Here is a 56,429-nt window from a genome sequence, read left to right as displayed (position 1 = left end):
TGAGATGCACTTCGGTGATGGCAATGGGCTGATGGTAGCGCTCCCAAGTTTGCAGCAGCAGGTTGGCCACGCCAACGGTTTCAACCCCACCTACCCGCGTGGCTTCGACATCGGAATAAGTCATTCCGTCATTCACAGTACGATACTCTTCCGGGTAATGCGCCATGTCCTCGTCTAGGAATCGCTCGCTGGTGACGTAATGGTTGATGCCCATTATATCGGGTGGGCAAGGGTTTTCAACCCAGCTCAAGAGTTCGGCTTCGGGGGCGCCGTGCTCTGTGAGGTAGCCCCACAGCGGATGCGCGGGCGTGACCTTGCCGCACAAAATATCAAGGCTGAGCCAGCGGCGGTGGTTCTCAAACTCGGCCCGCTGACGCAACGCAGGGGTGCTATGTGCCTGGCCCAGGTCTTCGGTTTGCACTAACTGGGCGTGGGGGATGATTTCCCGGATGGCTTTCATCGACAATCGCGTGGCCTCGAGCTGGTTAAGCAAAGCGCGCACGAAAGTGCGGTGGCAAGTAGTGTGCGGATACCAGTGGCCGTAGAGGCAGCTGAAGCGGGCGGTGGTCAACGGCTCATTCACCGGCGTAAAGTGGGTGAGCCAGGGGTAGCGACGAGCTACGTTGGCCGCGTGCTGGGCCAGGCCGGGCGCAAAGTTGTCTTGGTGCAGAGCCGTGTAAAACGGACCGCTGCCGTGGTGGGTCAGGCCAACGATGGGATTGATACCAAGCTCGCGCAAACGGGGCAGGCGCTCATCGGGCCAGGCCCAGTCGCAGGTGTCGGGATTTTCGGGAGCGGTGTGCTCCCAGAGCAAGGGATAGCGCAACGTTTTCAGCCCCAGGTCGGCAATGGCATCCAGGTCACTGATGCGGTTCCAGTGACCATTGCGTGCAAGTTGGTTATAGTATCCTTCGCCGATACGGCATTGGGTGCATTCAATGCCACCCCAGATTTCTAGTGGATTCATTTGAGAGTATAGGAGGTAGAACAAATACCCGATTTAGCGTTCAGCTTGGTCTGGGTTTAAATCAAACTGCCACCCCAATGCAATTGCATGAGGTGGCAGTTCAGGGGTTTAGGAATGCGCTACGGCAGGTCCGGACGTTGAATGACCGTCGCAACGGGCATTCAACAAGTGTTCAACAGTAAGTCAACAATTGAACGCGCCATGGCGCATTACTACTCTTGCTTGGGCGAGCGGCTCACCAGCTTTTCAACCAGCGAAGTACTACCCGAAATGGCCGGACGCACGGGCTTCGCGGCATTTTCTTTTTCCGTCAGCTTCTTGTAGAGCGTGAGGGCCTGGGCCACTACCTGGTCCATGTTGTAGTACTTGTAGGTAGCGAGGCGGCCTACGAAGTGTACGTTGGGTGTTTCGTCAGCCAGCTTTTTGTACTTGTTGTACAAGTCGGCATTTTCGGCCATCGGAATGGGGTAGTAAGGGTCGCCCTCGGCCTGTGGGTACTCGTACACGATGGCCGTTTTGGGGTGGTCCTGGCCGGTGAGGGCCTTGAATTCCGTGATGCGAGTGTAGGGGTGCTCGTTGGGGTAGTTCACTACGGGCGCAGCCAAGTGCTTTTCCTTGTTCAGCGTCTCGTGCTTGAACTCCAACGAGCGATAGGGCAACTTACCAAATTTGTAGTCGAAATACTCATCTACCGGGCCCGTAAAAATCATTTCTTTAAAGGGAATGAAATCTATTACTTCGTGGTAGTCGGTGTTGAGCATCACCTTGATGTTGGGGTGGTCGAGCATTTTCTCGAACATCCGGGTGTAGCCGTGCAAGGGCATGGCCTGGTAGGTGTCGGTGAAGTAACGGTCGTCGCGGTTGGTGCGGGTAGGCACGCGGCTCGTCACCGATTTATCCAATTGTGACGGATCGAGGCCCCACTGCTTGCGAGTGTAATTTTTGAAGAACTTCTCGTACAGCTCGCGGCCTACTTTGCTCACCACCACGTCTTCCGAGGTGCGGATGACGGGTACTTCTTCAGCCACGGAGGCGAAGAATTGGTCCAGCTCGAAACTAGTCAGGTTCAGGCCGTAGAGCTTATTGATGGTATCGAGGTTGATGGGCATCGGCACGTGCTGGCCATCGACCGAAGCGAGCACGCGGTGCTCGTAAGGGCGCCAGTCGGTGAAATTGCCGAGGTAGTCGAAAACGTCCTTCGAATTGGTGTGGAAGATATGCGGGCCGTATTTGTGCACCAGAATACCTTCCTCGTTATAGTGGTCGTAGGCGTTGCCCGCAATGTGGCTGCGCTTGTCGATAATTAGAACTTTTTTGTTGCTGCGGGTGGCGAGCCGCTCGGCTAGCACGCTGCCGGCGAAACCGGCCCCAACGATTAGGTAGTCGAACATGATGTAGGTGTGGAAATGTGGAAAGGGAGGACTAGCAGATTAAGAATAGGTATTTAGCAGTTTAAGGCTAAGCAAGGGACAGGCTAAGCAAGGGGCAGCGTGACTTCTGACACTTTGGCTCCCAGAGGCTGGCCTGTGGCCGTGTTGGTGGCCGAGTCTGGCGTTTTGGCCGCGAGACGCTGCTGCATTAGGTTCACCATGTGCTGCCAGGTTTGGTCCCAGGAGATGGTGGCCAGGTAATCATCGGTGCGCTGACGCCAGTCGGCGTCGTCGCGCTGGGTGAGAGCCTTAGCGATGGCCGCCCCAAAATCGGCGGCGTTATCAGCAATCTGCACTAAGTTAAGTTCCCCGTAGGGCCGCACCACGTCGCGAATCGGAGTACTTACGACGGGATTGCCGGCCGCCAGATATTCGGGAGTTTTGGTCGGCGATATAAATTTAGTGCTTTCATTATCAGCAAAAAGCAAAGTCGCAACATCCCAACCTTTTAAATAGAAAGGTAGTTCCATATAGTCTTTACCGCCTAGATAATGCACGTTGGATGTGCGAGGCAGAATGGCGGGATCAATCTTCACCACCGGCCCGATAATGACGAATTGCCACTCCGGGTGATTCTGTGAAAGCTCGCGCAACAATTCGATATCCAGTCGCTCATCGACCACCCCGAAAAAGCCTATCCGCGGGTGCGGAATCGCGGCTTGGTCGGCGGGTTCGGGCAGCGGGCCGCGGGCCTGGCCGAAGTGGGCCTTGTCGATGCTGCTCGGGAACGGGTGAGCGTCGGGATGCTGCTCGCGCTTGGCTTCGTGCAGCGTATGGCCGCCAGCAAACACGAGGTCGGCTTTTCCAAATAGCTCTTGCTCGCGGTTCTTCAGTTCGGCGTGGGCAAACTTGAAATTGGCCAGCTCGTCCATGCAGTCGTACACGGTAAGCGTGGGACGAAATTGGCGCGACTTTCCGAGCGCCATCGGCGTATAGTACCAGAAAACGTATTTCGTGATGCTTTGTTGGTGGAAAAACTGGCTCAGCACCTCAAATTGGGCCTGGTCGCTGGCGGCTTCATCGTGGCGCAGGCGCTGGGGCAGATGTACCACCACTACTTTTACCCCGTTTTGGCGTTCTTTTATTTCGATATGCGGCTCAATCAGGTCGTCGTTATGATAAAAGGCATCTTCCACATAAAATACACGGCCGTACTGGGCGAAGCGCGACAGCAGGTGCTGGGGCCGCTGCCACACAAAATCCCAGTGCAAATGCGCAAAGCAAACCAGGTCGGGCAGGGTATATGGAGCAGAAGTTTCGGCGGCTGATGCGCTGGGCCGGGCAGCGTTGGCGGAGGCACGCAGGGGTGCTTCCACCGTCGATGAAGGTGGCATGGAGAACGGCAGGAAAGTAATGGTTTCGCGCCGCACCGGGACAACACCAGGGATAGAGAACCGGGGCGCTTGCCGCTTTATACGGGACCGTATGCCAGAAGGATATGGCTCAGCTTACTTTACGGAATATTCCATACTGGTTCATTAAACCTTTGGACTATACTAGTATAAACATGGCTCAGAGCCTTACTTGACAGTAAGCAGGCATTGCCACTCCACGGCATCTTCCCAGCCCTCGGGAGTGCGCAGCCACGCCCGCCGCGTGCCGACCCGCCGAAAGCCCGCCGCTGCGAATAATCTCATACTGGGGCGATTACGCGCACCCACCGTGGCATACACCTGGTGCAGGCGCAGCACTTGGCGGGCATGCGCTTTCAATACTTCTAATGCTTGCCGGGCGTAGCCATGCCGCCGCTCGCTGGCCAAAATAGTGATGCCCACACCGGCCCGCTGGTGCAATGGGTCATAGTCGAAAAGGTCAACCACGCCCACGGCCGCACTACCAATTTCAGTAGTAACCACCAGCCGTAATTGGCGCACTACGTAGAAATCCGCATTGGCATGCGCCAAGTACTCACGCAGCGCGTGGCGCGACACGGGCGCCAGCGTATCCGACACGCCCCAAATGTCAGGGTCGTTTTCGAGCGCATAGAGAAACTCCAGGTCGTCGGGCTCCAGGGCACGCAGGGTCATGGGTGTTGCCTTTGAAGTTTATAGGTTATGCCGAAGGTTTGGGCCTCTATTAGTAGTTCTTCCTAAACCTCGCCCCTGGCCCACATCGCTTGATGCGCAGAATCCTCCGGGAGCGGAGTGCATTTTTGAAGAATTGCTTTATAATTCAACGCCTCCCCCGAATACCCGCACGGCGGGGCCGCTCAACCATACGTTGGTGAAACTGCCGCTGGGTTGCTGCTCGAAGGCAACTTCCAGCTCACCGCCGGGCGTGCGCAGGCGTACTGGCGAGGTCGCGCCACGTTGCGAGGCGGCCAGCGCCACGGCCGTTACACCGGTGCCGCAGCTCAGCGTTTCGTCCTCTACACCACGCTCGTAGGTGCGCACGGGCCAGGGCTCATTAGGGTCGGCAGGCACTTCGACGAAGTTGACGTTGGTGCCGGTGGGGTCGTAAGCTTGGTGGTATCGAATGTCGTGGCCAGCTGCGAAGACGTTGAATTCAGCCAGCTTTGGTGATTCCGAGGGGTCGAGAAAATGAACGTGGTGCGGCGAGCCGGTGTGCAGGAAGACATCCTCCTCCCCTACTTCAGCGGGTTGTGGCGCGGCCACGTCAATCATGCGCAGGCGCACAATGCCATCGGGTTCGATGCGGGCTTCGTGCGGGCCATCCACGGCCAGAAAGCGCGTTTGGTCCGCGATTAAGCCTAGAAACCTGGCAAACGCCACGGTGCACCGGCCTCCATTGCCGCACATGGAACTGGGGTGGCCGTCGGCGTTGAAATAAACCATCTCAAAGTCGAAACCAAGCTTCTCCCGGAGCAGGATGAGGCCATCGGCCCCGATGCCGAAACGGCGGTGGCAGAGACGGGCAATCAGCGCCTGGTCGGTTTCGTCGAAAGTGCGGGCGCGGTCGTCAATCATGACGAAGTCGTTGCCGGTACCTTGGTATTTGTGGAATTGCAGTTTCATACTCAGCAAATAAGTGCCTGCCCTGGGTATCGGTCAGCTGGCAGCAAGGTCAGTCAGTTGTTGCTTAGAGCCTTGCGTAGCAGCGCAATCTGCCCTGCATGATAGAGGTAATGCTGAGCTATGCCGTGCAGGGTCGCGTAGGCAGTGGAACCGAGCCCTTGGGGTCTGTCAAAAGTACTGCCGATATGGTGGTCGAGACCAGCCTCGGGTATTGCTGCCACCGTAGTGAGGAGCTGCTCGTGCGCCTTGTGCAAAGCCACCAGCACTACTTGCCATTGGTCTTCAGTGGGCAGCGCGGGCTGTGGAGGCCAGTCCTCGGCATCACTAAGCTGTAGCAGTTGATTTTCGGCCAGGCGCCGCCGCACCACGCCGGTCCAGGCCGTGAGATGCTGCGTGATTTCCCAAATGCTGTGCGCAGCGGCAACGGGCCGGCTGGCCGCGGGTGCAGCCGTGAGCCCAGTCAGCGTAGTGAGCAGCGAGGGTCCCGACCAAGGCTCTCCGTCGAAAGCTTGGTGGAGTTGATCAAGTAAGCGAGTTATTTCGGACATGGCAAGTGAGCCTGAAAAAGACTAAAAGCAGCAGTTTAAGAACTTCTGTTTCGGGTCGTGTGGAGTGTTTTTGTCAATTCCTGAACCACTTCAATAACTGGTTGGAGATACCAACAGCAATACCGAAAGTTCGCAATCAGCTTTTGCCAAATTAGCCTGCGCCTACCTTTGTGCACTCTATGTACGATTTTCTTACCACCTCGCCCTGGCCCGACTACGCGCTTATCGACAGCGGCAACTTTCAGAAGCTGGAGCGTTTCGGCCCATACGTACTGGCTCGCCCCGAGCCTCAGGCTATTTGGGACCCGCACCTTTCTCTCAAGGAGTGGGAAAAAGCCGATGCCGCCTTCGCCCGCGCCCCCGGCAGCACCGAAAAAGGCCAATGGCGCCTCAAGCCCACCATGCCAGAGCAATGGGTTATTGGCTATGAACGGCCCGATGGCCTAAAGCTGAAATTTCGGCTGGGGCTGTCGTCGTTTAAGCACGTGGGGCTTTTTCCGGAGCAAGACCCCAACTGGCAATTCATTTACAATCAGACCAAGAAGCGCCGCGCCAAGCAACCGCGCGTGCTCAACCTGTTTGCCTACACGGGTGCGGCCACTCTGGCCGCTCGCGCCGCTGGGGCCGACGTCACCCACCTCGACTCGGTGAAGCAAGTCAACTTCTGGGCTCGCGACAACATGGAAGCTAGCCAGCTCGACAGCGTGCGCTGGCTCGTGGAAGACGCCATGAAGTACGTGCGGCGCGAAGTGAAGCGCGGCAGCAAGTACCAAGGCCTCATTCTCGATCCGCCCGCCTACGGCCGCGGCCCCAACGGCGAGAAATGGCAGTTGGAGGATGAGCTGAACGAGATGCTCAAACTAAGCCAGCAGCTGCTCGACCCCGATGACCATTTCTTCGTGGTAAACCTGTATTCGCTGGGATTTTCGGCCCTGATTCTGGACAACCTGACCACGGCCATTTTTCCGGGGCCGAAAGCAGTGCGTGAGCTGGGAGAGATTTATCTGCATGACGTTGGCCAGCGGAAGCTACCGCTGGGCACCTTCTGCCGGTTTGCCACGTAAGCGGCCGCAAGGCCGCGGTGCGCCCTAGCGCACTTTTGGAAGGCATTGTACAGTAGCGCGGACTTATAGGCCGCGAATTCGCCCAGCCCACTGACTCGCGTAATAGAAGTCCGCGCTCGTGCTTGGTCCTACAATCGTCCCGAAACGGCTCTAACTTACCATCGACAACATTAGTTAGCTTTCTTCGCTATCATGATTATTACTACGCGCACAGCCGTATTGGATGACGTACCGGCGCTGAATCAGCTCATCGAACAGTCCGTCCGTCATTTGAGCGTTGGCTACTATACACCGTCACAAATTGACAGCTCGCTGAGATACGTGTTTGGCGTGGACACCCAGCTCATCGAAGACGGTACCTATTACGTGGCCGAGGCTGATGGCTCGATGGTCGGCTGTGGCGGGTGGAGCAAGCGAAACACGCTCTACGGCGGCGACCAAATCAAGGAAACGGAGGACCCGCTGCTCAATCCAGAGCACGAGCCCGGCCGAATTCGAGCCTTTTTCGTTCATCCGCAGTGGGCCCGGCGCGGCATTGGGCGCACCATCATTGAGGTGTGCGAAACTGCCGCCCGCCGGGCCGGATTCCGGCGGCTGGAGCTAGCCTCTACGCTGCCCGGCCACCCATTATATAGCCAGCTGGGGTACGAAACCAGCGAGCATTTTACCCTTGATTTCCCCGACGGCGAGCAGCTGCCCTTAATTCGCATGCACAAGACGCTAGTTGCCACCCCGAATAATTCAGCTTCATGACCCATCTCTACCGCCGCCGTATTGCCCTGATTGATTTGGGCACCAATACTTTCCATTTGCTCATCGTGGAAATGCCCACTCTACCGGGTGAAAAGCCCCTGGTGCTGCTGCGCACCAAAGCCGGTGTGCGTCTGGGCGAGGGCGGCATCAGCCGGGGCATCATTGCGCCCGAACCGTATGCCCGCGCCCTGCACACCCTGGCCGGCTTCAAAGAGGAAATGGAGCTGCACGAGGTGAAGGAAGTGCGCGCCACGGCCACTAGTGCCATGCGCGTGACCAAAAACGGCCCCGACCTCGTGCGCGATATCTTCGAGCAAACCGGCATTCGCGTCGAAGTCATTCCCGGCGAGCGCGAGGCGGAGCTTATCTGCGAAGGCGTGCGCCAAGCGGTGGATTTGGGCACCGAGCCAAACCTGATAATGGACATTGGCGGCGGCTCGGTCGAATTCATCATCGCCAATCAAACGACCATCTTCTGGAAGCAGAGCTTTGAAATCGGCGCCCAGCGCCTGCTCGACCGGTTTTTTCCGGACCCGACGGGCGTCTTTCCCGCCGCGGCGGTGGCGGCCGAGCAAGAGTACTTGGCCACGGTGCTGGGGCCACTCATGGCTGCCATCGAATACTACAAGCCGGTGAGCCTAGTAGGCGCTTCGGGCAGCTTCGACAGCCTGGCCGACATGCAGTTGGGCAAGCTGCGCATTGAAGCCGAGCTGCCGCCTTGCACCGAACTGAGCTTGAGCAGCTTCCAGCACAGCTACCGCCAACTGCTCAGCAGCAACCACGAGCAGCGGGTGGCCCTGCCCGGCATCCTGCCCATGCGGGCCGACATGCTGGTACTAGCCACGGTGCTAATAGACTTCGTTCTGGGAATAACCGGCATTACCCGCATCCGCACTTCAGCCTACGCGCTGAAGGAAGGCTTACTGGCCGAAATGCTAGCGGTATAGCGCTAAGCGGCGCCAGACCACGCCAGCGTTTGCTTCATATTCCGGTCACTCCAATACAAATCTTCTAAAAAAGCGAAGTGTCGCTTCGCCTTACAGCTTTCGATGACATTCTCCTACACCCAGCTCTTCGCGTTTACTGAGGCCGTTTTTCGCAGCATTGGCTGCCCCGAGGCGGATGCCATCCTCGCCACGGAAACCCTGCTTTCGGCTGATTTGCGGGGTGTTGACTCGCACGGCGTGGCCCGGCTCGTGGGCTACGTGCGCCTGTGGGAAGCGGGCCGCATTAATGCCACGCCCCGCGTGGGCGTGACCTACGAGACCCCAAGTACTGCCGTAGTAGACGGCGACGGCGGCCTGGGTCTGGTAGTTGGCCCCAAAGCCATGCGCGTAGCCATCGACAAAGCCCAGCAAGTGGGTACCGGCTGGGTTTCGGTGAAGAACTCTAATCATTTCGGCATAGCAGGATACCACGCCATGCTGGCTCTGGCCCACGACATGATTGGCGTGGCCATGACCAACGCCTCGCCCCTTGTTGCGCCCACCTACTCGCTCGACCGCCTCCTGGGTACTAACCCCATTGCCGTGGCCGTGCCCGCCGGTGAGCAGCCCGATTTCATAGCCGACATGGCCACCACCACCGCCGCCAACGGCAAGCTCGAAATCGCGCAGCGTAAAGGCATACCCCTGCCCGAGGGCTGGGCCCAAACCGCCAATGGCCAGCCCAGCACCGATGCCAATGCCGTGAAGAACGGCGGCGCCCTGCTTCCCTTGGGCGGGGCCACCGGCTCACACAAAGGCTACGCGCTGGGCAGCATTGTCGACATCTTTTCAGCCGTGCTCTCCGGTGCCAATTACGGACCATGGGTGCCACCCTTCGTAGCTTTCTTACAGCCGTCGGCCAACCCCGTGGGCCAGGGTCTGGGCCATTTTTTCGGGGCTATGCGCGTCGATGCGTTTCGGCCCGCCGACGAGTTTAAAGCTCACATGGATAACTGGATTACGACTTTCCGCAACGCGCAGGCCGTGGAGGGCAAACAGGTGCTGATTCCCGGCGACCCGGAGCGGGAAATGGCCGCGCATCGCCTCATTGACGGCATTCCGCTGCTAGAGGCAGTGGTGAAAGACCTGGAAGGGGTTGGCGCGAAGTTCGGAGTGAAGCTTTAAAAGCTTGTCTATCTCAGTTTTTAACTAAAAAGCCCTCCACGGATTGTGGAGGGCTTTTTAGTTAAAAACTGTTTTGGAGAAGGCACTTACGAAAAAGGCGCTTATGAAATCGGTTTCGCCTGGGGTACCAGCGCGGCGATGGCCACATCCTGATTGAGGAACTGCGAGGAATATCCCGCATCTGACTTGTTCAGGAACAAGCAGGTGCCGCCGTTTACCACGTCGATAATCTGCGCGTACTGGTCCATCGGCAGGGCGGGACAGCCGAGACTGCGGCCCAGGCGGCCATTTTGCTTGATGAAGTCTTCGCTCACGTAATCGGCGCCGTGCATTACCACCGAGCGGGCGGCGGCATTGGTGTTGAAGCCTTCGTCCAGGCCTTCGAGGCGCAGGGAATGGCCGTGCTTGCCCTGATACTCGCTGCCCGTGGCGTAAAAGCCGAGGCTGCTCATGTTGCTCTGGTCAGTATTGGAGAAGGTAGTGGCTTCGTTCTCGCCGGAGTTGTGGCCGTGGGCCACGAGGGTGTGGAACAGGATTTCGTTCTTGGCCAAGTCGAGCACCCAAAGGCGCTTTTCGGTTGAGGGCAAGTCGAAATCTACTACGGTCAGCAATTCCTTATTTTCGGCGAGCTTGCCGGCCTGGCGCAGGTTGAGGTAGCCGGTCATGGCCTTGGCGAAGGTTTCGAAACGCAGGCCTTCCTGCTCGGCCCCGAGGGCGTCGTAGGTGGTGCGCAGCTTCTGGTCGAATACTGCCTGGGGAGATAAACTAGCCTTGGGCATCCGGAGCTCGTTGCCCGGGCCGCCGGCCACGGATTTCGTCACGGGGCCCGCTATTGGCGTGGCCAGAAACAAGGACGCCAGGAAAGGCAGCACCCGGCGCGCCAGGCGTTGGCGCCGCTGGGACTTTCGTTTCCGCTGAACTACGCTGGTCTGGTGCATGATTTCGAAGGATTAGCGGGTGAGCTGAGCGAATCGACAGCCCTTTAAGTGGCAGCCGATTTGGCATCTTATACGAGAGCTTTGCCCCAGCGGGCGACTTACAAACGGGAAAGGGCCCGGAATGATTCCAAAAGCGCTATTCCTCTCCGGTTCCTTAGCGCCAGCCCCGCTTCAGAAACCGGCGTCCGGCGGCCGGGCCATCGAGCCAGCGCGAAGCCAGGCCGGGCCCGCTCAGCACCAGCAGACTGCCCGCCCGCAGGCTGGCAATGATTTCCTTAAACTGCTCGGGCGGCAGAGCCGGGCAGCCCCGGCTGTAGCCCAAGTGGCCGTGCTTCCGAACGTATTCGGGGCTAACGTAGTCGGCCGCGTGCAATACTACGTACCGGTCGAAGGCGTTGGCATTTTGGCCCTTGTCGAGGCCCTCAATGCGGCGCGAGTAGCCGTGAATGCCATCGTAGGTGCCGGCCGTGCGGTAGAAACCCAGCGAGGTGCAAGCGGATTTTTCTTCATTCGAGAACCGGCGGGCGCGCAGATGGCCCGAGCCTTCGCCGTGGGCCACCAGGCTGTGGTGCAGCACGCGGGCGTTTTTCAGGTCCAGCACCCAAAGACGCTCGGTGGTATTAGGCAGGTCCATGTCGGCCACGGCTAGCAGGCCGGCACGCTCGATGCGGCCGGTGGGGTGCAGCGTAAGGTAGCCCACGCAGGCTTGTTCGAGCACTTCAGGCCGGAGCTCGGCCGCGGCGGGGCCGAGGGAGGCGTGCAGCTGCCGAATGGCCTGGCGCAAAGTGTCGGGCACGTCGGGCACGGCCGGCACGGGCGTAAGCACCAGCGAATCGGGCAGGGGCACGGGAGTTGTGGCAACCACGGGTAGCACGGCCGCGGTAGTTTGGGCTGGGGCGCCCGCATTAGCGGTGGCCCTACGACGGGCAGCGCTGGCCTTGGCTCCGGCTTCATCGGCCCGATACTGGCAGCTGGCGCCCAACATCATTGCGGCGGCCAGGCCCAATACGTGTCCCCTCGAAGATTTTCTGAAAATAGCACCCACGGCTTTCAACCTACCCATCATTCGGCTTATCCATTTCCTGAAAGTACTGCCCGGGGGTTCGATGCCGCAAACAATCCTTTCAAATTATGCCGAAATGGTATTTCGCCACGTCGGATTGAAATCCCTCAGAATCATGAAAATTGAGGCAAGTCAAAAAAATAAATCATGGTAAAGTCAAATTTCAACTTATATCTAATCCGGTGAAAATAGTGCGGCACTGTGATACCTTAATCATGATAATGGCTACCTTAGAGCCATAAAATACGTATTGAGGCAGGGGCAAAATCCCTATTGAAATACAGACATACTTTCCATCTTTTCTTCATAAAACCCCAATTCCCATATAATGAAGCATTCTACCAGAGTTTCCACGTCCCACTGGGGCTCCCGCTTCCTACTCCTACTGGCGCTGCTGCTAGGGCTAGGTAACCAAGCCGCCACCGCCCAAAAAGTAATGCTGCAGGGCTTCTGGTGGGACTATTGGAATACCAACTACCCCAACGGCTGGGCCAATTACATTGCCGATTTGGCCCCGCGCCTCAAGGCCATGGGGATTGATGCCGTGTGGCTGCCGCCGTCCATCAAAAACGGCAATCAGGGCAACGGCTACTCTCCATTCGACCACTATGACCTTGGCGACAAGTACCAGAAGGGCTTCCTGCCCACGCGCTTGGGCACCAAAGATGAACTGCTGCGCGGTGTGGCCATTTTGCACGCCAACGGCATTGAGGTCGTGCAGGATGTGGTGCTCAACCACGTGGATAACGCCGGCTCGGCGGTCGGTTCGGGTGGCCAGGACCCGGCGGCCTGGGAAGACAACATCACCAGCAAGTACAAAAACTTCCGGTACGTGAGCTTCACCAAGCCCGCCACCGACGAAACTGCCGCCAACTACCTCTCCCGCGACGGGCGCTTCCCCAAAAACTGGCAAAACTTCAATCCCAACCCCGGCAACAATTCGACTTCCGGCGACTTGAATGCCATTCTGTTTGGGCCCGATGTGAGCTATTATAACGGCTCGTATGGCCAAAGCTCCAACGCCACCTTCAACCCCGCCCAGAGCGCCGACTACATGCGCACCAACACGCGCAACTGGCTGATTTGGTACAAGAAACAAGTTGGGTTTGATGGCGTGCGGCTAGATGCGGTGAAGCACTTCCCGGAATTCGCGACCGAAGATTTCCTCTACAGCCTTCAGAACAACTCCGGCTCGGCTAACGGCGGTGCCACCATGTATGCCGTGGGCGAGTTTGTGGGCGGCGCCTCGCAGCTCGACCAATGGACGGCCAACGTGCAAAACCGCGCCGGCACCTTCGATTTCTCGCTGCGCAACGGCCTGTACAGCATCGTGAGCAGCGGCGGTAATTTCGACCTGGGCAGCCTCCCCAGCTACCAGCAGAACACCCGCGTTGTGCTTATCAACGGCCAGTACGTGCACCGCACGGTGCCTTTCGTGAACAACCACGACACCTTCCGGCCGCAGCTCAGCACCACGGGCAACTATATCGGCTGGAATACGGGCAGCGAGTTGGCGCCCCACATCGACCCCTTCGACCCGCGCCTATCGGCTACCTATGCCGCAGCCCTGGCCGTGGATGGCTCGCCGCAGATTTTCTTCGAGGACTTATTCAACGTCGGGAACACTGGCAAGCGCTTTTCGCATAGCCCCAAGAGCACCGTGGATTTGCCCACACGCTCAGACTTGGAAAACCTGATTTGGTGCCACCAAAACCTGCGCTTTAAGGACGGCGCCTACAAGGTACGCTGGCAAGCCGCCGACCACCTTGTGATTGAACGCAGCACCAAGGCCATCATCGGCATCAACGACAATTTCACCGCTTGGCAGAACAACACAGTGAGCTGCGATTTCCCCGCCGGCACCGTGCTGAAGGACTATTCCGGCGCCAATGGCACCGCTACCGTCACGGTGAGCAGCAGCCAAACCGTGAGCATTAACACGCCGCCCTGCAACGGCACGGCCGCCGCTGGCCGCCGCGGCTACTCGGTGTGGGCACCCGTGAACGCCACCACCGGCTACACCCGCCCGACCCTCGCCACCACCCAGGAATGGGAACTGGCCAACGACCTCGGCGACTCCGACAGCCGCAGCCTCCAGCAGGGCGGCGCCCTCCCGGCTAGTTCTACGGCCTACCGCACGGCGGGCCGTATCTACGTGGCCGCCAACAAAACCATTAGCTACAGCTTGTTCCCGACCGATGCTACCCGCAGCCTGACCGTGGCCGTGCTCAACAGCGCCGGCACCGTGGTGAGCAGCCAGACCGGCACCGGCAACCTCAGCGGCACCTACACTCCCACCGCTGAAGGCTGGTACACGCTAAAAGCCAAAAACGCCAGCACTGCCAACCCGGCCCAGAACGCTTTCGTGAAAGTGACCTACACCGCCCCCACCGTAGTCACTGGCGCCATAACCGGCCGCCGCGAGGCCACCGTACTCGCCAATGCCACAGAGGCCCCCACCGCCGAGGTTGCCGTTTACCCCAACCCCACTAGCTCCGACCGTATCGACCTCGTCATCCGGACCAACCGCGAACAAGCGGCCACGGTCCGCCTCCACGACCTCACCGGCCGCCTGGTGCACGAGCAAACCGTCCGCCTCTACAACGGCTCGAACGAACTGCGCCTGGGCGTGAAGAAGGCCCTACCGGCTGGTATCTACCAGCTGTCGATGCCCGAATTCCACATCAGCCAGAAGGTGGCGGTGCAGTAACCAACCCGCCTGAGCAGGGCCACCGCGCCCGGCAGCAAAAAGCCTCTCCGACTATTCGGAGAGGCTTTTTTGTTAGGTGCTCACAGGTTTGGTCGGGCCGGCTTCAGGGCCCGTAGCAGCGGCAACCGCACTAGTAGGCTCAGCTTCGGCAACAGTAGCCTCCGCCACAGTAAGCTTAATAAGAGCGCCAGTACTCCCGGCAACAGTGCCAGTACACTCGTCCAGAGCACCAGTAAGCCCATAAATAGCATTATTTATTGTCATTATTTCACTTTGCAGGCAAAACAGTATTGATCTACTTCTTTCCATTAGCCGGCCGCTTCGTACAAGTTGCAGGATAGCAGCAGCGCGGCGACAGGTTTGTAGTAGCCGCGTCGCAACTTGCGTCACCTAGAATCTGAATAGATTAACCCGCCCGGTGTAGAGACGCCACCCTTAGCATCTCGTCGTCCGCGCCGTTTGCCCGTCATTGTTCAACGACGAGACGCCAAGGATGGCGTCTCTACATCGTTCTTTTTAGAAGAAAATGCTGGCATTCAGCTTCGCATAAAACGGTGTGCCGGGCGTGAAGTGCAATTCATCCACGCCGTCGGCGGGCTCGCCGGGCAGGCGGCTTTGGGTGGCAAACTGAGCCTGGTTCCACTTCACGTTGAAGAGGTTTTCGACGGTGGCCCCCACCTGGAAACGGGGTCGGGTGTAAGCTGCCACAGCATCGACGAGGAAATAGCCGCGGGCCCGGATGCTGCCTTCATCGTTGGCCGGGCGGCTGTCGATGTGGCGGTATCGCAGGCTGGCACTCAGGCCATTGGGCTGCTTATACGTAAGGCCACCGATGGTGGTGAACGTGGGTGCAAGCGGAATGTAGTTGGCCTCGGCGGGCGCTTCGGTCTGGCGGCCGTGGTTGTAGTTGAGGTCGGTATCGAGGAACAGGCGGCGACTCAGCTGGTAGCGCACCGCCACATCGACGCCGTAGCGCTGGGTGGGGCCCGTGTTCTCCACGTTGCCGTCGTCCCCCACGTACACCAGCTGGTTTTGCAGGTGCAGGCTCCAGAGGGCGGCATTCACTACCAGGCTGGGAGCCGGCTTAAAGGTGCTGCCCACCTCGCCGCCCAGGGCGCGAGGCAGTACGTTTTCGTCGGTGCCGCGAATCACTCCCCGCGCATCATTGGAGTGGAAGCCGAAGCCCGACCGCGCAAACAGCTGCACATCCGGCGACAACTGATAGTACAAATTGAGTTTGGGGGAAACGATGGCGCGGGTCAGGCGGCCCCGCAGCGGCTCCAGGGCCTGGGTCGTTTCGTTGGCCAGCACGCCCCGAAAATCGAAGGTGAAGACGTCGAGCCGCACGGCCGCATTCAGCGTGAGGCGGTCGGTCAGGCCCAGCGTTTCGTCGAGGTAGGCGTTGATATTCTGCTCAAACAAGCGGCCGGCGGTGATGGTATCGGTCACCTGGCGGCGCACGGCGTTGCGCAGGGCCAGGCCTGCGTCGTCGATGCGGGTGCCCACGCCCAGGGTGCTGTGCAGCGAGCGGGCGCCGAGCTGGTCGTCGCGGTCGTAAGTACCCGTGTAGCCGTAGATATTGCGTCCGGTTTCGGTCTGGTTGATTCCGTCGCCCACATCAGGCCGTTCGAGGAAGAACGTAAAGTTGGAGAACAGATTGAAGTGGTAGTTGGAATAGTAGGCCTGCTGGCGCAGCACGGCCTCGTGCGGCAGCGCCGTAGTGAGCACCACGGAGGCATTGGTCCGGTCGGTGCGGCCGCCCTCGCTGGGGTCGATGCTGCCGTAGCGCGAGATGGAACCCTCCCGCACGCCGCGCTCGGGTATCTGGCCGCTGGCATCCCAGTTCGAGTTAAAGTGCGAGCCCAGCAGCGTCAGCGAAGTATTGTCCGAGAGCTGGCCGGTGTATTTCAGCAGGCCATTGAAGCGCTTGAAGTGCTGTTTGACATCAAAGTACGAGTTGGTAAAGCTGTACTCGGCGGCCACATAGGCGCTTTCGGGCCGCTTGCTGAGCAGGTGGTGACTCTGGCCCAGCAAGTCGAGCATGACCAAGGCCCGGCGGGTGTCAAACTGGCCGGCCTCCAGCTTCACCTGGCTGCGCTCCAACCGGGTTTTGGTACTGAATTCGCCAGCCCCGGCCGTAGCGAAATCGCCAAAGCGCGCCGTATAAGGGCCTTTGTACACCTTCAACTGCTCCACTGTCTCAGGAATTACGAAGTGAAAGTCGGCATAGCCCTGGCCGTGGGCGTGGCTCACCATGTTCACCGGCAGCCCGTCAATACTCACGGCAAAGTCGGTGCCGTGGTCGCAGTCGAAGCCACGCAGGAAAATCTGCTCAGCCTTGCCGCCGCCCGCGTGCTGCGCAATGACCAGGCCCGGCACCAGCTGCAGCAAGTCCTGGGCCGAGTTTAAGGGCCGCAATTGCTGGTCGATATGCGAGATGGCGGCCAAGTTCTGGTTGGGGTCGCGGGCCTGGCTCACGGTTACTTCGGCGAGGCTGAGCGAGGTGGTGACCACGCGCAGGGCGAGGCGGTTTTGGCCCGCCGTCAAGGTCAACGGAATACTTGTGGCGCGGTAGCCCAGCGCGCCCAGGCGCAGCGTGTAGGCCCCAGCCGCGAGGCCGCCCAGCCTGAAATTACCCAGAGCATCGGTCGCCGTGCCACCGGGCTGCCCTTGCAAGCCCACGCTCATGCCCGCCACCGGCCGACCCGAAAGTGAGTCGGCCACCGTGCCCTGCAAGGTAGCTACGCCTTGCGCAAATAAATGTTGAACCGAAATCAGAAGAATCAGCAGCACGCCCACGCGGCGCAGCCCCCACCAGCGGCGAGATATTATCAGTAAAAAGGTAGAAATCATAAAGCCAGAAAGTAGGACGCGGGCCGGACGTGAAGACACCCCGCTCACTGCGTCCAATTAGGAATAAGACGAGAAGACGCCTGCCCTCTGGCAGGTGAACTTATCAGTGGCTTCAATCAGGCTTGAGCCCAATGAAAGCCAGCATCGGCTTATCCCCGGCGGGGCGGCGGATAATCACGCCCCCCAAACCCGGCAGCTTCGTGGGCGGCCGCTTCTGTCGGCATTTCCGCGCCAACGGCGTGCCATGCCAGTGGCAGGGGGTATTCAACCGGCGCGGCGGTGCAATGCACATCCACTCCTTTTAGCTGGGCTAAAAAATGCCGGCCCCCGCCGATGGGTAGTTTGGCCTTTACCTCCTGCTGATGGCCATCACACTGCTCAAAGCAGTCGAGGCGCAGGTAGTTTCGCTGCTGGCATAGCTTGCTGTGCACGTAGGGATGCAGGCCCGAAAAAGCCGGCGCATCGGGCCGCTCCACCAGCAAGCCGGCGCCCACCATCAGCAGGTAATGGGCCAAGAGGAGCAGAACGAGAAAGGAACGCAGCATCGTTTAACCTAAACAAAAAACACGCGCTCCACCGTCCAGTACGCCGCGACCAGCCCAATTACCACCGAAACCGGGATAACCACCCGGCGCTTGTACCAGCTTTTATCGGCGGCCCAGCGGCCCACCAGCGCCCAGCACAGCAAAATCACCGAAACCTGCCCAAGCTCCACGCCTACGTTGAACGAAATGAGGGAGCCGAAGTAATCCTTCTTTGGTAGTCCCAGCTCGGTTAGCGCGCTGGCGAAACCCATGCCGTGCACTAGTCCAAAGCCAAACACAATGGCCACCCGCCACGGATTGAGCCGGTCGGTAATAATGTTTTCGAGCGCCACAAATAGGATAGACAGCGCAATAATAGGCTCAATAATGGCCGACGGCGGCTGCACAAGCCCATACATAGCCAAACCCAGCGTGATGGAGTGTGCCACCGTGAACGCAGTGGCCTGCATCAGCACCGGCTTCAGCCGCGGCTCCAAAATGTAGAGGCTGATGATGAACAGAATGTGGTCGAACCCCAGCGGGATAATATGCGTGAACCCCAATTGCAGGTAGGTCCACAAAATCTCCGTGCGCGACAGCTTCGACAGGTCCGTATTCAGGACGTGCGCCGTCGCCGGCAAGGTCAGCAGCACCAGCAACGGCAGCGCCACCACCGCACGGCGCCACAAGCTCATTCCCCGAAACGGTCTGGGTAGATTCATTATTTATGCAGAAAAAAGCTCTGTATGCTCAGCGGGCAGCCAATAGCTTCTTCCCCTCCGCTTCCACTTCAGGGTTGAGGTAGGGCGCGGTTTTCAGGGACTTTTCAATCAGCACCTGGCCCTCGGCCTTTTTGCCCAGCTTGCTTAGGATGAGGCCGGCGCGGCACAGCAGCACCGGGTGTTGCGAGCCCGTGCGGCGGGCCACCTGCATGTACTTCTGGGCCTCGGCAAACGCGCCGCGCTTGTAGAGCACCCAGGCCATGGTTTCGTTCACGTCGATGTTGTCAGGGCGGCGCTCGTACTCGATTTTGGCGTGTTCCAGGGCCTTGTTCAGCTCGTTGGTTTTGAGGTAGGCGTAGGCCAGTTCACGGTCGGCGTAGTGGCCCATCTGCTCGTTGTTGTCGGCGTCTTCGGCAGCGCTGGCCAGCATGGCGATGGACTCCGCGGCCATCTTTTTCGCCTCTGCCGGCTGGCCATTTAGGCGGTATAAGTCGGTTAGCTCATCGGCAAAAGCATAGTCCTGCACCGTAATGCGCGCCTGCTGATAGAGCCTGATGGCCGTGGCGTAGTCCTTCCGCACAGCGGCCATGCGGCCCAGGCCGGCGAGGGCATAAGCATAGCCGGGCCGAGCGGCCAGAGCCATCAGGTAGTGGCCGCGGGCGTGGGCGGTGTCGCCGCTCACTTCGTAGAGGTGGCCCAGCGCCACGCGGGTCCACTCGGTTTGCTCCAGCCCAATGTAACCAGCTTTTACGGCGAAGTCCATGGCCTCGATGGCGCCAGGTAAGTTGCCGTGAATTTCGCGCAGGTAGCTCACCCGGGCGTAAGCCGGCAAGTCGGGGCGCACGGCATTCATCTTATCAGCCATTTTAATAGCCTCATCATAATGGCCCATTTCCACGTTGGCATCGGTCAGCAAGCCGTATACAAAGCCGCTGTTAGGGTTGAGCTGTCGAGCTTGCTCGGCCAGGGCCAGGCCTTGAGCAAAGTGGTGTTGGGTCAGGCACAGCGAGGCTTTGCAGCACAGGGCTTCGAAGTTTTCGGGCTCGGCGTGCAGCACCTCTTCCAGCAATTGCATGGCGGCACCGTCGTAATAGGGGTGGTCGCCGGTTACGCGGCCTTCCTGCATATAGGCCTGGGCTAGCAGCAGGCGGCTTTTTTGGTCATCGGGCTTGCTACGCAGCTTGGCCAACAAGCCCTTAATGGCGGCTTTGGTGTTCAGCCACTCCCCACCAGCGGCGAGGTCGCCGTGCCGCTCTTTTAGTGTGGGCATCTGGGGGGTGATGGGTTTCTTGAAAAGAAAAATGGCCGCGGCCAACAGGCCAAATACCACTAGTAGACTGGGGTATAGATATTTTTTCAAGACAGAGACAGAGGAATGGGTGGGTAGTAGTAAAAGTAACAAGTAAAAAAGAGCCGCCGCCAGCCCAAATCCGGGCTCAACGACGGCTCTCTTTACTCAGCGCTTAGCGCCGTTTACTGGCGCTCGATGCGCACCGATTGTACGACAGTCTTGCCATTGTACAGCGTGGCGATGTATTGACCGGGAGCCACGTCGCGACCCGGCTGCCACTGCACCTCGTTGGTGCCTTTCGTAAAAGATTTGTCTTTGGCCAGGGTGGCTACTTTACGGCCCGCCACGTCGCTGATGATGATGCTCATCGTGCCCTTGGTGGGCAGTTCGAAGTGCAGCGTCGTCCGGTCGAGGAAGGGGTTGGGGAAAGCTTGCGCAACCGTTAGGTTAGGCGACAGGCCCAGACCGCCCGGACGCTGAGCCAAAGCAATGCGCTGAGCCGTGGTGCCGCTCCAGGGTATTTGCACGTAGGGGAACGCGGCGCGGAACGTGGTGTCGTTGGCCGTGATGCCGGCGTTGAAGCCCAATACGTTACCCAATTGAGCCGTAACAGGGCTGGTGCTGGCTGGAGTGAAGTCGTCGTACCACAGGCCAATGGCGGCTAGGACAACCCCACCCACGGCTTGCAGTTCGATGCGCGTCACGTCATCTTCCAAACGACGGCCGTTGGGGAAACCATCCATGTTCGGGATGAGTTGCAGCGTGTTGCTGGCGTTGAAGCGCGGGTCGGTGAGGCCAAGCACCGCCGCGTACAGCAGGCCTTCCGAGCTGAAATCAGGCGAGTTGCGGGCCGTGGGAGGCACGGCCATGTTCAGGCGCAGCATATCGCCGCCGGGGTTGCTGGGCGAGCCGCCCACGAGCAGGAAGTTGTTGATGAATGGTTTACCAGCGGCCAGAGGGTTGCCAGCTTTGCCAGTGGCCAATTGATACGGAATGGCATTGGGCACGCCCGTGTGGAAAATGGGCAAAATGTCGACTGAGCGGGGTTTGCCAGCGCGCAGCAGGTATTCGCCATAGCCACCGCTAGCAATTGGAGCCAGAGCCGTACCGTTCAGCAAAGCATTGCCAGCCAAGCCACTCAGGCCAGCCGCACCGTTGCGGAAGTCGAAGCCCGCGAAGCTTGCTCCACCCAGCAGCGCCTGACCAGCCAACGACTTACTCTGGATGCGCAAGGGGCCGAAGCCGGGCACAGCCTCGCCGAAGTAGGTCTGGCCCGCCACCTTAGGTCCGGCCGGAGCTACCGGAGTGTTGTCGGCCACGTACAGGCCCAGCTCGGGGTTCGAAAGGTAATCATCCGTTACGGCGGCCTCGGCATAGGGGGTTACCGCGTTCCAGGCGTCTTTGTCCCCAATGGGGTTGATAACCTCGTTCAGCAGGGGCATGCCCAGGCGCGAAACCTGCACGTAGCTCCCCGAAAAAGTAGAGGCGGCACCCGTGGCCGACAGCACGCGGGTCGAGGGCCGGCTGGCCGAAGCCCACACGCCGATAATGTAGTTGCCGTCGAGAATGCTGGTGGTTGAAGACAGGGCGGGCGCACTAGCTTTTTGCAGCACCGATACCGGGATTTGCAGCGCGATGGCGTGCGTGTTTTTGCGGGCTACGCCGTCGCGGGCCGCACCGGGGGCACGGACGCCGCCTAGGTCAAAAATGCCGCCCAGGTCCACGAAGAACGGGTCGTCGGTTGGGCCGCAGAAGATTTTGGTACCATCACCCAGACTCTGCACCGCTCCGGTTAGCAACGTCTCGTAGTTGTTGGTGCGCAAGGGCGCGGCCAGGCCGGCTGCGCCGCCGATGGAGCGCGGCCCGATGTTGGGCGGCGGCACCACGCCATTGGTCACGATGGTCGTGAAGGCTCCACCAGCCACGCTTTTCTCGCAGGTGTAGGTGGTTTTTAGGTTTTGCTGGCCCAGCCGGATGTTGAAAAACGTGGTCGGGTCCTGGTTGGTACGGGTGAAGGTGAAGCGGTACGTGATGTCGTCACCGGCCGTGGCGGCGTTGTTCTTGACGTGAATTTCGTAGCGCACGTTTTCGCCAAACGTGTTGTAGTTCGGGCCGCCCTGGGGCAGCTCCAGCGGAATATAGTTGGCAATAATGGTGACGCTGGCGTTGGCGTCGTTAGCGGGCGATTCGGGCGAGCGAAAGGCGTAGAGGTCGGTGTTATCGGCCAACGGGTCATCAGCGATGAGCGGCGCTTCGCGGTGGCTCGAAGCCTCCAGCGTGTTATGCTGACCACTCCAGGCCAACATCCCTCCCACCGAAGTTGCGAGTAGAGCAACGTGGAAAAGAGGACGAGTAAGAAGGTTTTTCATAAAATGAAAAGGGTTGGGTGAAAGAATAGATAAAAATGTGGCACTCTGAACACCGCTAACGTAAGATGCCAATAATCTGAAACCTGCAATCAGTCAGTGTCCTTCTTCTCTGCCCTACGAGGCCCGTTGCTGTTTCGGTTTGAACCTCCACAATATTCTTTTAATAAGATTCGGGCATCGGCGCAGCCATCCATTCTGAAGCAGCTTTGTTTGAATGCTGGCCGAGATTAGCTCCTACTTTTGTGGCGCGAGGCTGGCGCTCTTTAATTACACATCTCCAAGCTGCCCAACTGCGCAGCCCCTGTTCCGAACTATGGCTACCGTCGCTATTAACCTCGCCACTGGCACTTTTCAGCAAGAAGAAATCATTGTCGGCATCGACCTGGGCACCACCAACAGCCTCGTAGCCTACGTGCACCCAGACAGCCGCCAGCCCGTGGCCATCAACGACCAGGGCCGGGGTAGCATCGTGCCCTCAGTTGTGCACTTCCCCGCCGATGGCATCGACCCCGTGGTGGGCAATGAAGCCCGCGAATTCCTGCTCACCGACCCGCAGCGCACTATTTACTCGATGAAGCGTCTGCTGGGCAAAAGCTACCGCGACCTAGGCCTCCACGCCACCCAACTGGGCTACAAAGTCATTGATGACAACTCGGAAGGCCTAGTGAAAATCCGAGTCGATGACCGATTCTTCTCTCCGATTGAACTGTCGGCCGACATCTTGAAGGAGCTCCGCGCCCGCGCCGAGCACGCCCTCAAGACACCGGTGAACCGCGCCGTCATCACCGTGCCGGCCTATTTCAACGATTCGCAGCGTCAGGCCACACGCGACGCGGGTCGCCTGGCAGGCCTCGAAGTACTACGCATCGTGAATGAGCCCACCGCTGCCGCCCTAGCCTACGGCATCGGCCTCGATCCCAGCGAGGAAAAAACAGTGGCCGTGTACGACCTCGGCGGCGGCACTTTCGACATCAGCATCCTGCGCATTCAGCAGGGTATTTTTGAGGTTCTGAGCACCAACGGCGATACCTACCTCGGCGGTGACGACTTCGACCGTGTGGTGACCGAGCATTGGAGCACGATATTCCAACTGCCCGCCTCTTTCCAGACCAACCCGCACCTGCAGCAGCAGTTGCGCCTGGCCGCCGAAATGGCCAAGAAATACCTCAGCCAGCACGACGACTTCACCACTCAGCTCACCGATGAAGCCGGTCAGAACACCACCGTCACGCTAACCCGCGCGCAGTTCAACGACCTCATTCGTCCGCTCGTCGACCGCACTATTGCTGCCTGCCGCCAAGCCGTCCAGGATGCCAAATTGGAAGGGTTTGAGGGTAAGAGGAGACAAGGGCAAGAGGACAATGAAAAGGTTGGGAGTCATACCCCTTCCCCTCCTTCCCTCCTCCCCTCCTCCCGCCTAGATGCTGTGCTGCTGGTTGGCGGCTCCACCCGCGTACCGCTCGTGTACGATGCCGTGTCGGAGTTTTTCGGCCAGCCCGCCAACAACTCCCTCAACCCTGACGAAGTGGTGGCGCTGGGGGCCGCCATCCAAGCCGATATCCTGGCCGGTAACCGCCGCGACGTACTGCTACTCGACGTAACCCCGCTCACCCTAGGTATTGAAACGCTGGGGGGCCTGCTCGACCCCATTATCCCCCGCAATTCTAAAATCCCCACCAAAGCTGGCCGCCAGTACACCACCAGCGTCGACGGCCAGGTAAACCTGAAAATTGCGGTCTACCAAGGCGAGCGTGACCTAGTGAGCCAGAACCGTAAGCTGGGCGAGTTCGTGCTCACCGGCATCCCGGCCATGCCCGCCGGCCTGCCCAAAGTCGATGTAAACTTTCTGCTCAATGCTGATGGCATTCTGCAAGTGGAGGCCATTGAGTTACGCTCCAACACCCGCCAGCAGGTCGAAATCAAGCCTCAATACGGCCTGACCGACGAGCAGGTAGAGCAAATGCTGATGGACTCGCTCATGAATGCCAAAGAAGACGTGGCGGCCCGCCTACTCATCGAAGCCCGTACCGCCGCCGAGCAGCTTCTCTACCAGGTCAGCAACTTCACCCGCAAAAACCGCGAGCACCTCACTGAAAATGAGCTAACTGCTACCGAAGCGCAGGTTGAGGCCCTACGCACTGCCCTCACCGGCACTGAGCGCGACCCCATCCTCAAAGCCATGGACGAGTTGGAAGAGCTGACCCGGCCCTACGCCGAGCGGGTTATGAACATCTCCATCCAGCAAGCCATGGCCGGTAAGAAAATCGAATAAGCTCACTCCATCGGCACAACCGGGTACAAACGTCCTTTTATACTCACTCAGAAGTTCTCAAAAGGTCATTTATAAGCGAGTTCTTCATGCTTGAGTTGAGAGTCGGTTCCTCTCGTTATCTATCAGCTAGGTTAAGCAATATCAACTAACTATGCAATGACTCTTTGCCAAGGCACGCTACTGTGCTTTGGCGTCAAATGAAGCCAGATTTTTACCAATAAGGTAGCTTCACGCTACTTTGACTGCCATGAGGCATCGATAGTGAGCAAAGGCGTACTCGCCTTTGCTTATTTTTTTTCACTCAGCGATAGGGGTAAATGGGTAGTAAGGAGTCCTGTTGGTACATGCTTCATCAACACGCTTCATAACGTGATAATCTGCAAACACAGCAGTCGGTCACGGCCAATACAAAATATCACATTGGCTCTACTTAGTGAACAGCTACTTCCATGACCTTATTCTCTAATCTATATCTCTTCTGTGCAGCAGTAACAATTATCAATTTGGTTCCAGTCGCTGTGCTGCTCATTGTGTTGCGGAAGGCTCAAAACAAAAAAGCCAATCTTATACTGAGTTTACTTCTGCTTTGTCTGGCCGGCGCCTTGCTGAGCGACCTCCTGGACCACACTTATTTTTTCAGGCAATACCCGCAACTACTGGGCTATGAGGGGCTCCTGCTTTCGGCTGTAGGGCCGCTACTATACTTATACGTTTTATATCATACTCGGCCAGATATGAGGCCTCTGCCCGCGCATCTGCTTCATTTGCTGCCAGTTGCCCTGCATTTCACCATCTTATGGGATTTTTTCACCGGTGATTCAACCACAAAGCTGGTCTATGTGAAACAGCAAGACTGGGGAGCCATTCCGCACAATGAAGCAGCAAGGCATCTGCTGAAAGTCCTGCTGCTGCTGTATGGCATAGCCAGCTATCTGCTGCTACGCCACCGCCGCGTGATCCGAGAATTAGCTTCCTCAGTAAAAGACCAACAATTGCAATGGTTGCGCAATCTACTGCTGATAATGATAGGACTGTCTGTGGTCTGGATGGGCATTAGCTTGTTCAAACAAGCCGGATACTTGATTGGATTTGGTATGCTGTTCTTCAGTTATTGGATTGCCTACCATGCCGTGAGGCAGAAATACCTGTTTGAGCCCGCTAGCATGACAGCGATACTACCCCTCATTCAGGAAGAGCCGGAAGTCCGCTACCGCACCTCCACCCTAAAGGCGGAGGACATGCGAGGCCTGATGGAACAGGTGACACAGCATATAAACGAGACTCGCCCTTTCTTGGAACCCAATTTGTCGCTGACGAGCTTGGCCGAGCAGCTCCAACTCACTCCCAACTCTCTCTCGCAGGTGCTCAACGAAGGCTTTGGAGAAAGCTTCTACAAGTTCATCAATCGTCACCGGGTGCAGGAGAGCCAGCGCCTGCTGCGCGACCCCGCCTTCCGACACTACAGCATGTTAGGTATTGCTCACCAGGCCGGGTTCAGCGCCAAATCCACATTTTATAAGGTGTTCAAAGAGGTAGTGGGCTGTTCTCCTTCCGAATTTATCAGCAGGAATAAATAATCAGGCTATCAAGGCGTTATAGGTCCATCTACTTTAGATAGACGCCGTTGGGAAAAACTTGATATCCTGCTCGACCTACATGGACGTCGACCGTTGATCCAGCGGGTAGCTTTGGGCGTATTTCTCTCTGTAGCCCTCCCGCTCCGGGCTCAACTTTCTGCCTCACAGAGTTCGCCATTCGAATGCTGCCCGTCGTGAGGTGGCATCATAGTATAGCATCAGAAGCTGGCTAAAGGGGCCCGGCCCCGTCATCACAAACCTCCAACACACTGTTCCTATGAAAGAATCAATGCTAGCCCATGTGGCCACTGGCGCACCATGCCTATTCGTGGCCGATAACAACAGACTACCCTGCTTCCTCTTCGAAGATTTCGCAAGTATGGGAAGGCCCATCTGTTACGATACCAACCAGTATTTCTCCCAAGTCATGGTGGTTTACAAGATGCCGGTGACTATTGGCAAGGGTCTACCGGCCGTTACAAGCACCACATAGAGAGGCTCTTTGTCCCTTAGTCATTGCACACCGAGGTATTAAAACAACAGTAAGAAAACCAACTTTTAACAAAGAACGAAATGCTCTCCCTGAAACATCTAATGCTAAAAACTACGGCTATCTTAGCCTTGGTAACCAGTCTGGCCGGCTGTAAGAAGGACGCTGGCGAACAGCAACCTGTTGATGATTGTTCTGTCAAGGCAGGCAATAATCAATCTCATCCGAAAGCGGCCACTTATCAGGCCATACTTGATAAGTATGTCCAGAAAGGCTTTCCAGGCTTGGTTTTGTATATCAAAACCCCCAAAGAGGGCGTCTGGACAGGAGCGGCCGGAAAAGCACGTACCGAAACGGACGAGCCGATGCGACCTTGTAACCTTATTTATCCGCAGAGCATCGCTAAAACCTTTACCGCCGTAAGCGTAATGAAGCTGGTGGAAGAGGACCGAATCAGCCTGGATGCTCCTATTAACACGTATTTGCCTGCTCCTATTTGCGACCGTATCGCTAATGCTAACCAAGCTACTGTACGGCAATTACTGAATCATACGTCAGGAATCCGGAACTACACTCAGGAACCAGAGTATCTATCCGACGTCCTTGATAATAGGGCACAAGGCATGACAAATCAGAAAAATCTTGAACGTGTGTACGACAAACCTGCGTTGTTTCAACCAGGCACGGGCTATACTTACAGCAACACGAACTATCTATTGTTGGCAAGAATTATCGACCGTGTGACAGGAGCCAGCCACGCTGATTTTTTCGCACAACGTATTTTCAGCCCTCTAGGCCTTACGGATATCTACTATAAAAATGAGCCTAGCTATCCTACTCCTGCTGGCCTTCCCAATACCTATCGTGATTTGGGAAACGGGGAGCTTACCAACGTCACGGATATAGAAACCAGATTGCTTGCCAGCGATTTTGGGGATGGCGGAATGCTGGGTTTGGCTTCTAACTTCGCAAAGTTTGTGGAAGCCATCTTCGAGGGCAACCTAGTTAGTCCAGCTTCTCGGGCAGCCATGACTACTTGGGTAGAGGATGGGCATAGTACAATCTACGGCTTGGGCTTAATTAAGAGAAACACCCCTTACGGTTATGGTATTGGCCATGATGGAGATGGAGCAGGCTGCGTCGCAGATATGTATTACCTCCCCGATTCGGAGGTTACCATTGTGATGGGAGCTAATAAGGGGCTGGCAACACCTGCAGATACTAAGCTCTACCGTGAGGACCTCTGGAATGAGGTGGTGAGGGTAGCTCTTGAAAAGTAGCCATTGAGCCAGAAGGGCTTTTGAAAAGAAAAACAGGTGTGTACTTGAGGCTATTAATATGGTGGTCTAGCCCACCTATGCCATACACAATTGGGACGTGATTCATGCTATATTTAATATGGGTCGCACGATAGTAATGACAAAAAACAACGGCAAGAATATTAGGTGCGATAGGCATTAGCCCGCCCACAAGAGTTCCGTTCTTACTATCGTGCGTCCCCTTTTTTCACTATGTGAGAGCACATTCAAACCTGACTGGGCATTATTCGTAGCGCACGAAACAGCTCATGAGCAAATTTCAACTGCTCCGGCCGTTCGTAAAGTCTTAAAGCACTATATTTTCTGTTCCCTGAGAGCACCCTTAATGGGCGCTTTCGCAGCATTTGGCCGTATACCAAACCCTAGAACAGTCCGCGAGGCAGTATCTCGGAATATTACCTCCAGCAGCACAGAAGGCGTTTTCAAACTCGAATCGCCGGCGAAAGAGAAAGAATAGAACAACCGCGAAGCGCCACCATCACCCAGCCGCACACCCAGCTTATACAATTCTATTTCGTGGCCACGGTGCTGCCCACGCTTCCATAGCGGCTGCGCTGCGGCCTCAAAACTCGCCCGATTAATCGCCCGCCGTACTTCCGGCGCCAGGCGCCCATAAGCGCCCGCATAATCGGCGCGCAGCACTGCCCGTAAAAACTGCAACGCCACTTGTCCTTGGCTAAGCTGGGGTGGCAACTGCTCAAGCAATGCTGCCCCAGCTACTCGCAAGGCAATGCCAAATGCGGCCAACGCTAAGGCCCATGCTTTCAGATTAAAAGAGCGAATAGTCATCCACTGCATTATTCGACGGCTGCTTGGAACTTGCATAATCAAAAATAAGCCGCCCCAACTCGCTCAGCACAAAAGCGGCTCTTCAGAGCCGGTTCGTAATTATTGAAAGCTGTCCCCCAGTTCGTATACTATTCATCCGGCTCCCCCTACTCAGGTGAGCAGCTGGTGGTGAGGCTTCCCAGGCATACCATATACACCAGCCAGAGGAGGCAGGTCCTACCGCTGGTTTACTCTGGCGTAGCAGCTACTAGCACGAACACGTCCTCTCCCGGCCGTTTCATCAGGTACTTCTCTCGCGCAAACTTTTCCAGCAGGGCCGGTGAGCTCATTAGCTCAGCCCGCTCTTTTTTCACCACCTCAATGTTATCGAGATAGTATTGCTTTTCGCTCCGCAAATCCTTCCATTTGCGATAAATGTCAAATTGCTTGCCCAAATCGTTGGCATCAAACACCAGCATCCAGACCAGAAAGCTCAGACCAGTGAGAAAGTAAAAGCTGCGCAGCACGCGCAGCACCGGGCGAATGAAAGAAGGCAGCTCCATCAGGGTAAAGGTAATACAACGGCCGGTTCTGCTCACGCAAAACCGGCCGCTCTACTATCAATCAAAGAAAGTGATTATATCTTCTTGCCAGGGAAGTAAGCCACTTCGCCTAGTTCTTCCTCAATGCGGAGCAATTGATTGTATTTGGCCATCCGGTCCGAGCGCGAAGCCGAGCCCGTCTTAATCTGACCGGTATTCAACGCCACGGCCAAATCAGCAATTGTGCTGTCCTCCGTCTCACCCGAGCGGTGGCTCATGATGCTCTTGTAGCCGTTGCGACGACCTAGGTTCACGGCCGCAATGGTTTCCGTCAGCGTCCCAATCTGATTTACCTTGATGAGAATGGAATTAGCAATGCCCTCGTCAATACCGCGCTGCAAACGGTCTACATTCGTCACGAATAGGTCGTCACCCACTAATTGAGTTTGCTTACCCACGCGGTCCGTCAACGACTTCCAGCCGGCCCAGTCGTCTTCGTTCATGCCGTCTTCCAGGCTGATGATGGGATATTTTTTCACCCAATCGGCCCAGTAATCCACCATTTGTGCCGAAGTCAGCTTGTCGCCGGTGCTCTTCTTGAAGTGGTACACGCCGTCCTCGTAAAACTCCGAAACCGCTGCATCCATGGCAATGAATACATCCTCACCCGGGCGGTAGCCAGCCGTTTCAATGGCCTGCAATACAATTTGGATGGCCTCTTCATTAGATTTAATATTTGGGGCGAAGCCGCCCTCATCGCCCACGTTCGTGCTGAAACCTTGCTTCTTGAGCACGTTTTTCAGGTGGTGAAAAATTTCCGTGCCCCAGCGCAGCGCTTCCGAGAACGACGATGCACCCGTGGGCATAATCATGAATTCCTGGAAGTCAATGGAGTTGTCGGCGTGCGAGCCACCGTTCAGGATGTTCATCATCGGCACGGGCAGCGTGGCTGCTCCTACTCCACCTACATAGCGATACAGCGGCATGTTGGCGTCCAGCGCGGCGGCGCGGGCGGCAGCCAGGCTCACCCCCAGAATGGCGTTAGCGCCTAGGTTGGCCTTGTTGGGCGTGCCATCCATTTCCAGCATAATCTTGTCCAGCAACGCCTGCTCGTATACTGAGAAGCCCACCAATTCCTCCGCGATACGTGAATTCACATTTTCTACGGCCTGCAGCACTCCTTTGCCCATGTACTTGGCTTTGTCATCGTCACGCAGTTCCACTGCTTCGTGCTTGCCCGTGCTGGCACCTGAAGGCACGGCAGCGCGGCCCATCACCCCCGAATCAAGTGTTACATCAACTTCTACCGTCGGGTTACCACGGGAATCAAAAATTTGGCGGGCGTGAATTTGCGAAATGAAGCTCATAGCAAGTCGTTTTTTAACGGTTGAATACGCTACAAACCTACGGGAATCAACCGGGATAAGCACGATTATAAGTAAAGTCCTCTATTTAGCCAACGCTACGAAGCTCTGGCAAATCATCATCCTATCTCTTTTTTGGAGAAAGGCTACAGGTGAGGCGCTGCTGACACGAAAAAAGGGACGCACCTTGCGGTACGTCCCTTTCAACCTTCAGTAATCTATTTTAATTAGGCACCAGCCTCGTCAGCCTTAGCCTCGTCACGGCTCTCCCCACCTTCTACAGTTTCAGTAGCGTTATCAGCCGGAGCCGAAGTCTCTACAGTAGCAGCAGGGGCAACAGATTCGCCCGTCACCTCAACCGCCGAAGTAGCGGCGTCGCCCGTAGCTGCACCCGACGACTTCTTGCGGCTGCGCGAACGGCGCGTCGTGGTAGCTTTTTCAGCAGCGGCCGATTTAGCTTCCAGCAGCGTCTCGTTGAAGTCGACCAACTCAATAACGCACATCTCAGCGTTGTCGCCCAGACGAGTATTGCTCAGTTTCAGAATACGGGTATAACCACCGGGACGGGTAGCAATTTTGCTCGAAATATTGCCGAACAGTTCTTTGATGGATTCTTTATCCTGCAACGCCGCAAATACCATACGGCGCGAGTGCGTCGTGTCTTCTTTCGACTTGGTTAGCATCGGCTCTACATACTTACGTAGGGCTTTAGCTTTGGCCACAGTCGTCGTCAAACGTTTGTGCAGGATGAGCGACGAAGCCATGTTAGACAGCATCGCGTGGCGGTGGGCGGTAGTCCGACCCAATTGATTAATTTTTCTTCCGTGTCTCATTGGACGTTTAAAAATGTGTACGCTTGCGGGCGGCGACCACGGCGAGCCGAAGCCTCATTAGAACCGCTGCCCCTTGGGCGTACTAGTAAAAAATAAGAGATTTATAAAAGCGAATGGCTGAACTGTTGTCGGTCGACTGCAACCCAGTCAAACTTCCAACAATTCAGCCATTACGACTAGTCTTCTTCGAGCCGGTACTTGCTCAAGTCCATGCCGAACTCCAGTCCACGCTCTTCCACGAGGTTCTCGAGTTCAGTGAGGCTCTTCTTACCGAAGTTGCGGAACTTCATCATGTCCGCGATTTCGAGCTGCACGAGTTCGCCCATCGTCTTGATATCGGCGGCCTTGAGGCAGTTCTTGGCACGTACGCTGAGCTCCATGTCCTCCAGCGGAGTCTTGAGCATCTTGCGCATCTGCATGGTTTCCTCATCAATTGGCTCGTCTTCAGTCACACGCGGCCCTTCGAGAGTCATCGTGTTATCCGAGAACAGCATGAAATGCTGAATGAGGATGTTAGCGGCACCTTTCAGGGCTTCCTCCGGGTGAATCGAACCGTCGGTCTGAATCTCAATGATGAGCTTCTCATAGTCGGTCTTCTGCTCCACGCGGGTGTTTTCGATGCTATACTTCACGTTCTTAATGGGCGTGTAGATAGCATCGATGGCAATCTGACCGAAAACTTGGTCAGCCGGCTTGTTCTCATCAGCAGGCACGTAACCACGGCCACGGGCAATTGTGAACTCGAATTCCAACTCTTTGCTGGGGTCGATGTGCGCAATCACATGGTCAGGATTCAGTACTTCGAAGCCGCTGGCAAACTTGGCAATGTCGGCACCCGAGAAGGTCTCTTGACCTTTCACGCGCACCGTAATTTTATCAGCAATGGCGTCGCTCGTCTTCTTGAAGCGGACCATTTTCAGGTTCAGAATGATTTCGGACATATCCTCAATCACACCTTCGATGGTTGAAAACTCGTGCAACACGCTGTTCGTGCGAACCGACGTGATGGCGAAACCCTCTAGCGAAGACAACAGAATGCGACGCAGCGCATTGCCGATGGTGACGCCGTAGCCCTTCTCGAGCGGCTTAAATTCAAACGTCCCGGTGAAGTCGTCGGATTTCTCCATCACCACTTTCTCCGGCATCTGAAAAGCTAAGATTGACATATGTGGGGCGTAAAAAATTTGAAAAAATTAGGTGAAGTATAAGCACAAGTGCGGCCCGGCAAATTGCCGGGCCGCTACCAGTAGCGCTAATTACTTCGAATACAATTCGACGATGAGCTGCTCGGTGATTTTCTCCGGAATCAACTCACGGGCAGGGGCGCTGATGAACTTGCCAGCCAACTCCTTACCGTCCCACTCCAACCAAGAGAACTGGCGCGAGTTGCGAACCGACAGGCTCGTAGTAATGGCTTCGAGTGACTTCGATTTCTCACGCACGGCCACGATGTCGCCGGGACGCAAGTGGTACGAAGGAATGTTCACCACTTCACCATTCACGGTGATGTGCTTGTGACCCACGAGCTGGCGAGCAGCGCGACGCGTTGAGGCAATTCCTAGACGATACACGGTATTGTCGAGGCGGGCCTCCAGCAATGCGAGCAGGTTGTCGCCGGTGATGCCGGGTAGCGTGGCAGCTTTATGAAACAGATTTTCGAATTGCTTCTCCAACATGCCGTACATGTACTTCACCTTCTGCTTCTCCATCAGCTGCACAGCGTATTCCGACTGCTTCTTGCGGCGGCCGCGGCCGTGCTGGCCCGGAGGATAAGCTTTTTTGTTGAGCGCTTTGTCGGGGCCGAAAATCGGCTCGTTGAAGCGACGGGCAATCTTTGAGGTAGGGCCGGTATAACGTGCCATTTGTATCTGCTATCTGAAGTGAAAAACTAAACGCGACGACGCTTGGGGGGGCGGCAGCCATTGTGAGGCAGCGGCGTTACGTCGCGGATGGTGGTCACCTCAATACCCACGTTGCCAAGGGCGCGGATGGCCGACTCACGGCCCGAGCCCGGACCTTTTACAAACACTTCGGCTTTACGCATGCCCAAATCATGGGCTACTTTGCCGCAGTCGCTCATCGCCATTTGAGCAGCGTAGGGCGTATTTTTCTTCGAGCCACGGAAGCCCATTTTGCCGGCCGAAGCCCACGAAATAACTTGACCGTTGTTATTTGTGATGGAGATGATGATGTTGTTGAATGAGGCACGGATATGTACCTGGCCAACCTGCTCCACCACGACAACGCGCTTCTTGGCTTTGTCTTTTCTTTTTTGTGCCATTTGGTTATCGCAAAAAATGCGGGAGGTGTTGGCGTTGGCGACGCGAGTACACTACTCGCCAAAGCCAGCGCCGATTCCCGTGTGAGATTATTTCGTTGCTTTCTTCTTGCCGGCCACCGTTTTGCGCTTGCCCTTACGGGTACGCGAGTTGTTCTTGGTGCGCTGACCACGAACTGGCAGACCTTTACGGTGACGCAAGCCTCGGTAGCAACCAATGTCCATCAAACGCTTGATGTTGGTGGTTACTTCCGAGCGCAGCACGCCCTCCGTCTTGTGCTCAGCAGCAATAATGGCGCGGATGGCACCCGACTCCTCGTCGGTCCAGTCCTTCACCTTCTTGTTGATGTCAACCCCGGCTTTCACCAGAATTTTCTGAGAATTGCTCCGGCCAATGCCGAAAATGTAAGTCAGGGCGATTTCGCCGCGCTTGTTGTCCGGGATATCAACCCCTGCGATACGAGCCATTGTGTGTAATTATGTGTTTGCGGACAGAAAACCCGGCAGCTACTTGGAAGGCGGTAAGCGCACTTACCATTACCCAAGGCTCCGGGATTCTAAAATTTGAATTAGCCCTGACGCTGCTTGAAGCGGGGGTTCTTCTTGTTGATGACGTAGAGCTTGCCATTACGGCGGACCAGCTTGCAGTCCACGCTACGCTTTTTGACGGAGGTTTTAACTTTCATTTGATTGAAGAGTGCAAAGTGATTTTTGAATTTACTACTGTATTCCTTTAGTTGTTACTTCTCCTTGAAGTACTTTTTGAAGTTTATTATACTCCAAAAAACGACAGCTAAAAACACTACAACTTTTATAGGAAAAATAAGAGACTCAATGAGCTATCTAATTCCTAGAGCACCGTTGTTAAGTGGGTCTAACAGCAGTGAATACATTTTTACTTGTAGCGATACTTTATGCGTCCCTTCGACAAGTCGTAGGGCGACATTTCCAGTTTCACCTTGTCGCCGGGCAGAATCTTGATGTAGTGCATCCGCATTTTGCCCGAAATGTGGGCAATTAGCTGGTGGCCGTTCTCCAACTCCACGCGGAACATGGCGTTGGAGAGGGCTTCGAGGATGGTACCGTCCTGCTCAATCGAGGCTTGTTTTGCCATAAGGGCTACTGCTGCAATGCTTTTTCTATGTACTCAAAGGAGGTGAGAATCTCCGCTTTTTCTTTTCTAACAACCACGGTGTGCTCAAAGTGCGCCGAGGGTTTGCGGTCCTTGGTGCGAATGGTCCAGCCATCCGCCTCTTGCACCACGTCCTTTTTGCCTAGATTCACCATTGGCTCAATGGCCAACACCAACCCCGTTTGCAAGAGCGGCCCGGAACCCCGCTTGCCATAGTTCGGCACTTCGGGTTTCTCGTGTAGCTTCGCGCCAACTCCGTGGCCGACCAGCTCGCGCACCACCCCGTAGCCCAGCGGGGCCACATGGTTCTGGATGGCATAGCTGATGTCGCCCACGCGGTTGCCACTCACAGCTTGTTCGATGCCTTTGTACAGCGAAGCTTTGGTTTCCCACAGCAACGTGAGTACTTCCGGCGCCACCTCCCCGATTGGGTAAGTGTAAGCACTGTCTGAATGAAAACCATTCAGAAAAACTCCGCAATCTACCGTCAGGATATCGCCACTTTTCAACGGCTCGTCGGTAGCAAACCCGTGCACCACCACCGAATTCGGCGAGAGGCACAGGCTAAAGGGAAACTTATTGTAGCCTTTGAAGGAAGGTACTCCGCCGTGGTCCCGGATGAATTCCTCCGCGCGCTTATCAAGCTGCCGCGTCGTCACTCCTTCCTTCACCATGCCCGCGACTTCGCCGTGGGCCTTGGCCAGCACTTGGGCGCTGGCACGGATGAGGTCTATCTCTTCTTCAGTTTTATACTGAATGCTGCCGCTGGCCATTGCCTTAAGAAGCTATCGAAATGGGTTGAGCCGTGCGACCGCGCAGCTTACCCGATTTCATCATGCCGTCATAGTGCTGCATCAGCAAGTAGCTCTGTACTTGGTTCACCGTATCGAGCACTACGCCCACCATGATGATAAGCGAGGTGCCGCCATAGAAGGCTGAGAATGGACGGGTTACGCCGAGCAACAAGGCAATAGCCGGGAAAATAGCAATCAGAGCGAGTGCAATAGCGCCGGGTAAGGTGATACGCGTCAGGATTTCATCAATGAATTCTGAAGTATCGCGACCAGGCTTCACACCGGGCACAAAGCCACCGCTTCGCTTCAAGTCGTCCGCAATCTGATTAGGATTAACGCTAATTGCTGTGTAGAAATACGTGAAGATGATGATCAGCAGACCAAAAGTGAGATTATACTGCCAAGAAGTGTAATCTGAGAACTTCACCCCGATATAGGTAGCAACATCACTCTGGTTTTGCCATACCGAAGCCACAATGGCTGGCACAAACATGAGTGATTGTGCGAAGATGATGGGCATTACTCCAGCCGCATTCACTTTGAGGGGAATAAATTGGCGTTGTGCATCAAGCTGCGTGGTGCCACCTACTTGCTTAGCATATTGCACCGCGATACGACGAACTGCCTGGGTCAGAACGATAACAGCCATCACAACGAGGAATAACACCACCATTTCCAGCAGGAAAATGAGCGATTTGTTAATACCCTTAGCTATGGCCTCGCCAATGATAGCGCCAGGAAGACGCGACACGATACCAATCATGATAATCATGGAGATACCATTACCGATGCCTTTATCCGTGATTTTCTCACCCAGCCACATGCAGAACAACGTGCCAGCCGTGATGATAATCATGGTCGAAACGGTGAAAAAGGTCCCCGGATTGATAATAGCTTCCGCATTAATGGTAGCAATAAAACCAACCGACTGCGCCAACACGATCGGAATTGTGAGAACGCGTGTGTACTGATTGATTTTTTTACGGCCTGATTCGCCTTCCTTCTGAAGCTTTTGGAAGTAAGGAACTGCAATCGTGAGCAACTGCAACACGATGCTGGCGGAGATGTAAGGCATGATACCCAACGCGAAAATTGACGCGTGGCTGAATGCACCGCCAAGCAGCGTATCCAGAATGCCAAACAACCCTTGGGCGCCGGTTTTCAGGCGGGTTGAGTCCACGCCGGGCAGCACCACATAGGAACCGAGGCGATAGATAGCAATGAAGAAAAGCGTATTGAGGATTCGCGTACGCAAATCCTCAATCGCAAAAATGTTCTTTATCGACGTGATAAACTTATTCATTGCCGAAAGGTATGCTTTAGAGCGTTACGGCTTTCCCGCCAGCCTTCTCGATGGCTTCAACAGCCGACTTCGAGAATGCGTGAGCGTGAACCTCCAGAGCTGTGGTTACTTCGCCACGGCCGAGGATTTTGATTTTTGCGTTCTTGGACACCAGACCGTTAGCAATGAAGTAGGCAGCATCCATGGTGGTAGCGCTGCTCTTCTCGAGCAGGGTAGCGAGCACATCAAGATTGATAGCTTTGTACTCTACACGGTTGATGTTGGTAAAACCGAACTTAGGCACACGACGCTGGAGGGGCATCTGACCACCTTCGAAGCCAGACTTGCGCTTGTAGCCTGAACGCGACTTGGCGCCTTTGTGACCACGGGTCGACGTGCCACCACGCGTGGAGCCTTCGCCCCGGCCAATCCGCTTCTCGTTCTTAGTCGAGCCAACGGCGGGCGATAGATTGCTGAGATTGAGCATGACGAGTTATAGTCTTACAGTTCGGTTACTTGCAACAGGTGCTGCACGCTTTTAACCATGCCCAGAATGGACGGGTTCACTTCGTGCTGCGCGGTGCTATTGAGTTTATTCAGGCCAAGGGACTGAACGGTGCGCTTCTGCCGCTCGGGGCGGTCAATGGCGCTGCGCACGAGCTTTACTTGAATTTGTGCCATGGTCAATTAACCGTTAAAAACGCGGGCAAGAGAAATACCACGGGCTTGGGCGATTTGCAACGGGTCGCGCATTTTAGCGAGTGCTGCAAAGGTAGCCTTTACCACGTTATGAGGGTTCGACGAGCCTTTCGACTTCGCCAATACATCCTTGATACCGGCGCTCTCGAATACGGCGCGCATAGCACCGCCGGCGATTACACCCGTACCGGCTGCTGCCGGTTGGATGAGCACGAAACCACCGCCGTAGCGGCCTTCCATGAGGTGAGGAACGGTGTGCTTGTACATAGGCACTTTTACCACGTTCTTCTTGGCGTCGTCAATGCCTTTGGCAATGGCGTCGGTTACTTCGTTGGCTTTGCCGAGGCCGTAGCCGACGTTGCCGTTGCCATCGCCTACTACCACAATAGCAGAGAAGCTGAAGCGACGACCACCTTTCACCACCTTCGCTACGCGATTGATGGCTACTACCTTTTCTTTAAAATCGGAATCAGCACCCATGCGGGAGTTGTCCTTGTTCCGGTCGCGGTCGTTGCTGCGCTGACGGTCTCCGCCAGCCCGATTGTTGTCGCGTTCTTGCGCCATGATAGTTTAGAAATTGAGGCCGCCTTCGCGGGCTCCTTCAGCCAATGATTTTACGCGACCGTGGTAAAGGTAACCCGAGCGGTCGAACACCACTTTCGTGATGCCTTTCTCCTGAGCGACGGCGGCAATCTGCCGGCCTACGGCAGCAGCCAGAGCCACACCGTTGCCACCTTCGGCGGTTACTTTTTTCGAGGAAGCAGCAGCCAGTGTGCGACCGGCTGTGTCGTCGATAATCTGAGCGTAGATGCCCGTGTTGCTGCGGAACACCGACAGGCGCGGACGCTCCGAGGTGCCAGACACTTTCGTGCGGATGATGCGCTGAATCCGCTTGCGGCGAGTTGCTTTATCAAATGCCATGATGCGAATTTATTTAGAGGCCGTTTTACCAGCTTTGCGACGGATAATTTCGCCCACGAAGCGTACACCTTTGCCTTTGTAGGGCTCGACTTTACGCAAGGAACGAATTTTAGCGGCCACTTGGCCCAGCAGTTGATTATCGATGCTGGTCAGCGTAACAATTGGGTTTTTACCTTTTTCAGTAACAGCTGTGGCCGTTACTTCTTTTGGCAGGGCGATGAACACGTTGTGCGAATAGCCGAGAGCAAGTTCCAGCGTGGTGCCGGCAAGGGAGGCTTTGTACCCTACACCTACCAGTTCCAATTGCTTGGTGAAACCGTTGCTGACACCTTCAACCATGTTGTTGATGAGTGAACGGTACAAACCGTGCATGGCCTTGTGGCGCTTCTGCTCGGTGGGGCGAGTTACGGTGAGAGTACCGTCTTCGATGGCAACGGCGATGTCGCGGTCCACTTGCGTGGTTAGCGTGCCCTTCGGGCCTTTCACCGTCACCGCGTTGTCTTTGTCGACCGAAATAGCGACCCCTGTGGGGACGGTAATCGGCAGTTTACCAATACGTGACATATTATGAGTTAGCTAAAGCGGTTCCGGATTAGTACACGTAGCACAGCACCTCGCCGCCCACGTTCTCGGTTTTGGCCTCTTTCTCCGTCATCACGCCTTTCGAGGTTGAGATGATGGCAACGCCCAAGCCGCTGAGTACCCGCGGCAGGTTGTCGGCTGCCACGTACTGACGCAAACCGGGCGTCGAAACGCGCTGCAGTTTGGTGATGGCGGGAGCCTTGGTAGTCGGGTTGTATTTCAGAGCAATTTTGATAGTGCCCTGAACCGACGAATCATCAAAACGATACGACTGAATGTAGCCCTTGTGGTAGAGCACCTTCGTGATTTCCTTTTTGATGTTGCTGGCCGGTATTTCTACCACCCGATGGTTCGCCTTGATGGCGTTGCGCACCCGGGTCAGGTAGTCGGCAATGGGGTCAGTATTCATTGAGTATTAAATGCGTCCGCTTTTTTCGGAGCGCAAAGATAAGAAAATTTCGCCGGGTGCCCAACGGGACCAACGAAATTTAGGTTAAGACTACTTGGCTTGCCCGGCGATGGTACAGCCAATGGTTTCTTTTGGCAACCTGCCAAATGGTTTGGGGCCTTCCCCAGGATTTGGGAGTGCAAATGTAGGGCAAGCATGAGACTTATGCAAACGTATTCCCTTCATTTTCTGCAAACCACTCCAACGAAGAGCTCTTCACGCTGTGTAAGCCTGACTTACTTGTTAATTTGGAAAGTGTCCCACCCCATAGCCGTTACTGACTAGCCGTAGGAGTTCATAGTTTTCAAGGCAATTATAATGGTCGGTTTCGCGTTAAAAACTTGGTTTCAAAGGCAGTTGACCTTTGGATGTGTGCTTCGCTTTTTTAGCCCAGCCATTAGGTTGACGGTAATCGGGCAGAAAAAATTTAGCTTGGTACTTGCCGTTGGGCTTGAACCGAAACTGCACGTTATTCCAGTTGCAGTCGGCGGCTTGCCAGCCGTAACAGTAGATGTAGTCTAGTGCTATCATAGTACGAGCGCTGTGACACACTTCCAGCAACTTCACCCGGCCGTCGGCGTAATGGCAAATGGCATCGTAAGCCGGTACACCGTCGCCGTAGCCTGACGATACCTCGACGGTTGCCCAGCCGGCTTGGGTCTGAGGCAGCAGCCCAGTCAATACTTCGGCGTAGGCGGGCAGCATATCGGCAGCCGACTCTGGACGCAGGAGGGCGGCAGCGGGCAACAACCCAGTTTCGACGGTAGTATCGGTTCGCAGGAGCACGTAGAGCAAGCGCCAGGAGGAACCATCGCGCTGACTGGTTTCTAAGAATAACTGTAGTAGCGCTACTAGTTCCTGTGGCAAATCATCATCCGACAGACTATAGTCGCGTTCGTTACCGTAATTGATAAACTGTATTTCGGGCGGATGTCGGGGCCCTTTGCCTAGTTCCAGCGTGAGCAAGAGGGTAGAATCTTTATCGGTTTGCAGGGCACGAAGGGCTTGGGCGATTTCATGGTATACTTCTTCCAGCGGCGGAGCAACCAGTGGGGTTTCGATGGGAATGGAGGCGCTGTACTGCCCATTGTGCATAACTCCCGTGTGCTGCCAATTGCCGAGAGGTTGATTGCGGGAGCTGGCAAAAAACGTAAAGTGGCAGCGCCCGTCCCGAAATACCGACAGCGAAGCGGTGCTCCAGTCAGGCAACCGCCCTTGGGTACTTAGCTGCTGAATTCGGAGCAGGGCGTGTAGGAGTGCAGGGGCTGGCGCTAGAGTAAGCGGGGTTGTCGCTTGCCCCTCGGTTGCGTAAAGCAGGTGCTTCAGCTTCGTCAACCAGCTCGGCATTAGTAGTTCTTGCTCAACCGTAACCTGCACGCAGTCGGCTGATGGGGGCAGCACACTGAGTAGGTATTTTGCAATGGTATCATATAGTTGAAGTGGCTGATTTGCAACTGGGCGCGGGGCCGCAACTAACGGCGGGGCCTCGGGCTTTTCTACTCCCTGAATCAGAGACTGATTATGCGTTTCCTGCTCGGTATCCCAATATTGCGCTATCGTTTGCAACGATGCAGCGGGTATCGGTCCGAAGGTTAGGTCGAGGCAGTTCCAGGGTTGAGCGCCGTCCTGTAGAGAGAGGAGGTGCAGGCGGCGCACACTCTCATCCCAATTGCTGGGGAGGAAGCGCCAAGGCTGCACCAGCCGGTGCGCGGTGCCATCGGCAGCAGTTATATATGCCCCCTCTAGTTGGACGGTGTACGGCATAATTGCCACCTGAAACAAGACCAGTTGCCAGTCCTCATTCACCACTTGACTTATTAATGGACCAAACGCCTGGCAAGCCGTTTCCAACGATACCGGAGCCGAGTTCAATGCCTGCTGAGTAATATATTCGCGGACTTCAGCGTAATTCATATAATGCAAGGGTGAGGATAATACAGGGTCAAAAGTAGGTACGCTATGCTGGTGCTACTCCGTCCGCAAATCACGACGAAGGACCTTCTTATTTTCCACGCTAATCATACCCCAAGGTCGTGTGTGAGTATTTGAGGAAACGGGTGGAAGCTGGCAGCTATGGCTTCGGCAAAAAGTAAAGGGGGTTGCTTCGATTATCGAAGCAACCCCCTTTACTTTTTGCCCAATCAACCGGCAGGTAATAACCCGTCAAATCTAATGCTTAGCTGATGGGGTGGAACAACCGGCTCCACCGGACTTTGTGTAAGAAGTCGGCGTAAGGGTCGAGAGAAAGCCACACGAACACGGCCTTGCCCACGAGGTGGTCTTCGGGCACAAAGCCCCAGAAGCGCGAGTCCTCGGAGTTGTGGCGGTTGTCGCCCATCATAAAGTAATAGTTCTGCTTGATGGTGTAGTGGGTGAGCGGCTGGCCATTTTGCTGAATCATGCCGTTCTGCCAGCTGATGCCCTGGTTGTGCTCATACTGCCCGATGATTTTGTAATAAATCGCAGCGTTGTCAGGCGTCAGCGTGATGGTTTGCCCCTTCTTCGGCACGGGCAATGGGCCGTAGCTATCGAGTTGCCAATGGTTCGGGGCCGCACTCGTGGCAGCTGAACCATGGAAATCGGCCACATCGGGGAAGAGCTCTACCCCTGGCGCGGTCACGGTCAGGGCTTTCACGTAGGGCTGCTGGCGGAAGTAGTCGGCGACCTTGGCCGGGCAGCTGATGACGAAGCCCACCTGACCAGTGGCAGGGTCACCGACGGCGCGGGGGATGCCGTCGGGCTCCGCGTAGTCCACCACGCCGTGCTCGTGCAAAGTCCGTCGGATATCGTCGTTGGGGGCATCGACGGCCATGAAGTAGGTGGTCTGGGGCTGGCCGGCCACCGGACCGGGCTGACCATTCAGAAACACCCGGCCCGAGCGTAGTTCCAGGGTGTCGCCAGCCACGGCAATGCACCGCTTAATGAGGTGGGTACGGAGGTCGGCCGGTAGCTGCTGCTCGTGCGGCACATGGAAAACGACTATGTCGTTGCGCTTCACCGAGCTGAAGCCGGGAAAGCGGTAAGTAGGCAGCTGAATCAGGTCGGAGTAGCTTTTCAGGCCCGTGCCCCAAATGGTTTGGTGCGTGAGGGGCACCTGCAACGGCGTTTGGGGCGTGATAGGGCCATAATGCAGCTTGCTCACGAACAGATAATCGCCCACCATGAGAGACTGCTCCATGCTTTCCGACGGAATAACGTAGGCTTCCACCGCCGACCACCGCAGCAGCGTGACCGCTACGATGGCGAAAATCAGAGAATCGGTCCACTCCCGGCTTTTCGTTTTGGGTTTGGCAGGCGCCGGTTTGGAGCCTTTGCGCCTGGCGCTGAATAAAGACATGGGGATTGAGCGAGAGCGTTGAAGGAATGGCTTTAAGGCAACCAACGCTCGGCTATTGAAGCAAATTGTACGGTGTTGGCTCATGGGCCACAATAGCCCCGACAAAGCACGACGGCAATTCCCTGACCTCATGCCCGAAGTTGTGGCTGGGACGCTTCGCTGGCAGCCAACACCCCCACCGCCCAGGCTCAGCTTTTCTTGCCTACTATTGGAGCGCCAGCGGGCGACGTTGCCCGTGGTTACCTCCCCAATTCAGCATGGCCAAAGTCAAAAACAAGCTCTTCAGCCGCAAATTCCGCAACTGGCTGTTATACCTCGTAGTGTCGCGGCAGGATTTGAAATCCATCACCGGCTACACGCTGCAAGCCCTGAAGCAGGACGGTGACCAGTGGCAGGAAAAAATCGCCCTCCTCCAGCCCTTCTACGACAGCTTCGACACCAAGCTCACGGCAACGGCCGGGGCCAAAGCGGGCCAGGGCTCCCAAACGATGCTGGCCGAGACGGCATTTAGCCTCGTGAAGCAGTTCATGAAGCGGACCTACAAGCTCCATTTCGCCGCGCTGGAGGAAACAGCCCCCGAGCTATTCAAGAAATTCTTCCCGGAAGGACGCTCGCAGTTTTCGCAGGCTTCACGCCAAACGCTCGGCACTGCCTTCGCTGCCTTCGTCCAAACGCTGACGGATAACATAAATGCCATACCCCAGGGCGCCGGCTTGCTCAAAGAAGCCTCCAGCCTGGCCGACCAATACACCATCGCCCGACAGGAACAGGACCAGCGCAAAAAGCAAGTCAAAACCGCCGGCACGGCCCTCGATACCGACGAAACGGATATTCTGACAGAGCTATTCGGCGTGTACGCCGCCTTGCTGGCTTTCTACTACAAAACGCCAGAGCGCGTAGCCGATTACTTCGATTTCTCGGTGCTGCCCCCCTCCCGCCGGCAGTCGGAAGCCGACGATGCAGCCCCCACCGCCGCCTAAACCGCCCTCCGATAGGTGACAGGCACCAGCAGATTTCCCCAGGTGCCCATCACGAGGGTTTCAGAGCCCTTTCAGTTTCTACAGGTGTCTGTAACCCGGGTTACGGGCACCTGCGGTTTTCGCTAGTGCTCTGTAACTCCGGTATTCATTAAGTAACTACAATAGCTACCTATCTATCCTCAATTCTTATTTACCGGAGAATTGTATCTGCTGCCAATTACTCTGCTCATCTTTCCGAATAACCCTATCATAAGACTATCCCCTTGCGGGTAATATGAAATGGGCATCCGATAGTGCATGCATCCTTGACGCATTTCGAGGGTATCTCTCGTTTTGTTGAATTCAGAGTAGTAAGTGGTATAATGATTCCAAACCACAAAGTCTGGTTGTGGCATCTTGCTGTATTCGCCAATTATGATTGTCGAATCATTGGGGGCTTTATCTCGCCGCCACTCGCCCTTGATTCGTTGCCTAATATTCGCAGGGTTCTTATGTTCGCAGCCAATCAACAATGCGGTGGTAATGCAGTAGATTGAATTGATATTTTTCATCTCGACAGGTATAGCATAAAAGCAAAATTCCCAAGTTAAGGTCAGAAACCTCAACTTGGGAATTAAAACTTTATTACGAAAATTGAAGCTTACCAGCTCGACTTGGTCACACCGGGAATCTTCCCAGCGAGAGCCATTTCGCGGAAACGCACGCGGCTGATGCCAAACTTGCGCATATAGCCGCGGGGGCGGCCGTCAATCATGTCGCGGTTGTGCAGGCGCACGGGCGAAGCGTTTTTGGGCAGCTTGTCGAGACCTTCGTAGTCGCCGGCAGCTTTCAGCGCCTTACGCTTCTCAGCGTAGCGGGCCACGGTGGCAATGCGCTTGCGCTCCCGTGCTTTGATGGATTCTTTAGCCATGAGTGGTCGGGGTTATTTCTTAGCGTTAGCGAAAGGCATCCCGAAAGCCTTGAGCAGCTCGTAGCTCTGCTCGTCGTTTTCGGCCGTGGTCACGAACGTGATGTCCATGCCCGAAATGCTTTTGATTTTGTCAATCGAGATTTCGGGGAAGATGATTTGCTCCTTCACGCCGAGCGTGTAGTTGCCACGACCATCGAAACCTTTGTCGTTGATGCCTTTGAAGTCACGTACGCGGGGCAGGGCTACCGTCAGCAGACGGTCCATGAACTCGTACATGCGCTCGCCGCGCAGGGTCACTTTCGCCCCGATGGGCATGCCCTCGCGAAGCTTAAAGTTCGACACCGAACGCTTGGCGATGGTCGGAACGGCTTTCTGACCGGTGATGGTCGTCAGCTCTTCCACGCCGTTGTCCACCAACTTTTTGTCGGCAACAGCAGCCCCAATACCGCGATTAATGCAGATTTTGGTGATGCGCGGTACCTGCATGATGCTCTTGAACTGGAATTTCTCCTGGAGCGCGGGTACGACGTCTTTCTGATAAATGTCTTTGAGACGGGCCATGATGAAGGGGGCTGCTTAAGCCGTTTTGGCAGAGGCACGCTTGGCTTTGGCAGGAGCAGCAGCCGGAGCTGCGGCGGCTGCGGCGCCTTTGCGCACCCGCTCACCGGTGGTGGGGTTAATAGCCTGCACGTTGCTCACGTGGATAGGCGCCTCAATCTTGGTGATGCCGCCCTGGGGCGATTTGGCGCTCGGCTTGTTGTGTTTCGTTGCCAGGTTCAGCCCTTCCACGATTACGCGCTGGGTCACCCGATTCACCGACTTAATAATGCCGGTTTTGCCCTTTTCGTCGCCGGCAATCACCTTTACGGTATCGCCCGACTTCACGTGCAGTTGCACGGGGTCTGCTTTTTTGATAGCCATAACTTAGAGTACTTCGGGGGCCAGCGATACGATTTTCATGAACTGACGCTCACGCAGCTCACGGGCCACTGGGCCGAAGATGCGCGTTCCGCGAGGCTCGTCGTTGTTGTTGAGCAACACGGCCGCGTTGTCGTCGAAGCGGATGTACGAACCGTCTTTGCGGCGTACTTCCTTCTTCGTGCGCACCACTACGGCCTTGCTCACGGTGCCTTTTTTAGCGTTGCCCGAAGGGATAGCCGACTTAATAGCTACCACAATCTTATCGCCAACGCTGGCGTATTTCTTGCCCGTGCCACCCAGAACCCGGATGCAGAGGACTTCCTTGGCGCCGCTATTGTCGGCAACCGTCAGGCGGGATTCTTGCTGTATCATTTGTCTGGATTATTTAGCGCGTTCAATAATTTCCACCAAGCGCCACCGCTTGGTCTTGCTCAGCGGGCGGGTGCTCATGATGCGCACCGTGTCGCCTTCTCCACACTCGTTTTTCTCGTCGTGGGCGTGGAATTTCGTGGTTTTGGTCACGAACTTACCGTACATGGGGTGCTTTTGCTTCTGCACTACAGCTACGGTGATGGACTTATCCATCTTGTTGCTCGTCACCGTGCCGGTGATTTCCTTGCGCAGGTTACGCGAGGCCTCAGCAGCGGTTTGGTCTTGGGTTGTTACGTCGGTTGCCATCGGAATTAAGCGGGATTAGAGGCCTGCTCGTTGTTCCGACGAGTCTGCTCGGTGAGCAAGCGGGCGACGTTCTTACGGCTAGCCTTGAGGCGGGCGGGGTTTTCCAGGGGCGAAATCGCATGGGCGAAACGCAACTGCTGGCCCTGAGCCTGCTCGGTTTTGATTTGCTCTTTCAGCGCTTCAGCGGAAAGGCCTTTGAGGTCGGTCTTATTCTTCATGACTTAAGCAGCGTCCGTATAGTCGCGGCGAACCACGAATGAAGTTTTTACGGGCAGCTTCTGAGCCGCCAGACGCAGCGATTCTTTAGCTACTTCCAGCGAAACACCGTCCGACTCAAACATGATTTGACCGGGTTTTACGCAGGCTACCCAATATTCAGGCGAGCCTTTGCCCTTACCCATTCGCACCTCAGCAGGCTTCTTGGTAATGGGTTTGTCGGGGAAAATGCGAATCCATACTTGCCCTTCGCGTTTCATAGCGCGGGTCATGGCGATACGAGCAGCCTCAATCTGGCGAGCCGTAATCCAAGACACTTCTAGCGACTTGATAGCGAACGAACCGAAGTCTATGGAGCTGCCGCGGTAGGCTAAGCCTGTTACGCGACCCTTTTGCATCTTGCGATACTTGGTCCTTTTCGGTTGTAACATTTTATTAAAATTTTAAAAAGAATTCTTTGGGATGTAGAGACGCGATACTTCGCGTCTCCGGTTCCGCGCCATTGGGCTAAAGCGGAAAAAATCATTCTAGCATAGAGACGCGAAGTGTCGCATCTCTACGCCGAACAATAATTTAGCGACGCGGGCCGCGGGCAGCACCGGCTCCACCACCTTGAGCGGGGCCATTGCGACGAGGACCGGCGTTGTCGCCGCGGGGTGCACCACCGCCGGCGTTGCCGCCACGGTCGTTGCCACCACGACCACCACGGTCGCCATCGCGACGCGGGCCACGGTCACCGTCCCGACGCTCGCCGCGGGGGCCACGGTCGTCACGACGACCACCGCCACCTTCGCCGCCACCGGGGTTGGTGAGCTGCTGGTTCGGCGAGAGGTCGGGCTTGCCGAACACCTCACCGCGCATCACCCACACCTTGATGCCGATTTTGCCATACACGGTCTGAGCTTCCGACAGAGCGTAGTCGATGTCAGCGCGCAACGTGTGCAGCGGTGTCCGACCTTCCTTGTACTGCTCCGAACGGGCAATTTCAGCACCGCCGAGACGGCCACCGCACTGAATCTTGATGCCTTCGGCACCAACACGCATAGCAGCCTGAATCGACATTTTCATGGCGCGACGGAAAGAGATACGAGCGGCCAGCTGCTGGGCGATGCTTTCGCCAACCAGCTTAGCATCCAACTCCGGACGCTTGATTTCGAAGATGTTGATTTGAACGTCTTTGCTGGTGATTTGCTTCAGTTCGTCCTTAATCTTGTCTACTTCCTGACCGCCTTTACCGATTACCACCCCCGGACGAGCCGTGTTGATGGTGATGGTGATGCGTTTTAGAGTGCGCTCAATTACAATGCGGCTGATGCCACCCTTCTGAATACGCGCATTGATGTATTTGCGAATTTTCTCGTCCTCCACCAGTTTCTCGGCGAAGTCCTTGCCGCCGTACCAGTTGGAGTCCCAGCCTTTGATAACTCCCAGGCGGAAGCCGGTTGGATTTACTTTCTGTCCCATATTAAATTAGGAGTTGGCGTCGGCCTTAGGATTTTCGGTGGTGGCGGCTGCTTTGGCGGCCTTGCTGCCGAGCTTCTCTACTTTCGTATCGATTTTCAGCGTCACGTGGTTGCTACGCTTGCGGATGCGGTGGCCACGGCCTTGGGGGGCGGGGCGCAGACGCTTCAGCTGACGGCCTTCATCCACAAAGATTTCGCTGATGTAGAGATTTGCGTCCTCAATCCGCTCGTCTTCGTTGTGCTGCTGCCAGTTGGCCAAGGCCGAAAGGAGCAGTTTCTCAATCTTCTCGGCGCCAATGTTGGCTTCGAAGCGCAGCAGGCCGAGGGCCTGAGTCACTTTCTTGCCGCGCACGAGGTCGGCCACCAAACGCATCTTGCGAGGCGAGGTCGGCACATTACGGAGTTTTGCTACTGCTTCCATCTTAGCGCTTGCCTTTATCTTTTTTGGCGATGTGACCACGGAAGTTGCGCGTTGGAGCGAATTCGCCCAACTTGTGCCCTACCATATTCTCGGTCACATACACCGGGATGAACTTATTGCCGTTGTGAACAGCGAATGTATGGCCAACGAAATCCGGGGAAATCATCGAGCGGCGCGACCAAGTCTTCACCACCGATTTCTTACCAGCCGTTTCGAGTGCCGTGACTTTCTTTTCCAGCCGGAAGTCAATGTACGGCCCTTTTTTGAGTGAACGTGCCATATGTTACTTCTTGCCTTTGCGGCTCACAATCAGGTTCTCCGAATACTTATTTTTATCACGGGTCTTGTAGCCTTTCGACAGCAGACCTTTGCGGCTCCGTGGGTGACCACCCGACGATTTGCCTTCGCCACCACCCATGGGGTGATCAACGGGGTTCATGGCTACACCACGAACGCGGGGACGACGACCAGCCCAACGATTACGACCAGCTTTACCCATGCGGACGTTCATATGGTCACCATTCGATACCGTGCCGACCGTAGCCATGCAAGTAACGAGGACCATACGCATCTCGCCGGAGGGCAACTTGAGCGTGGCGTATTTCTCCTCGCGAGCCACCAGTTGCGCGTACGTGCCGGCCGAGCGGGCCATAGCAGCGCCCGTGCCGGGGTGCAATTCGATATTGTGAACGATAGTACCGAGGGGAATCTCACGCAACGGCAAGGTATTGCCCACCTCGGGAGCTACACCGGGACCCGATACTACGGTCGTCCCAACCGTCATACCGGCGGGCGCGATGATGTAGCGCTTCTCACCATCTGCATAGTTGAGCAGAGCGATGCGGGCGGTACGGTTAGGATCGTACTCAATGGTCTTCACGGTAGCCGGAACACCGGCTTTGTCGCGTTTGAAGTCCACGATACGGTATTGGGTCTTATGACCACCACCAATATAGCGGTTGGACATTTTACCGGAAGAGTTCCGGCCACCCGATTTAGGGAGGGAAGTCATCAGTGACTTCTCCGGGGTCGACGTAGTAATCTCGTCGAACGCCGGTGCAACGCGGAAACGTTGCCCTGGGCTGGTTGGTCTGAGTTTTTTAAGTGCCATTACTAGCTATTTGTGCTTTTGCGGCGAAAAATTTGAGGCGAAGCAGGCGGCCTAGAGGTTGCCGTAGAAGTCGATTACATCGCCTTCTTTCACAGTAACAATGGCTTTCTTGCCGTGGGCGCGACGGCCGGTTACCTGACCGGTCTTGGTGCCTTTTGACTTTACTTTGCCAATGGTGCGAATCGTGTTGATGTCGGTCACGGTTACGCCGTACAGCGTTTCGATGTCCTTCTTGATTTGCACTTTGTTAGCCGTACGCTCCACTTCAAAAGTGTAGCGACCTTTTTCATTGAGGCCGGTGGCCTTTTCGGTCACGATAGGACGTTTCAGGGTGCTCATTTATTCAGCGGTGCTATAGAGTTGAACCAATGAAGCCAAGCCGTCTTCCGAAATTAGTAACGTATCCGTGTTAAGCAGGTCGTGCGTGTTGAGACCAATGGGAGTCGACACTTTCACTTTCTGCAGGTTGCGGGCGCTGAGAATAACGTTCTTGTTTACCTCACCAGTAACAAGCATGGTCTTTTTGCCATTGTTCAGCTTGAGGCCGTCGAGGATGGCAACGAAGTCTTTGGTGCGGGGAGCAGCCAGCGAAATGGTTTCCACGAGGGAAATTTTGCCGTCTTTGGCCAAGCTCGACAGGGCCGAGAGGCGAGCTACGCGCTTGGTCTTCTTGTTCAGCTTGAAACCGTAGTCGCGGGGCTGCGGACCGAACATGCGGCCACCACCTACGAACACACCTGATTTCATGCTGCCGGCACGGGCACCGCCCGTACCTTTTTGTTTCTTGAGCTTCTTCGTGGTGCCGTGCACCTCGTTGCGCTGCTTGGACTTGTGCGTGCCTTGGCGCTGGTTAGCCAAGTACTGCTTTACGTCCAGGTACATCACATGCTCGTTCGGCTCGAGGCCGAAGATGGCGTCAGACAGGGTCACCTTGCGGCCGGTGTCTTCGCCTTTAAGGCTATAAACAGAGAGTTCCATCGTAAAGTCTATTTCTCGATTACCACGTAAGAATTCTTAGCACCGGGAATCGAGCCGCTCACCAGAATCAGGTTCTTATCACCCACTACGCGCATCACCTTCAGGTTTTGTACTTTCACGCGGTCATTACCCATACGGCCACCCATGCGCATTCCTTTGAACACGCGTGAAGGCCAGGAGCAAGCACCGATAGAGCCGGGGTGACGCAGGCGGTTGTGCTGACCGTGAGTCTGGCCACCAACGCCCTGGAAGTTGTAACGCTTTACGACACCCTGAAAGCCCTTGCCTTTGGAAGTGCCAACTACGTCCACAAACTCTCCCTCTTCAAATAGAGTAGCGTCGATGGTTGCGCCAGCGGCATAGGTGGATTCGGCATCGAGGCGGAATTCAACCAGTTTTTTCTTAGGGGTAGTGCCAGCTTTTTTGAAGTGACCAACCAAAGCCTTGGTGGTGTTCTTCTCTTTTTTCTCGCCGTACCCAATTTGAATGGCGATGTAACCGTCATTCGCGATAGTCTTAACCTGCGTCACTACGCACGGGCCCGCTTCGATGAGCGTGCAGGGAATGTTTTTCCCATCCGGAGTGAAGAGGCTTGTCATACCGATTTTCTTACCGATGATGCCAGGCATTCTATTTGGTGATTTATGAACACAAAAAGAAAACGGCCGAGTGCCGTTTTCGCTAAGGGAGTGCAAAGATAGAAAAAAGGCCCGGCAATCACAATGACAACCAGAAATATTTTCTAGGTGAGGCTGTTAGCTCTTCTTTCTATTTGCATGATGTAGTTATTGTATCAAAGTCAATCAGGTTCAGTTCGTCAGAAGCCATTTATGGTGCAGAAGCTGTCAATTACAGATGTTCTATCAAAATATGCAAAAAGAATGCTTCACGTTCAACCGTGTAAATTAAGCTTAATTCCCCTTGATTTTATACTTAAAGCGTATCATACACCATAGCGGTAGACCATCTTTGCATTCTCATTATTCATTGCGTGGTCTTTTGACGCCACTTTTCCTGAGCGAGATCTTGCCTAGGTGTATCCTTGAACTGAGGACAGTCCTTAAGCAAGTAAGTGCCCCTGATCTATTTGATGATCCTAACTCCACCTGAAATTCGACGATTGGGCCGCATTGGCGGCGTGCTGTTAGGTATTATTGCCCCAATTGGGTTACTTACTGACTTAGGTGGTCTCACCTTGCGGCAATGGGATGAAGCACGATTGGCTGTAAGTGCTTTAGAGATGTCAAAAACTGGGGACTGGCTTGTGACAACTTTCGGATACAAGCCTGACCTATGGAACACGAAGCCGCCGCTCATGATATGGCTGCAAGCCGGGCTTATTCGCTTAATAGGTCCTAGTGAATGGGCGGTGCGCTTACCCGCTGCCTTAGCGGCACTAGCATCCATTGGTTTAGTCTACTTATTTATGGCCAGGTTCCTGCGACGTCCAGTCGGAGGATTATTGGCCGGCTCTGTTCTGATAAGTGCGCTAGGATTTTTGGGAGAGCACCACGGCCATTCTGGCGACTATGATGCGCTCCTCACCTTGGCGCAGTTACTATTAGGCTTATCGTTGATACTTATACTCGAAACCGGTCATAGCCGCTGGTGGATAGGAATAGCCGTTGGGCTTATCATGGGCACTCTTACTAAGGGCGTAGCCGTGTTGCTCCCTCTACCTGGTGCAGCTCTTTATTGTCTGACGCAACGCCATGGTCGTCAGTTACTGCTTAAGCCAGGTTTGTGGCTTACCCTACTGATTTGGAGTGCGGTAACGGTGGGATGGTATGCCCTTCGCGAATGGCTAGCACCTGGCTATTGGCCTGCAGTTAACCTCAACGAATTGGGTGGGCGCTACGGTACCACATTAGAGGCCCATTATTCTCCTTGGTACTACTACATTGAACGCATGGTTCACAGCAAACTGCTGCCATGGGTTTATGTGCTGCCTTTGGCAATTCCCTTTGCTTTGCGCCATCCCAATGCCCGGGCACGGCGCGTGTCGTGGTTTGCATTGAGTTGGGCCCTAGGATTGCTACTTGTGCTAACCTCCGCAAAAACCAGGATTGAGTGGTATGCCATTCCATCTTATCCGTGGCTCGCAATATTAGTGGGGCTGGGGGCCCCCCGCTTGGCCACTTACCTACTGAGGCGAGCACCTAAGGGGGCAATACAAATGAGTCTGCGGGTGCTACTCACTGCATTTATCATTCTTCCACCTCTGCTCACAATTCGACATGAATTGCGTGGTAATTGGCGAGACCCGTTTGTTGACGAGTGGCCAGGTTACGCTATTCGAGAGTTACGCAAAGAGGCGCACCCGCCAACACCCCTATACGTAGTGGCTAGGCCAGGTTTCTACCGAGCATTACGGCCATCTACGGCAGTAGGTGGCTTTCATGGATACAATGCATCGCTGCGTTTCTATGTGCAAGCATACCCCAAGGCTGTGCGTGTGGTGCCTCGTGCTACTATAGCCACCCTGCAAGGCCCTGGATACATACTCACTGCTAATTCGGCTGATTCTGCTCAGGTTCGCTTAACCTTTCCTAAGGCGCCGCACCGCGCTGTTGGCCGCTATGCTTGCTGGCTCTGGACGCTGCCTACACCCTAGGGAGAATACCATTGTATTTAAGCATCCACGTTGCATAAGATAAAACATGCATGACCGCACTGAGCCTTGAATTTTATGCCCCTACTCGAAAACAAATGCCATCTAATCTCTACTAACTATCGTCTTATCGAATGGGAAGCGTAGAAATGCACTGAGCAATTATCTGTATCTGAGCCTTAGCCCAATCCAACAGGCCTGACAACTCATGGTTACAAGACTTTCTGGCCGCCCTTCTATCAGCGCTGGATATCCTCGTCGCTGACAACGTTTACAATACTAACAGCATTAGGAAAATTATCATACAATATAAATCCGAATTTGTAATATCATTCTAGGAAAATCGCTTGGATTAGCGCGGTCCCATGATGAAAACCTCTATGCCGACGCAACAAAGTCGAACGCTTTTTCTGATAACTCAAGAAGGCCCAAAGATTCGCTACCTGCTATGCAAAATGACTAGTTCCTTTCTCACTGTGGCCCACATGCCGTTGCATGCAGAGTAATACACATAATCCAAGGAGTCGCTAATGCTTAAGAGTCATACGCGCTGTCTGTGATCGATGAAAATAGTATATACCTTACTTTGTTAAATTAGAATGAATATTTCTGCTCGCTCGCTTAACAGCCCCAACGCTTAAAGCTTGTATTCTCGGTACACTTGGCATTGCTGTAATCTCAGGGTCAGGTATCTATAGGTACGACTTGAATATGAGTATCCTGTCTATTGGGTAAACGTACGTCGGGTTAGGCGATACAGATCAACAAGACCAACTACTAGTATTAGCGCAAATAACCTCGCGCTTAAATATATAAAATATCTGCGCCTCAGAAAACCGTAGCTAGCAAATCCAAGTTGCGGATCGATTGGACAGACCTAAAAAGAAGTCTGTTCCGCACGAAACAGAGTAGGTTTGAAGTATCTGACGCTTCACTCCATACGCTTGCTCATGACGAAACAGACCGTGGCAATGTACTGCTTTATGGACGATTTGCTCACGGCTTGCCGGCCGGCGTGGGCGCCGCAGCCGGACCCGCGCCAGCACCTGTTCGACGCCGGAGGAGTGACCACGGCGTTGGTGGGGGCCCGCTACTTCGGGGGCAACTTGGCGCAGGCGCGGCGTTACCTGCAGGCCCACTGGGGGCAGCGCGAGTTGCACAAAAATGGTTTTTCACGCCAGGTGTACCAGCTCAAAGACGTGTTGGACGAGCTATTCGCCACCTTCGGCCAGCTGCTCAAAGCCCTGCACACCGAGGCCCGCTACGTCATCGACTCGTTTCCTGTACCCGTGTGCCACAACACCCGCATTCCGCGCTGCAAGCTATTGACAGGCAAGGCCTATCACGGGCGCTGCGCCAGCAAGCGCTGCTGGTTCTACGGGGTAAAAGTGCAGGTCGTGGCTACCGTGGACGGGCGGCCGGTGGCCTACCATCTCCATCCCGGCGGCGAGGCGGATATGACGGGCTTGCGCTAACTGGACCCGGACCTGCCTGACGGCAGTGTGCTTTATGCCGATGCGGCCTACACCGACTACGCCCACGAAGACGTGTTCGAACAAGCCACCGGCTGCCAGCAGCACACCGCGCGGCGCGCCAATAGCAAACGGCCGCACGAGCCGGCCCGTGCCTTCCTGATCGAGCACTTCCGCCACGGCATCGAAACCTGCTTCAGCCAACTCACCGTGCGTTTCCCCAAGAAGATTCACGCCACCTCCGCCGCCGGCTTCGCGCTCAAGATCGGTCTGTTTGTCTTCGTGCAAACCCTCGACCGGTTCGGCTTATAGAACCCTCCGCAACTTGGGTTTGCAAGGAATAGTAGAGCAGGGTGCCAGTACCGTTCGTGCATTGAGTATTAAAAAGCGTAAAGGCAATAGGTATTAAAGCCAAACTCAGCATTAGCGTAGCATAGTCTTCAGAGCTAAATGCTGACCCTTTCCGTAGTTTGTCCCATGTCCCTAGTAGCAATGGAACCAGTGCTATGGCTGAAGCCATCATAAATCCAGCAATCCCCAATGTTTATAGGTTAGACTGGCGTATCGCAATATGTCTGGCGCATTGTTTGCAAAACCTACCATCCACGACTTAAAGGTATGCATAGATACTAAATGATAAAAATCAACTCTATGCATAATGACGTAGCCGATACATCCTAAGCTCTTGGCTATCGCCCCGAATAAATGATGCCAACACGAGTACCTGCACTAGAGCTTGAGGACAATCAGCGGAGCCAATCGAGGGCCGCGGCGATATGCCAGAGGGCCAAGAAAGAGATGACCGTTTTTTCGTAGCGCGTAGCTAGGCGCCGATACTGCTTCAGGCGGCCAAAAAAGCGTTCGATTTTGTTGCGGTAGGTTTCTGCGTCCATCTCGACGGGTTCGACCCGCCCTGGGTGACTGGGAATGACGGCCTCAATGCCGTTTTGGGCATAGTAGGTGCGGTTTTCGTCGCTATCATAGGCTGTATCGGCCAGCACTTTGCCTGGGTGCAGGCCCGCGAGCAAGGGCAGGGCCTGCGGGCAGTCGCCGGCTTGGCCACCGGTGGCAATCAGGCGCACGGCGTTGCTCAGCGCGTCAGTACAGGCGTGGATTTTGGTGCCCATGCCGCCGCGGCTACGGCCCAGGCACTCGGTCAGCGGGGTCCTTTTTTTTGGCCAGCGGCATGCTGATGGGCCCGTAAAATGGTCGAATCCAGCATGACCCAGTCCAGTTCCGGGGCTTGTAGCGCCTCAAATAAGCCTTCCCACACGCCTTGTTGGGCCAGTCGACGAAATCGTCGACACACCGAATTCGATTTGCCGAAGCGGGTCGGCAAGTCAGCCCACGGCACACCGGTGCGCATAAGCCACACGACGGCATTGAAAAACAGGCGGTTATCCTGGTCTGTGACACCGCAGTCCGTCGCCTTGCCTGATAAAAGCGGCGCGACCACGGCCCACTGACGGTCAGTTATTTCATGTCGACGCATCCGCTTAAACTAGTGCTGACCAAAGATGATTGTCCTCAGGCTCTAGCGCCTGTTAGGGACTTGTAAAGAGCTGTAGCGCCGAAGCCTTGGCGAGCATCAGGCTGACAAAGGCCAGGTAGTGGAGCTGCTGCAGACTCACAGCCCGGCGTTCGTAATCGTGGGCCAGGCGCTTGCAGCGGGCGCTCCAGCTCCAGCTGCGCTCGACGACCCCGCGGCGGGG

The 56,429-nt window shown here is 55.7% G+C and carries 56 protein-coding genes and 2 pseudogenes (1 of these 58 running past the window's edge); 11 read left to right on the top strand and 47 right to left on the bottom strand.

The window, feature by feature from the left end:
• From WX88_RS22200 to WX88_RS22175, 6 genes are all read right to left on the bottom strand, one after another.
• Window positions 1-967, bottom strand: the 5' portion of a protein-coding gene (locus WX88_RS22200) for a family 1 glycosylhydrolase (RefSeq protein WP_072053080.1). The gene continues 401 nt to the left of window position 1, outside the view; 967 of the gene's 1,368 nt are visible here — the first part of the coding sequence; it begins with the start codon at window positions 965-967; the stop codon falls past the left edge of the window.
• Between the two features lie 212 nt (window positions 968-1,179).
• Entirely contained in the window at window positions 1,180-2,358 is a 1,179-nt protein-coding gene (glf, locus tag WX88_RS22195) for a UDP-galactopyranose mutase (protein ID WP_046246619.1), read from the bottom strand.
• Window positions 2,359-2,441: 83 nt separating this feature from the next.
• The gene (locus WX88_RS22190; RefSeq protein WP_197076897.1) at window positions 2,442-3,731 is read right to left on the bottom strand and encodes a glycosyltransferase family 1 protein; all 1,290 of its coding nucleotides are present in this window, start codon (window positions 3,729-3,731) and stop codon (window positions 2,442-2,444) included.
• Window positions 3,732-3,917: 186 nt separating this feature from the next.
• Window positions 3,918-4,424 carry a GNAT family N-acetyltransferase gene (locus tag WX88_RS22185; protein WP_046246618.1) on the bottom strand — a complete coding sequence of 169 codons (507 nt, stop codon included), beginning with the start codon at window positions 4,422-4,424 and terminating at the stop codon, window positions 3,918-3,920.
• A gap of 138 nt (window positions 4,425-4,562) precedes the next feature.
• Window positions 4,563-5,372, bottom strand: a complete 810-nt coding sequence (gene dapF / locus WX88_RS22180) for a diaminopimelate epimerase (RefSeq protein WP_046246617.1) — start codon at window positions 5,370-5,372, stop codon at window positions 4,563-4,565.
• Window positions 5,373-5,425: 53 nt separating this feature from the next.
• The gene (locus WX88_RS22175) at window positions 5,426-5,920 is read right to left on the bottom strand and encodes a DinB family protein (protein WP_046246616.1); all 495 of its coding nucleotides are present in this window, start codon (window positions 5,918-5,920) and stop codon (window positions 5,426-5,428) included.
• Window positions 5,921-6,099: 179 nt separating this feature from the next.
• Between WX88_RS22175 and WX88_RS22170 the strand changes: the two genes are divergently transcribed.
• The 4 genes from WX88_RS22170 to WX88_RS22155 all read left to right on the top strand — a co-directional run bounded on the left by WX88_RS22170 (window position 6,100) and on the right by WX88_RS22155 (window position 9,848).
• A complete protein-coding gene (locus WX88_RS22170; protein ID WP_046246615.1) occupies window positions 6,100-6,984 on the top strand; it encodes a class I SAM-dependent methyltransferase in 885 nt (294 codons plus the stop codon).
• A gap of 192 nt (window positions 6,985-7,176) precedes the next feature.
• Window positions 7,177-7,737, top strand: coding sequence for a GNAT family N-acetyltransferase (locus WX88_RS22165; RefSeq protein WP_046246614.1), 561 nt, complete (start codon window positions 7,177-7,179; stop codon window positions 7,735-7,737).
• On the top strand, window positions 7,734-8,684 hold the full coding sequence (locus WX88_RS22160) for a Ppx/GppA phosphatase family protein (RefSeq protein WP_046246613.1): 951 nt from the start codon (window positions 7,734-7,736) through the stop codon (window positions 8,682-8,684). Before WX88_RS22165 ends, WX88_RS22160 begins: the two co-directional genes overlap by 4 nt.
• A 102-nt stretch (window positions 8,685-8,786) precedes the next feature.
• Window positions 8,787-9,848, top strand: a complete 1,062-nt coding sequence (locus WX88_RS22155) for an Ldh family oxidoreductase (RefSeq protein WP_046246612.1) — start codon at window positions 8,787-8,789, stop codon at window positions 9,846-9,848.
• Between the two features lie 101 nt (window positions 9,849-9,949).
• Here the strand turns inward: WX88_RS22155 and WX88_RS22150 are convergent, their stop codons facing one another.
• Both WX88_RS22150 and WX88_RS22145 read right to left on the bottom strand, forming a co-directional pair.
• Window positions 9,950-10,786 (bottom strand): murein L,D-transpeptidase catalytic domain family protein, encoded by an 837-nt coding sequence (locus WX88_RS22150; protein WP_046246611.1) that lies wholly within the window; start codon window positions 10,784-10,786, stop codon window positions 9,950-9,952.
• A gap of 154 nt (window positions 10,787-10,940) precedes the next feature.
• Complete coding sequence (locus tag WX88_RS22145; protein WP_156176347.1) at window positions 10,941-11,831, bottom strand: murein L,D-transpeptidase catalytic domain family protein; 891 nt, start codon at window positions 11,829-11,831, stop codon at window positions 10,941-10,943.
• 346 nt (window positions 11,832-12,177) lie between these two features.
• Between WX88_RS22145 and WX88_RS22140 the strand changes: the two genes are divergently transcribed.
• Window positions 12,178-14,559: an alpha-amylase domain-containing protein gene (locus tag WX88_RS22140; protein WP_046246610.1), complete on the top strand. Its 2,382-nt coding sequence runs from the start codon at window positions 12,178-12,180 to the stop codon at window positions 14,557-14,559.
• Between the two features lie 516 nt (window positions 14,560-15,075).
• On the opposite strand, the gene WX88_RS22135 is transcribed toward WX88_RS22140, so the two are convergent.
• The 5 genes from WX88_RS22135 to WX88_RS22115 all read right to left on the bottom strand — a co-directional run bounded on the left by WX88_RS22135 (window position 15,076) and on the right by WX88_RS22115 (window position 22,318).
• Window positions 15,076-17,412, bottom strand: a complete 2,337-nt coding sequence (locus WX88_RS22135; RefSeq protein WP_046246609.1) for a TonB-dependent receptor — start codon at window positions 17,410-17,412, stop codon at window positions 15,076-15,078.
• Window positions 17,413-17,561: 149 nt separating this feature from the next.
• Window positions 17,562-17,957, bottom strand: a complete 396-nt coding sequence (locus tag WX88_RS22130; RefSeq protein ID WP_046246608.1) for a hypothetical protein — start codon at window positions 17,955-17,957, stop codon at window positions 17,562-17,564.
• Between the two features lie 8 nt (window positions 17,958-17,965).
• Window positions 17,966-18,658 carry a HupE/UreJ family protein gene (locus tag WX88_RS22125; protein ID WP_231590766.1) on the bottom strand — a complete coding sequence of 231 codons (693 nt, stop codon included), beginning with the start codon at window positions 18,656-18,658 and terminating at the stop codon, window positions 17,966-17,968.
• A gap of 28 nt (window positions 18,659-18,686) precedes the next feature.
• On the bottom strand, window positions 18,687-20,018 hold the full coding sequence (locus WX88_RS22120; RefSeq protein WP_052732982.1) for a tetratricopeptide repeat protein: 1,332 nt from the start codon (window positions 20,016-20,018) through the stop codon (window positions 18,687-18,689).
• Window positions 20,019-20,131: 113 nt separating this feature from the next.
• Window positions 20,132-22,318 carry a DUF4331 family protein gene (locus WX88_RS22115; protein WP_046246606.1) on the bottom strand — a complete coding sequence of 729 codons (2,187 nt, stop codon included), beginning with the start codon at window positions 22,316-22,318 and terminating at the stop codon, window positions 20,132-20,134.
• 313 nt (window positions 22,319-22,631) lie between these two features.
• On the opposite strand from WX88_RS22115, the gene WX88_RS22110 reads away from it, so the two are divergent.
• The 3 genes from WX88_RS22110 to WX88_RS22100 all read left to right on the top strand — a co-directional run bounded on the left by WX88_RS22110 (window position 22,632) and on the right by WX88_RS22100 (window position 27,937).
• A complete protein-coding gene (locus WX88_RS22110) occupies window positions 22,632-24,590 on the top strand; it encodes an Hsp70 family protein (RefSeq protein ID WP_046246605.1) in 1,959 nt (652 codons plus the stop codon).
• A 449-nt stretch (window positions 24,591-25,039) separates the two neighbouring features.
• The gene (locus tag WX88_RS22105) at window positions 25,040-26,167 is read left to right on the top strand and encodes a helix-turn-helix transcriptional regulator (protein ID WP_046246604.1); all 1,128 of its coding nucleotides are present in this window, start codon (window positions 25,040-25,042) and stop codon (window positions 26,165-26,167) included.
• A 573-nt stretch (window positions 26,168-26,740) separates the two neighbouring features.
• Window positions 26,741-27,937 (top strand): serine hydrolase domain-containing protein, encoded by a 1,197-nt coding sequence (locus WX88_RS22100; protein WP_052732981.1) that lies wholly within the window; start codon window positions 26,741-26,743, stop codon window positions 27,935-27,937.
• 1,055 nt (window positions 27,938-28,992) lie between these two features.
• Here the strand turns inward: WX88_RS22100 and WX88_RS22090 are convergent.
• The 19 genes from WX88_RS22090 to lepB all read right to left on the bottom strand — a co-directional run bounded on the left by WX88_RS22090 (window position 28,993) and on the right by lepB (window position 42,956).
• Complete coding sequence (locus WX88_RS22090) at window positions 28,993-29,307, bottom strand: FtsB family cell division protein (protein WP_046246602.1); 315 nt, start codon at window positions 29,305-29,307, stop codon at window positions 28,993-28,995.
• Between the two features lie 74 nt (window positions 29,308-29,381).
• A complete protein-coding gene (gene eno, locus WX88_RS22085) occupies window positions 29,382-30,653 on the bottom strand; it encodes a phosphopyruvate hydratase (RefSeq protein WP_046246601.1) in 1,272 nt (423 codons plus the stop codon).
• A gap of 224 nt (window positions 30,654-30,877) precedes the next feature.
• Window positions 30,878-31,483 carry a 50S ribosomal protein L17 gene (gene rplQ / locus WX88_RS22075; RefSeq protein ID WP_046246599.1) on the bottom strand — a complete coding sequence of 202 codons (606 nt, stop codon included), beginning with the start codon at window positions 31,481-31,483 and terminating at the stop codon, window positions 30,878-30,880.
• A gap of 176 nt (window positions 31,484-31,659) precedes the next feature.
• On the bottom strand, window positions 31,660-32,649 hold the full coding sequence (locus tag WX88_RS22070; protein WP_046246598.1) for a DNA-directed RNA polymerase subunit alpha: 990 nt from the start codon (window positions 32,647-32,649) through the stop codon (window positions 31,660-31,662).
• Between the two features lie 90 nt (window positions 32,650-32,739).
• Window positions 32,740-33,345: a 30S ribosomal protein S4 gene (rpsD, locus tag WX88_RS22065; RefSeq protein ID WP_046246597.1), complete on the bottom strand. Its 606-nt coding sequence runs from the start codon at window positions 33,343-33,345 to the stop codon at window positions 32,740-32,742.
• Window positions 33,346-33,371: 26 nt separating this feature from the next.
• Window positions 33,372-33,764, bottom strand: coding sequence for a 30S ribosomal protein S11 (gene rpsK / locus WX88_RS22060; protein ID WP_035567868.1), 393 nt, complete (start codon window positions 33,762-33,764; stop codon window positions 33,372-33,374).
• An 87-nt stretch (window positions 33,765-33,851) separates the two neighbouring features.
• Window positions 33,852-34,229, bottom strand: coding sequence for a 30S ribosomal protein S13 (gene rpsM, locus WX88_RS22055; RefSeq protein ID WP_046246596.1), 378 nt, complete (start codon window positions 34,227-34,229; stop codon window positions 33,852-33,854).
• A gap of 101 nt (window positions 34,230-34,330) precedes the next feature.
• Entirely contained in the window at window positions 34,331-34,447 is a 117-nt protein-coding gene (rpmJ, locus tag WX88_RS22050; protein WP_046246595.1) for a 50S ribosomal protein L36, read from the bottom strand.
• Window positions 34,448-34,656: 209 nt separating this feature from the next.
• Entirely contained in the window at window positions 34,657-34,875 is a 219-nt protein-coding gene (gene infA / locus WX88_RS22045; protein WP_035567874.1) for a translation initiation factor IF-1, read from the bottom strand.
• Between the two features lie 5 nt (window positions 34,876-34,880).
• The gene (gene map / locus WX88_RS22040; RefSeq protein WP_046246594.1) at window positions 34,881-35,666 is read right to left on the bottom strand and encodes a type I methionyl aminopeptidase; all 786 of its coding nucleotides are present in this window, start codon (window positions 35,664-35,666) and stop codon (window positions 34,881-34,883) included.
• 4 nt (window positions 35,667-35,670) lie between these two features.
• The gene (gene secY / locus WX88_RS22035) at window positions 35,671-36,990 is read right to left on the bottom strand and encodes a preprotein translocase subunit SecY (protein ID WP_046246593.1); all 1,320 of its coding nucleotides are present in this window, start codon (window positions 36,988-36,990) and stop codon (window positions 35,671-35,673) included.
• 16 nt (window positions 36,991-37,006) lie between these two features.
• Window positions 37,007-37,456: a 50S ribosomal protein L15 gene (gene rplO / locus WX88_RS22030; RefSeq protein ID WP_046246592.1), complete on the bottom strand. Its 450-nt coding sequence runs from the start codon at window positions 37,454-37,456 to the stop codon at window positions 37,007-37,009.
• Window positions 37,457-37,470: 14 nt separating this feature from the next.
• Window positions 37,471-37,650: a 50S ribosomal protein L30 gene (rpmD, locus tag WX88_RS22025; protein ID WP_046246622.1), complete on the bottom strand. Its 180-nt coding sequence runs from the start codon at window positions 37,648-37,650 to the stop codon at window positions 37,471-37,473.
• 6 nt (window positions 37,651-37,656) lie between these two features.
• Window positions 37,657-38,148, bottom strand: a complete 492-nt coding sequence (gene rpsE / locus WX88_RS22020) for a 30S ribosomal protein S5 (protein ID WP_035567955.1) — start codon at window positions 38,146-38,148, stop codon at window positions 37,657-37,659.
• 90 nt (window positions 38,149-38,238) lie between these two features.
• The gene (gene rplR, locus WX88_RS22015; RefSeq protein ID WP_046246591.1) at window positions 38,239-38,589 is read right to left on the bottom strand and encodes a 50S ribosomal protein L18; all 351 of its coding nucleotides are present in this window, start codon (window positions 38,587-38,589) and stop codon (window positions 38,239-38,241) included.
• 9 nt (window positions 38,590-38,598) lie between these two features.
• Entirely contained in the window at window positions 38,599-39,153 is a 555-nt protein-coding gene (rplF, locus tag WX88_RS22010) for a 50S ribosomal protein L6 (protein WP_046246590.1), read from the bottom strand.
• A 28-nt stretch (window positions 39,154-39,181) separates the two neighbouring features.
• A complete protein-coding gene (gene rpsH / locus WX88_RS22005; protein ID WP_046246589.1) occupies window positions 39,182-39,580 on the bottom strand; it encodes a 30S ribosomal protein S8 in 399 nt (132 codons plus the stop codon).
• Between the two features lie 372 nt (window positions 39,581-39,952).
• Entirely contained in the window at window positions 39,953-41,533 is a 1,581-nt protein-coding gene (locus tag WX88_RS22000) for a hypothetical protein (protein WP_046246588.1), read from the bottom strand.
• Window positions 41,534-41,795: 262 nt separating this feature from the next.
• Window positions 41,796-42,956, bottom strand: a complete 1,161-nt coding sequence (lepB, locus tag WX88_RS21995) for a signal peptidase I (RefSeq protein WP_046246587.1) — start codon at window positions 42,954-42,956, stop codon at window positions 41,796-41,798.
• A 257-nt stretch (window positions 42,957-43,213) separates the two neighbouring features.
• Between lepB and WX88_RS21990 the strand changes: the two genes are divergently transcribed.
• On the top strand, window positions 43,214-43,936 hold the full coding sequence (locus tag WX88_RS21990; protein ID WP_046246586.1) for a hypothetical protein: 723 nt from the start codon (window positions 43,214-43,216) through the stop codon (window positions 43,934-43,936).
• A 640-nt stretch (window positions 43,937-44,576) separates the two neighbouring features.
• Here WX88_RS21990 and rpsN read toward each other — a convergent pair.
• The 14 genes from rpsN to rplC form a co-directional block, all read right to left on the bottom strand.
• Window positions 44,577-44,846 (bottom strand): 30S ribosomal protein S14, encoded by a 270-nt coding sequence (gene rpsN / locus WX88_RS21980; RefSeq protein WP_035567891.1) that lies wholly within the window; start codon window positions 44,844-44,846, stop codon window positions 44,577-44,579.
• A gap of 12 nt (window positions 44,847-44,858) precedes the next feature.
• A complete protein-coding gene (gene rplE, locus WX88_RS21975; protein ID WP_046246584.1) occupies window positions 44,859-45,407 on the bottom strand; it encodes a 50S ribosomal protein L5 in 549 nt (182 codons plus the stop codon).
• 15 nt (window positions 45,408-45,422) lie between these two features.
• Window positions 45,423-45,767, bottom strand: coding sequence for a 50S ribosomal protein L24 (gene rplX / locus WX88_RS21970; protein ID WP_082116232.1), 345 nt, complete (start codon window positions 45,765-45,767; stop codon window positions 45,423-45,425).
• 3 nt (window positions 45,768-45,770) lie between these two features.
• Window positions 45,771-46,139: a 50S ribosomal protein L14 gene (rplN, locus tag WX88_RS21965; RefSeq protein WP_046246583.1), complete on the bottom strand. Its 369-nt coding sequence runs from the start codon at window positions 46,137-46,139 to the stop codon at window positions 45,771-45,773.
• 9 nt (window positions 46,140-46,148) lie between these two features.
• On the bottom strand, window positions 46,149-46,445 hold the full coding sequence (gene rpsQ / locus WX88_RS21960; RefSeq protein ID WP_046246582.1) for a 30S ribosomal protein S17: 297 nt from the start codon (window positions 46,443-46,445) through the stop codon (window positions 46,149-46,151).
• A 5-nt stretch (window positions 46,446-46,450) separates the two neighbouring features.
• A complete protein-coding gene (gene rpmC / locus WX88_RS21955; RefSeq protein ID WP_046246581.1) occupies window positions 46,451-46,663 on the bottom strand; it encodes a 50S ribosomal protein L29 in 213 nt (70 codons plus the stop codon).
• A 3-nt stretch (window positions 46,664-46,666) separates the two neighbouring features.
• A complete protein-coding gene (gene rplP, locus WX88_RS21950; RefSeq protein WP_046246580.1) occupies window positions 46,667-47,092 on the bottom strand; it encodes a 50S ribosomal protein L16 in 426 nt (141 codons plus the stop codon).
• 142 nt (window positions 47,093-47,234) lie between these two features.
• Complete coding sequence (gene rpsC, locus WX88_RS21945; protein WP_046246579.1) at window positions 47,235-48,125, bottom strand: 30S ribosomal protein S3; 891 nt, start codon at window positions 48,123-48,125, stop codon at window positions 47,235-47,237.
• A gap of 6 nt (window positions 48,126-48,131) precedes the next feature.
• Window positions 48,132-48,545, bottom strand: a complete 414-nt coding sequence (gene rplV, locus WX88_RS21940) for a 50S ribosomal protein L22 (protein WP_046246578.1) — start codon at window positions 48,543-48,545, stop codon at window positions 48,132-48,134.
• A 1-nt stretch (window position 48,546) separates the two neighbouring features.
• Window positions 48,547-48,825 carry a 30S ribosomal protein S19 gene (gene rpsS / locus WX88_RS21935; RefSeq protein WP_046246577.1) on the bottom strand — a complete coding sequence of 93 codons (279 nt, stop codon included), beginning with the start codon at window positions 48,823-48,825 and terminating at the stop codon, window positions 48,547-48,549.
• 3 nt (window positions 48,826-48,828) lie between these two features.
• Window positions 48,829-49,656 (bottom strand): 50S ribosomal protein L2, encoded by an 828-nt coding sequence (gene rplB / locus WX88_RS21930; protein ID WP_046246576.1) that lies wholly within the window; start codon window positions 49,654-49,656, stop codon window positions 48,829-48,831.
• Window positions 49,657-49,707: 51 nt separating this feature from the next.
• Window positions 49,708-49,995 carry a 50S ribosomal protein L23 gene (gene rplW / locus WX88_RS21925; RefSeq protein WP_046246575.1) on the bottom strand — a complete coding sequence of 96 codons (288 nt, stop codon included), beginning with the start codon at window positions 49,993-49,995 and terminating at the stop codon, window positions 49,708-49,710.
• Complete coding sequence (gene rplD, locus WX88_RS21920) at window positions 49,996-50,634, bottom strand: 50S ribosomal protein L4 (protein ID WP_046246574.1); 639 nt, start codon at window positions 50,632-50,634, stop codon at window positions 49,996-49,998. It lies immediately after the preceding gene.
• A gap of 8 nt (window positions 50,635-50,642) precedes the next feature.
• Window positions 50,643-51,263, bottom strand: coding sequence for a 50S ribosomal protein L3 (gene rplC, locus WX88_RS21915; RefSeq protein ID WP_046246573.1), 621 nt, complete (start codon window positions 51,261-51,263; stop codon window positions 50,643-50,645).
• Between the two features lie 461 nt (window positions 51,264-51,724).
• Here rplC and WX88_RS32175 point away from each other — a divergent pair, with 461 nt between their 5' ends.
• Both WX88_RS32175 and WX88_RS32310 read left to right on the top strand, forming a co-directional pair.
• Window positions 51,725-53,248 carry an ArnT family glycosyltransferase gene (locus WX88_RS32175; RefSeq protein WP_082116231.1) on the top strand — a complete coding sequence of 508 codons (1,524 nt, stop codon included), beginning with the start codon at window positions 51,725-51,727 and terminating at the stop codon, window positions 53,246-53,248.
• A 947-nt stretch (window positions 53,249-54,195) separates the two neighbouring features.
• Window positions 54,196-55,029 (top strand): annotated as a pseudogene (locus WX88_RS32310) (IS982 family transposase).
• A 434-nt stretch (window positions 55,030-55,463) separates the two neighbouring features.
• On the opposite strand, the pseudogene WX88_RS31545 reads toward WX88_RS32310, so the two are convergent.
• Window positions 55,464-56,182: pseudogene (locus tag WX88_RS31545) on the bottom strand (IS5 family transposase); the annotation flags it as partial.
• Window positions 56,183-56,429: the final 247 nt, after the last annotated feature.

The sequence above is a fragment of the Hymenobacter terrenus genome (assembly GCF_000972495.1).
Taxonomy (GTDB): domain Bacteria; phylum Bacteroidota; class Bacteroidia; order Cytophagales; family Hymenobacteraceae; genus Hymenobacter; species Hymenobacter terrenus.
The sequence above is the reverse complement of the archived record's forward strand: the minus strand, read 5'-3'. Positions and strand labels throughout refer to the sequence as shown.

Bases quoted from the DNA above. Each gene is read 5' to 3' on its own strand.
- rplD (WP_046246574.1), bottom strand. From the start codon at position 50,634: ATGGAACTCTCTGTTTATAGCCTTAAAGGCGAAGACACCGGCCGCAAG.
- rplQ (WP_046246599.1), bottom strand. From the start codon at position 31,483: ATGAGACACGGAAGAAAAATTAATCAATTGGGTCGGACTACCGCCCAC.
- rpmJ (WP_046246595.1), bottom strand. From the start codon at position 34,447: ATGAAAGTTAAAACCTCCGTCAAAAAGCGTAGCGTGGACTGCAAGCTG.
- rplX (WP_082116232.1), bottom strand. From the start codon at position 45,767: ATGGCTATCAAAAAAGCAGACCCCGTGCAACTGCACGTGAAGTCGGGC.
- WX88_RS21990 (WP_046246586.1), top strand. From the start codon at position 43,214: ATGGCCAAAGTCAAAAACAAGCTCTTCAGCCGCAAATTCCGCAACTGG.
- rplV (WP_046246578.1), bottom strand. From the start codon at position 48,545: ATGGAAGCAGTAGCAAAACTCCGTAATGTGCCGACCTCGCCTCGCAAG.
- rplE (WP_046246584.1), bottom strand. From the start codon at position 45,407: ATGGCCCGTCTCAAAGACATTTATCAGAAAGACGTCGTACCCGCGCTC.
- WX88_RS22165 (WP_046246614.1), top strand. From the start codon at position 7,177: ATGATTATTACTACGCGCACAGCCGTATTGGATGACGTACCGGCGCTG.
- WX88_RS22070 (WP_046246598.1), bottom strand. From the start codon at position 32,649: ATGTCAATCTTAGCTTTTCAGATGCCGGAGAAAGTGGTGATGGAGAAA.
- rpmD (WP_046246622.1), bottom strand. From the start codon at position 37,650: ATGGCACAAATTCAAGTAAAGCTCGTGCGCAGCGCCATTGACCGCCCC.
- map (WP_046246594.1), bottom strand. From the start codon at position 35,666: ATGGCCAGCGGCAGCATTCAGTATAAAACTGAAGAAGAGATAGACCTC.
- glf (WP_046246619.1), bottom strand. From the start codon at position 2,358: ATGTTCGACTACCTAATCGTTGGGGCCGGTTTCGCCGGCAGCGTGCTA.
- dapF (WP_046246617.1), bottom strand. From the start codon at position 5,372: ATGAAACTGCAATTCCACAAATACCAAGGTACCGGCAACGACTTCGTC.
- rplF (WP_046246590.1), bottom strand. From the start codon at position 39,153: ATGTCACGTATTGGTAAACTGCCGATTACCGTCCCCACAGGGGTCGCT.
- WX88_RS22125 (WP_231590766.1), bottom strand. From the start codon at position 18,658: ATGAATCTACCCAGACCGTTTCGGGGAATGAGCTTGTGGCGCCGTGCG.
- rplB (WP_046246576.1), bottom strand. From the start codon at position 49,656: ATGGCACTTAAAAAACTCAGACCAACCAGCCCAGGGCAACGTTTCCGC.
- rpsN (WP_035567891.1), bottom strand. From the start codon at position 44,846: ATGGCTAAAGAATCCATCAAAGCACGGGAGCGCAAGCGCATTGCCACC.
- rplN (WP_046246583.1), bottom strand. From the start codon at position 46,139: ATGATACAGCAAGAATCCCGCCTGACGGTTGCCGACAATAGCGGCGCC.
- rpsM (WP_046246596.1), bottom strand. From the start codon at position 34,229: ATGGCTCGTATCGCAGGGGTTGATATCCCGGACAACAAGCGCGGCGAA.
- WX88_RS22100 (WP_052732981.1), top strand. From the start codon at position 26,741: ATGCTCTCCCTGAAACATCTAATGCTAAAAACTACGGCTATCTTAGCC.
- eno (WP_046246601.1), bottom strand. From the start codon at position 30,653: ATGAGCTTCATTTCGCAAATTCACGCCCGCCAAATTTTTGATTCCCGT.
- WX88_RS22160 (WP_046246613.1), top strand. From the start codon at position 7,734: ATGACCCATCTCTACCGCCGCCGTATTGCCCTGATTGATTTGGGCACC.
- WX88_RS22170 (WP_046246615.1), top strand. From the start codon at position 6,100: ATGTACGATTTTCTTACCACCTCGCCCTGGCCCGACTACGCGCTTATC.
- WX88_RS22175 (WP_046246616.1), bottom strand. From the start codon at position 5,920: ATGTCCGAAATAACTCGCTTACTTGATCAACTCCACCAAGCTTTCGAC.
- infA (WP_035567874.1), bottom strand. From the start codon at position 34,875: ATGGCAAAACAAGCCTCGATTGAGCAGGACGGTACCATCCTCGAAGCC.
- WX88_RS22130 (WP_046246608.1), bottom strand. From the start codon at position 17,957: ATGCTGCGTTCCTTTCTCGTTCTGCTCCTCTTGGCCCATTACCTGCTG.
- rpsD (WP_046246597.1), bottom strand. From the start codon at position 33,345: ATGGCACGTTATACCGGCCCTACCTCAAAGATTGCCCGTCGCTTCAAC.
- WX88_RS32175 (WP_082116231.1), top strand. From the start codon at position 51,725: ATGATCCTAACTCCACCTGAAATTCGACGATTGGGCCGCATTGGCGGC.
- WX88_RS22115 (WP_046246606.1), bottom strand. From the start codon at position 22,318: ATGAAAAACCTTCTTACTCGTCCTCTTTTCCACGTTGCTCTACTCGCA.
- rplP (WP_046246580.1), bottom strand. From the start codon at position 47,092: ATGTTACAACCGAAAAGGACCAAGTATCGCAAGATGCAAAAGGGTCGC.
- WX88_RS22135 (WP_046246609.1), bottom strand. From the start codon at position 17,412: ATGATTTCTACCTTTTTACTGATAATATCTCGCCGCTGGTGGGGGCTG.
- rpsS (WP_046246577.1), bottom strand. From the start codon at position 48,825: ATGGCACGTTCACTCAAAAAAGGGCCGTACATTGACTTCCGGCTGGAA.
- WX88_RS22140 (WP_046246610.1), top strand. From the start codon at position 12,178: ATGAAGCATTCTACCAGAGTTTCCACGTCCCACTGGGGCTCCCGCTTC.
- WX88_RS22105 (WP_046246604.1), top strand. From the start codon at position 25,040: ATGACCTTATTCTCTAATCTATATCTCTTCTGTGCAGCAGTAACAATT.
- WX88_RS22155 (WP_046246612.1), top strand. From the start codon at position 8,787: ATGACATTCTCCTACACCCAGCTCTTCGCGTTTACTGAGGCCGTTTTT.
- rpsH (WP_046246589.1), bottom strand. From the start codon at position 39,580: ATGAATACTGACCCCATTGCCGACTACCTGACCCGGGTGCGCAACGCC.
- lepB (WP_046246587.1), bottom strand. From the start codon at position 42,956: ATGTCTTTATTCAGCGCCAGGCGCAAAGGCTCCAAACCGGCGCCTGCC.
- secY (WP_046246593.1), bottom strand. From the start codon at position 36,990: ATGAATAAGTTTATCACGTCGATAAAGAACATTTTTGCGATTGAGGAT.
- rplC (WP_046246573.1), bottom strand. From the start codon at position 51,263: ATGCCTGGCATCATCGGTAAGAAAATCGGTATGACAAGCCTCTTCACT.
- rpsE (WP_035567955.1), bottom strand. From the start codon at position 38,148: ATGGGTGCTGATTCCGATTTTAAAGAAAAGGTAGTAGCCATCAATCGC.
- rpmC (WP_046246581.1), bottom strand. From the start codon at position 46,663: ATGAAGAATAAGACCGACCTCAAAGGCCTTTCCGCTGAAGCGCTGAAA.
- rpsQ (WP_046246582.1), bottom strand. From the start codon at position 46,445: ATGGCAACCGACGTAACAACCCAAGACCAAACCGCTGCTGAGGCCTCG.
- rpsC (WP_046246579.1), bottom strand. From the start codon at position 48,125: ATGGGACAGAAAGTAAATCCAACCGGCTTCCGCCTGGGAGTTATCAAA.
- WX88_RS22090 (WP_046246602.1), bottom strand. From the start codon at position 29,307: ATGGAGCTGCCTTCTTTCATTCGCCCGGTGCTGCGCGTGCTGCGCAGC.
- WX88_RS22150 (WP_046246611.1), bottom strand. From the start codon at position 10,786: ATGCACCAGACCAGCGTAGTTCAGCGGAAACGAAAGTCCCAGCGGCGC.
- WX88_RS22000 (WP_046246588.1), bottom strand. From the start codon at position 41,533: ATGAATTACGCTGAAGTCCGCGAATATATTACTCAGCAGGCATTGAAC.
- rplR (WP_046246591.1), bottom strand. From the start codon at position 38,589: ATGGCATTTGATAAAGCAACTCGCCGCAAGCGGATTCAGCGCATCATC.
- WX88_RS22110 (WP_046246605.1), top strand. From the start codon at position 22,632: ATGGCTACCGTCGCTATTAACCTCGCCACTGGCACTTTTCAGCAAGAA.
- rpsK (WP_035567868.1), bottom strand. From the start codon at position 33,764: ATGGCACAAAAAAGAAAAGACAAAGCCAAGAAGCGCGTTGTCGTGGTG.
- WX88_RS22190 (WP_197076897.1), bottom strand. From the start codon at position 3,731: ATGCCACCTTCATCGACGGTGGAAGCACCCCTGCGTGCCTCCGCCAAC.
- rplW (WP_046246575.1), bottom strand. From the start codon at position 49,995: ATGAGCACCCTGAAACGTCCTATCGTGACCGAAAAGGCCACCGGCCTC.
- rplO (WP_046246592.1), bottom strand. From the start codon at position 37,456: ATGCTCAATCTCAGCAATCTATCGCCCGCCGTTGGCTCGACTAAGAAC.
- WX88_RS22185 (WP_046246618.1), bottom strand. From the start codon at position 4,424: ATGACCCTGCGTGCCCTGGAGCCCGACGACCTGGAGTTTCTCTATGCG.